Source organism: Streptomyces sp. NPDC035033 (assembly GCF_040636735.1).
Lineage (GTDB): Bacteria > Actinomycetota > Actinomycetes > Streptomycetales > Streptomycetaceae > Streptomyces.
Genome location: NZ_JBEZUZ010000062.1, coordinates 1 through 46,655 on the forward strand (window position 1 = coordinate 1; position 46,655 = coordinate 46,655).

Annotated in this window: 44 protein-coding genes; 32 read left to right on the plus strand and 12 right to left on the minus strand. The window is 72.4% G+C overall.

Annotation, left to right across the window (positions count from 1 at the left end; all coding sequences use genetic code 11):
• The first annotated feature begins 145 nt into the window (after positions 1-145).
• From uvrC to AB0E83_RS23500, 13 genes are all read left to right on the plus strand, one after another.
• Positions 146-2,128, plus strand: a complete 1,983-nt coding sequence (gene uvrC / locus AB0E83_RS23440; protein WP_362115118.1) for an excinuclease ABC subunit UvrC — start codon at positions 146-148, stop codon at positions 2,126-2,128.
• Complete coding sequence (gene rapZ / locus AB0E83_RS23445; protein WP_362115121.1) at positions 2,125-3,096, plus strand: RNase adapter RapZ; 972 nt, start codon at positions 2,125-2,127, stop codon at positions 3,094-3,096. Before uvrC ends, rapZ begins: the two co-directional genes overlap by 4 nt.
• On the plus strand, positions 3,093-4,133 hold the full coding sequence (yvcK, locus tag AB0E83_RS23450) for a uridine diphosphate-N-acetylglucosamine-binding protein YvcK (protein WP_362115124.1): 1,041 nt from the start codon (positions 3,093-3,095) through the stop codon (positions 4,131-4,133). Before rapZ ends, yvcK begins: the two co-directional genes overlap by 4 nt.
• Positions 4,124-5,113, plus strand: coding sequence for a DNA-binding protein WhiA (gene whiA / locus AB0E83_RS23455; RefSeq protein ID WP_030746080.1), 990 nt, complete (start codon positions 4,124-4,126; stop codon positions 5,111-5,113). The genes yvcK and whiA overlap by 10 nt, the downstream gene beginning before the upstream one ends.
• A 184-nt stretch (positions 5,114-5,297) precedes the next feature.
• A complete protein-coding gene (locus AB0E83_RS23460; protein ID WP_362115127.1) occupies positions 5,298-8,252 on the plus strand; it encodes a M14 family zinc carboxypeptidase in 2,955 nt (984 codons plus the stop codon).
• A gap of 234 nt (positions 8,253-8,486) precedes the next feature.
• Positions 8,487-9,497 carry a type I glyceraldehyde-3-phosphate dehydrogenase gene (gene gap / locus AB0E83_RS23465; protein ID WP_362115130.1) on the plus strand — a complete coding sequence of 337 codons (1,011 nt, stop codon included), beginning with the start codon at positions 8,487-8,489 and terminating at the stop codon, positions 9,495-9,497.
• Between the two features lie 118 nt (positions 9,498-9,615).
• Positions 9,616-10,827, plus strand: coding sequence for a phosphoglycerate kinase (locus AB0E83_RS23470; RefSeq protein ID WP_362115133.1), 1,212 nt, complete (start codon positions 9,616-9,618; stop codon positions 10,825-10,827).
• A 7-nt stretch (positions 10,828-10,834) separates the two neighbouring features.
• Positions 10,835-11,611: a triose-phosphate isomerase gene (gene tpiA / locus AB0E83_RS23475; RefSeq protein WP_362115135.1), complete on the plus strand. Its 777-nt coding sequence runs from the start codon at positions 10,835-10,837 to the stop codon at positions 11,609-11,611.
• A gap of 104 nt (positions 11,612-11,715) precedes the next feature.
• Positions 11,716-11,946: a preprotein translocase subunit SecG gene (gene secG, locus AB0E83_RS23480; protein ID WP_309055488.1), complete on the plus strand. Its 231-nt coding sequence runs from the start codon at positions 11,716-11,718 to the stop codon at positions 11,944-11,946.
• Positions 11,947-12,023: 77 nt separating this feature from the next.
• Entirely contained in the window at positions 12,024-12,359 is a 336-nt protein-coding gene (locus AB0E83_RS23485; protein WP_003957010.1) for an RNA polymerase-binding protein RbpA, read from the plus strand.
• A gap of 163 nt (positions 12,360-12,522) precedes the next feature.
• On the plus strand, positions 12,523-14,178 hold the full coding sequence (gene pgi / locus AB0E83_RS23490) for a glucose-6-phosphate isomerase (RefSeq protein WP_362115222.1): 1,656 nt from the start codon (positions 12,523-12,525) through the stop codon (positions 14,176-14,178).
• Positions 14,179-14,181: 3 nt separating this feature from the next.
• Positions 14,182-14,682: a PH domain-containing protein gene (locus AB0E83_RS23495; protein WP_362115137.1), complete on the plus strand. Its 501-nt coding sequence runs from the start codon at positions 14,182-14,184 to the stop codon at positions 14,680-14,682.
• On the plus strand, positions 14,679-16,226 hold the full coding sequence (locus tag AB0E83_RS23500; protein WP_362115139.1) for a PH domain-containing protein: 1,548 nt from the start codon (positions 14,679-14,681) through the stop codon (positions 16,224-16,226). The genes AB0E83_RS23495 and AB0E83_RS23500 overlap by 4 nt, the downstream gene beginning before the upstream one ends.
• A 33-nt stretch (positions 16,227-16,259) precedes the next feature.
• Here AB0E83_RS23500 and pgl read toward each other — a convergent pair whose 3' ends face one another.
• The 5 genes from pgl to tkt are packed head-to-tail and all read right to left on the minus strand — an operon-like array spanning position 16,260 to position 22,913.
• Entirely contained in the window at positions 16,260-17,036 is a 777-nt protein-coding gene (gene pgl, locus AB0E83_RS23505) for a 6-phosphogluconolactonase (protein ID WP_362115141.1), read from the minus strand.
• A complete protein-coding gene (gene opcA, locus AB0E83_RS23510) occupies positions 17,033-18,130 on the minus strand; it encodes a glucose-6-phosphate dehydrogenase assembly protein OpcA (RefSeq protein ID WP_362115143.1) in 1,098 nt (365 codons plus the stop codon). Before opcA ends, pgl begins: the two co-directional genes overlap by 4 nt.
• Positions 18,127-19,659, minus strand: a complete 1,533-nt coding sequence (gene zwf / locus AB0E83_RS23515) for a glucose-6-phosphate dehydrogenase (RefSeq protein ID WP_362115145.1) — start codon at positions 19,657-19,659, stop codon at positions 18,127-18,129. Before zwf ends, opcA begins: the two co-directional genes overlap by 4 nt.
• A 5-nt stretch (positions 19,660-19,664) precedes the next feature.
• On the minus strand, positions 19,665-20,789 hold the full coding sequence (tal, locus tag AB0E83_RS23520) for a transaldolase (RefSeq protein ID WP_362115147.1): 1,125 nt from the start codon (positions 20,787-20,789) through the stop codon (positions 19,665-19,667).
• Between the two features lie 36 nt (positions 20,790-20,825).
• A complete protein-coding gene (gene tkt, locus AB0E83_RS23525; RefSeq protein ID WP_362115149.1) occupies positions 20,826-22,913 on the minus strand; it encodes a transketolase in 2,088 nt (695 codons plus the stop codon).
• 343 nt (positions 22,914-23,256) lie between these two features.
• Between tkt and AB0E83_RS23530 the strand changes: the two genes are divergently transcribed.
• The 3 genes from AB0E83_RS23530 to AB0E83_RS23540 all read left to right on the plus strand — a co-directional run bounded on the left by AB0E83_RS23530 (position 23,257) and on the right by AB0E83_RS23540 (position 25,832).
• Positions 23,257-24,210: a heme o synthase gene (locus AB0E83_RS23530; protein WP_362115225.1), complete on the plus strand. Its 954-nt coding sequence runs from the start codon at positions 23,257-23,259 to the stop codon at positions 24,208-24,210.
• Between the two features lie 92 nt (positions 24,211-24,302).
• Positions 24,303-24,647 carry a hypothetical protein gene (locus AB0E83_RS23535; RefSeq protein ID WP_362115151.1) on the plus strand — a complete coding sequence of 115 codons (345 nt, stop codon included), beginning with the start codon at positions 24,303-24,305 and terminating at the stop codon, positions 24,645-24,647.
• Positions 24,648-24,752: 105 nt separating this feature from the next.
• Positions 24,753-25,832: an amidohydrolase gene (locus tag AB0E83_RS23540; protein WP_362115153.1), complete on the plus strand. Its 1,080-nt coding sequence runs from the start codon at positions 24,753-24,755 to the stop codon at positions 25,830-25,832.
• 39 nt (positions 25,833-25,871) lie between these two features.
• On the opposite strand, the gene AB0E83_RS23545 is transcribed toward AB0E83_RS23540, so the two are convergent.
• The 3 genes from AB0E83_RS23545 to AB0E83_RS23555 form a co-directional block, all read right to left on the minus strand.
• Positions 25,872-26,831, minus strand: a complete 960-nt coding sequence (locus AB0E83_RS23545) for a COX15/CtaA family protein (RefSeq protein ID WP_362115156.1) — start codon at positions 26,829-26,831, stop codon at positions 25,872-25,874.
• Between the two features lie 128 nt (positions 26,832-26,959).
• Positions 26,960-27,724 carry an ABC transporter permease gene (locus AB0E83_RS23550; protein ID WP_362115159.1) on the minus strand — a complete coding sequence of 255 codons (765 nt, stop codon included), beginning with the start codon at positions 27,722-27,724 and terminating at the stop codon, positions 26,960-26,962.
• 88 nt (positions 27,725-27,812) lie between these two features.
• Entirely contained in the window at positions 27,813-28,757 is a 945-nt protein-coding gene (locus tag AB0E83_RS23555; protein WP_362115162.1) for an ABC transporter ATP-binding protein, read from the minus strand.
• 204 nt (positions 28,758-28,961) lie between these two features.
• On the opposite strand from AB0E83_RS23555, the gene AB0E83_RS23560 reads away from it, so the two are divergent.
• The 8 genes from AB0E83_RS23560 to AB0E83_RS23595 all read left to right on the plus strand — a co-directional run bounded on the left by AB0E83_RS23560 (position 28,962) and on the right by AB0E83_RS23595 (position 35,540).
• On the plus strand, positions 28,962-29,687 hold the full coding sequence (locus AB0E83_RS23560) for a metalloregulator ArsR/SmtB family transcription factor (protein ID WP_362115165.1): 726 nt from the start codon (positions 28,962-28,964) through the stop codon (positions 29,685-29,687).
• On the plus strand, positions 29,684-31,099 hold the full coding sequence (gene sufB, locus AB0E83_RS23565) for a Fe-S cluster assembly protein SufB (RefSeq protein WP_362115168.1): 1,416 nt from the start codon (positions 29,684-29,686) through the stop codon (positions 31,097-31,099). Before AB0E83_RS23560 ends, sufB begins: the two co-directional genes overlap by 4 nt.
• 68 nt (positions 31,100-31,167) lie before the next feature.
• Complete coding sequence (gene sufD, locus AB0E83_RS23570; protein ID WP_362115171.1) at positions 31,168-32,349, plus strand: Fe-S cluster assembly protein SufD; 1,182 nt, start codon at positions 31,168-31,170, stop codon at positions 32,347-32,349.
• Complete coding sequence (locus tag AB0E83_RS23575; RefSeq protein ID WP_030322524.1) at positions 32,349-32,666, plus strand: bifunctional 3-phenylpropionate/cinnamic acid dioxygenase ferredoxin subunit; 318 nt, start codon at positions 32,349-32,351, stop codon at positions 32,664-32,666. Before sufD ends, AB0E83_RS23575 begins: the two co-directional genes overlap by 1 nt.
• Positions 32,667-32,673: 7 nt before the next feature.
• Positions 32,674-33,438 carry a Fe-S cluster assembly ATPase SufC gene (gene sufC, locus AB0E83_RS23580; protein ID WP_362115175.1) on the plus strand — a complete coding sequence of 255 codons (765 nt, stop codon included), beginning with the start codon at positions 32,674-32,676 and terminating at the stop codon, positions 33,436-33,438.
• On the plus strand, positions 33,435-34,703 hold the full coding sequence (locus AB0E83_RS23585) for a cysteine desulfurase (RefSeq protein ID WP_362115178.1): 1,269 nt from the start codon (positions 33,435-33,437) through the stop codon (positions 34,701-34,703). The genes sufC and AB0E83_RS23585 overlap by 4 nt, the downstream gene beginning before the upstream one ends.
• Positions 34,704-34,716: 13 nt before the next feature.
• The gene (gene sufU, locus AB0E83_RS23590) at positions 34,717-35,178 is read left to right on the plus strand and encodes a Fe-S cluster assembly sulfur transfer protein SufU (protein WP_362115181.1); all 462 of its coding nucleotides are present in this window, start codon (positions 34,717-34,719) and stop codon (positions 35,176-35,178) included.
• Complete coding sequence (locus AB0E83_RS23595) at positions 35,175-35,540, plus strand: metal-sulfur cluster assembly factor (RefSeq protein WP_362115183.1); 366 nt, start codon at positions 35,175-35,177, stop codon at positions 35,538-35,540. The genes sufU and AB0E83_RS23595 overlap by 4 nt, the downstream gene beginning before the upstream one ends.
• A 73-nt stretch (positions 35,541-35,613) precedes the next feature.
• Here AB0E83_RS23595 and AB0E83_RS23600 read toward each other — a convergent pair whose 3' ends face one another.
• Positions 35,614-36,681: an oxidoreductase gene (locus AB0E83_RS23600; RefSeq protein ID WP_362115186.1), complete on the minus strand. Its 1,068-nt coding sequence runs from the start codon at positions 36,679-36,681 to the stop codon at positions 35,614-35,616.
• Between the two features lie 62 nt (positions 36,682-36,743).
• On the opposite strand from AB0E83_RS23600, the gene AB0E83_RS23605 reads away from it, so the two are divergent.
• The 4 genes from AB0E83_RS23605 to AB0E83_RS23620 all read left to right on the plus strand — a co-directional run bounded on the left by AB0E83_RS23605 (position 36,744) and on the right by AB0E83_RS23620 (position 38,982).
• Positions 36,744-37,064, plus strand: coding sequence for a multidrug efflux SMR transporter (locus AB0E83_RS23605; RefSeq protein WP_362115189.1), 321 nt, complete (start codon positions 36,744-36,746; stop codon positions 37,062-37,064).
• A complete protein-coding gene (locus AB0E83_RS23610) occupies positions 37,064-37,660 on the plus strand; it encodes a TetR family transcriptional regulator (RefSeq protein WP_362115191.1) in 597 nt (198 codons plus the stop codon). The genes AB0E83_RS23605 and AB0E83_RS23610 overlap by 1 nt, the downstream gene beginning before the upstream one ends.
• Positions 37,661-37,704: 44 nt before the next feature.
• Positions 37,705-38,688 carry a 2,3,4,5-tetrahydropyridine-2,6-dicarboxylate N-succinyltransferase gene (gene dapD, locus AB0E83_RS23615; RefSeq protein ID WP_362115194.1) on the plus strand — a complete coding sequence of 328 codons (984 nt, stop codon included), beginning with the start codon at positions 37,705-37,707 and terminating at the stop codon, positions 38,686-38,688.
• Positions 38,689-38,763: 75 nt separating this feature from the next.
• The gene (locus AB0E83_RS23620; RefSeq protein ID WP_362115197.1) at positions 38,764-38,982 is read left to right on the plus strand and encodes a hypothetical protein; all 219 of its coding nucleotides are present in this window, start codon (positions 38,764-38,766) and stop codon (positions 38,980-38,982) included.
• Here AB0E83_RS23620 and dapA read toward each other — a convergent pair.
• Complete coding sequence (gene dapA, locus AB0E83_RS23625; protein ID WP_362115200.1) at positions 38,961-39,854, minus strand: 4-hydroxy-tetrahydrodipicolinate synthase; 894 nt, start codon at positions 39,852-39,854, stop codon at positions 38,961-38,963. The two genes, AB0E83_RS23620 and dapA, sit on opposite strands and share 22 nt — an antisense overlap.
• A gap of 78 nt (positions 39,855-39,932) precedes the next feature.
• On the minus strand, positions 39,933-40,376 hold the full coding sequence (locus tag AB0E83_RS23630; RefSeq protein WP_362115203.1) for a GNAT family N-acetyltransferase: 444 nt from the start codon (positions 40,374-40,376) through the stop codon (positions 39,933-39,935).
• Between the two features lie 65 nt (positions 40,377-40,441).
• Between AB0E83_RS23630 and AB0E83_RS23635 the strand changes: the two genes are divergently transcribed.
• Complete coding sequence (locus AB0E83_RS23635) at positions 40,442-41,191, plus strand: antibiotic biosynthesis monooxygenase (protein WP_362115206.1); 750 nt, start codon at positions 40,442-40,444, stop codon at positions 41,189-41,191.
• A 15-nt stretch (positions 41,192-41,206) separates the two neighbouring features.
• Here AB0E83_RS23635 and AB0E83_RS23640 read toward each other — a convergent pair whose 3' ends face one another.
• Complete coding sequence (locus AB0E83_RS23640) at positions 41,207-43,045, minus strand: endonuclease/exonuclease/phosphatase family protein (RefSeq protein WP_362115209.1); 1,839 nt, start codon at positions 43,043-43,045, stop codon at positions 41,207-41,209.
• A 229-nt stretch (positions 43,046-43,274) separates the two neighbouring features.
• On the opposite strand from AB0E83_RS23640, the gene AB0E83_RS23645 reads away from it, so the two are divergent.
• The 3 genes from AB0E83_RS23645 to AB0E83_RS23655 all read left to right on the plus strand — a co-directional run.
• On the plus strand, positions 43,275-44,723 hold the full coding sequence (locus tag AB0E83_RS23645) for a hypothetical protein (RefSeq protein ID WP_362115212.1): 1,449 nt from the start codon (positions 43,275-43,277) through the stop codon (positions 44,721-44,723).
• Between the two features lie 123 nt (positions 44,724-44,846).
• Positions 44,847-46,292: an alkaline phosphatase PhoX gene (locus AB0E83_RS23650; protein ID WP_362115215.1), complete on the plus strand. Its 1,446-nt coding sequence runs from the start codon at positions 44,847-44,849 to the stop codon at positions 46,290-46,292.
• A gap of 128 nt (positions 46,293-46,420) precedes the next feature.
• Positions 46,421-46,655: GntR family transcriptional regulator (locus AB0E83_RS23655; protein WP_362115218.1), on the plus strand; the 235-nt coding region annotated here is incomplete at its 3' end.

A 46,655-nucleotide genomic window follows, 5' to 3' on the forward strand; every position in this document is an offset into this window, starting at 1 on the left:
CCGGCCCTGACCGACCGCCCCCGCCGCACCGTCCCGGCCCGGCCTCCGAGCCCGCCGGCAGCACCGCCCGGGGCGCCCCCGAGGCGCCCCGGGCGCCGTCCGCGCGACGGTCTGCCTGTCGGCGGGCGCCAGTAGGGTGGGGAGCATGGCCGACCCCTCCAGCTACCGCCCCGCGCCGGGGCAGATCCCCGACTCGCCGGGCGTCTACAAGTTCCGGGACGAGCACCGGCGAGTGATCTACGTCGGGAAGGCGAAGTCCCTCAGGCAGCGGCTGGCGAACTACTTCCAGCCGCTCGCGAACCTGCACCCGCGGACCGCCACCATGGTGACCACGGCCGCCTCCGTGGAGTGGACGGTCGTCTCCACCGAGGTCGAGGCACTCCAGCTGGAGTACTCCTGGATCAAGGAGTACGACCCCCGGTTCAACGTGAAGTACCGGGACGACAAGAGCTACCCCTACCTCGCGGTGACCCTGAACGAGGAGTTCCCCCGCGTCCAGGTCATGCGCGGGCACAAGAAGAAGGGCGTGCGGTACTTCGGGCCGTACGCGCACGCGTGGGCCATCCGCGAGACCGTCGACCTGATGCTGCGGGTCTTCCCGGTGCGGACCTGCTCGGCGGGCGTCTTCCGGAACGCCGCCTCGGCCGGCCGGCCCTGCCTGCTCGGCTACATCGGCAAGTGCTCGGCGCCCTGCGTCGGCCGGGTCACCCCCGAGGAGCACCGCGAACTGGCCGAGGAGTTCTGCGACTTCATGGCCGGCCGCACCGGCACGTACCTCCGCCGCCTGGAGAAGGCGATGACGGAGGCGGCCGAGGAGATGGAGTACGAGCGGGCCGCCCGGCTCCGCGACGACATCGAGGCCCTGCGCCGGGCCATGGAGAAGAACGCCGTCGTCCTCGCCGACGCCACCGACGCCGACCTCATCGCCCTCGCCGAGGACGAGCTGGAGGCCGCCGTCCAGATCTTCCACGTCCGCGGCGGACGCGTCCGCGGCCAGCGCGGCTGGGTCACCGACAAGGTCGAGGCCGTCGACACCGCCGGACTCGTCGAGCACGCCCTCCAGCAGCTGTACGGCGAGGAGAGCGGCGACGCCGTCCCCAAGGAGGTCCTGGTCCCGGCCCTCCCCGAGGACGCGGAGGCCGTCGGCCAGTGGCTCTCCGGCCGCCGCGGCTCCCAGGTCTCCCTGCGGGTCCCGCAGCGCGGCGACAAGAAGGACCTGATGGCCACCGTCGCCCGCAACGCCCAGCAGGCCCTCGTCCTGCACAAGACCAAGCGCGCCAGCGACCTCACCACCCGCTCCCGGGCCCTGGAGGAGATCGCCGAGGCCCTGGACCTGGACTCGGCGCCGCTGCGCATCGAGTGCTTCGACATCTCCCACCTCCAGGGCGAGGACGTCGTCGCCTCCATGGTCGTCTTCGAGGACGGACTGCCCCGCAAGAGCGAGTACCGCCGCTTCCAGATCAAGACCTTCGAGGGCCAGGACGACGTCCGGTCCATGCACGAGGTGATCGGCCGCCGCTTCCGGCGCTACCTCGCCGAGAAGGAGAAGACGGGGGAGTGGGGCGAGGACGGCGAGGTCCCCGTGGACGAGGCCGGCGACGACGGCCGGCGCAAGCGCTTCGCCTACCCGCCGCAGCTCGTCGTCGTCGACGGCGGGCAGCCGCAGGTCGCCGCCGCCCGCCGCGCCCTCGACGAGCTCGGCATCGACGACGTCGCCGTCTGCGGGCTCGCCAAGCGACTGGAGGAGGTCTGGCTGCCCGGCGAGGACGACCCGGTCGTGCTGCCCCGCTCCAGCGAGGGCCTGTACCTCCTCCAGCGGGTCCGTGACACGGCTCACGATTTCGCCATCCGCTACCAGCGGTCCAAGCGGACCAAACGGCTCCGGAGCAGCCCCCTCGACGCCGTCCCCGGTCTCGGCGACACGCGCAAGCAGGCCCTGATCAAGCATTTCGGCTCGGTGAAGCGGCTGAAGCAGGCGACAATCGAGCAGATCTGTGAGGTCCCCGGCTTCGGCCGGAAGACCGCGGAGGCGGTCGCCGTGGCCCTGGCCCGGGCGGTCCCCGCCGCACCCGCCGTGAACACGGCCACAGGAGAGATCATGGAAGACGACGGGGGCACCACGGCATGACCGAGCGCGACGGGCACCACCAGCACGACGGGCACCACCGAGAAGACGGAGCAGGACACGTGAGTACGGGCACGAAGGAGACCGCGGGCGACAACGGCGCCGAGGCGGCCATCCCCGAGCTGGTGATCATCTCCGGCATGTCCGGGGCCGGCCGGTCCACCGCGGCGAAGTGCCTGGAGGACCTCGGCTGGTTCGTCGTCGACAACCTGCCGCCCGCGCTGATCCCCACCATGGTGGAGCTCGGCGCCCGCTCCCAGGGCAACGTCGCCCGGATCGCGGTCGTCGTCGACGTCCGCGGCCGGCAGTTCTTCGACGCCCTGCGGGAGTCCCTCGCCGACCTCGACGCCAAGCAGGTCACCCGCCGGATCGTCTTCCTGGAGTCCTCCGACGAGGCCCTGGTCCGCCGCTTCGAGTCGGTCCGCCGCCCCCACCCCCTCCAGGGCGACGGCCGCATCACCGACGGCATCGCCGCCGAGCGCGACCTGCTGCGCGAGCTGCGCGGCGACGCCGACCTGGTCATCGACACCTCCAGCCTCAACGTCCACGAGCTGCGCGCCAAGATGGACGCTCAGTTCGCCGGCGAGGAGGAGCCCGAGCTGCGGGCCACCGTCATGTCCTTCGGCTTCAAGTACGGCCTGCCGGTCGACGCCGACCTCGTCGTCGACATGCGCTTCCTGCCCAACCCGCACTGGGTCCCCGAGCTGCGCCCGTACACCGGCCTCAACGAGGAGGTGGCGAACTACGTCTACAACCAGCCCGGCGCCAAGGAGTTCCTGGACCGCTACACCGAGCTGCTCCAGCTGATCGCCGCCGGCTACCGCCGCGAGGGCAAGCGGTACGTCACCATCGCCGTCGGCTGCACCGGCGGCAAGCACCGCTCCGTCGCCACCGCCGAGAAGCTCGCCGCCCGCCTCGCCGCCGAGGGCGTCGAGACCGTGGTCGTCCACCGCGACATGGGGCGCGAGTGAAGCCGTACCGCCGGCGCTCCTCCTCCACCCTCACGGTGCGGCGGACGCTCCGCAGACGCGGCGCCCAGCCGAAGGTCGTCGCCCTCGGCGGCGGCATGGGCCTCTCCGCCTCCCTCGCCGCCCTGCGGCGGATCACCGGCGACCTCACCGCCGTCGTCACCGTCGCCGACGACGGGGGCTCCAGCGGCCGGCTCCGCGAGGAGCTGGGCGTGCTGCCCCCCGGCGACCTCCGCAAGGCGCTCGCCGCGCTCTGCGGCGACGACGACTGGGGCCAGACCTGGGCCCGGGTCATCCAGCACCGCTTCCGGTCCAAGGGCGAGATGGGCGGCCACGCCGTCGGCAACCTGCTGATCGTCGCCCTCTGGGAGCAGCTCGGCGGCGACCCCGTACAGGCCCTCGACCTGGTCGGGCGGCTGCTCGGCGCCCAGGGCCGGGTGCTGCCCATGTCCGCCGTGCCGCTGGAGCTCCAGGCCCTGGTCAGGGGGCACGACCCGGCACGCCCGGAGGACGTGGAGACCGTGCGGGGACAGGCCACCGTGGCGCTCACCCCCGGCGAGGTGCAGTCCGTGCACCTGGTGCCGCCCGACCCGCCGGCCGTGCCGGAGGCCGTCGCGGCGGTCCTCGACGCCGACTGGGTCGTCCTCGGCCCCGGCTCCTGGTTCTCCTCGGTGATCCCGCACCTGCTCGTGCCCGAACTGCTCGACGCGCTGGTCGAGACCAAGGCCCGCAAGGTCCTGTCGCTGAACCTCGCGCCCCAGCCCGGAGAAACCGAGGGCTTCTCCCCGCAGCGTCATTTGGAGGTTTTGGGACGACACGCCCCTAAACTCGCCCTGGACGTGGTGCTGGCCGACGAGGCCGCCGTGCCCGACGTGTCAGCAGGGGAGCCCCTCGTCGACGCCGCCAAGCGGCTCGGCGCCGCGCTCGAGCTGGCGCCGGTGGCCCGCGCCGACGGCGCTCCGAAGCACGACCCGGAGCGGTTGGCCGCCGCGTACGACCGTATTTTTCGGATGCATGGAAGGATCGGCCCATGGCGATGACGGCAGCGGTGAAGGACGAGATCTCCCGGCTTCCCGTCACCCGGACCTGCTGCAGGAAGTCGGAGGTCTCGTCGATCCTGCGGTTCGCGGGCGGTCTGCACCTGGTCAGCGGCCGGATCGTGATCGAGGCGGAGCTCGACACGGCGATGGCGGCCCGGCGGCTGAAGCGGGACATCCTGGAGATCTTCGGGCACAGCTCGGAACTGATCGTGATGGCCCCCGGCGGGCTGCGCCGCGGCTCCCGCTTCGTGGTCCGCGTGGTCGCCGGCGGCGACCAGCTGGCCCGGCAGACGGGCCTGGTCGACGGCCGGGGCCGCCCCATCCGGGGCCTCCCCCCGCAGGTCGTCTCCGGCGCCACCTGTGACGCCGAGGCGGCCTGGCGCGGCGCCTTCCTCGCCCACGGCTCGCTGACCGAGCCCGGCCGCTCCTCCTCCCTGGAGGTCACCTGCCCCGGCCCGGAGGCCGCGCTCGCCCTCGTCGGCGCCGCCCGCCGGCTCTCCATCGCCGCCAAGGCCCGCGAGGTCCGCGGCGTGGACCGGGTCGTGGTCCGCGACGGCGACGCGATCGGCGCCCTGCTGACCCGGCTCGGCGCGCACGAGTCGGTGCTCGCCTGGGAGGAGCGGCGGATGCGCCGCGAGGTCCGCGCCACCGCCAACCGCCTGGCCAACTTCGACGACGCCAACCTGCGCCGCTCGGCCCGCGCCGCCGTCGCCGCCGGCGCCCGGGTGCAGCGCGCCCTGGAGATCCTGGGCGAGGAGGTGCCCGAGCACCTCGCCGCGGCCGGCCGGCTCCGCATGGAGCACAAGCAGGCCTCCCTGGAGGAGCTGGGCGCCCTCGCCGACCCGCCGCTCACCAAGGACGCGGTGGCCGGCCGGATCCGCCGGCTGCTCGCCATGGCCGACAAGCGGGCGCAGGACCTGGGCATCCCCGGCACCGAGTCGAACCTGACGGAGGAGCTGGACGAGAGCCTGGTCGGCTGAGCCTCCCGCCGCGCGGGCACCCCGCGCGGAAGGACGAACTCCGGGCCGCCGGTGCCTTTCTGAGGCACCGGCGGCTCCGTTCGTCCGTCCGGCCGAGCCCCGCGAGGCGCCCTTGACAGGGCCATGAGCGCCCCAGAGCCTGTCGTCTGTTCATCTTCGTGACGGATCACAGCAAGGGGGGCTCATGAGACACAGGGCGCGGGCGGTCGTCGCCGCGGCTTCACTGCTGATCGCGGGGCTGACGGCGGCACCCGCCGCCGGAGCGCGGCCGGCGGACCCCGGGGGCGGCGACGCCCTCTCCGTATGGCGGGCCACGGTCACCGAGGAGCAGGTGCCGCTCCTCCTGGAGGCCGGGGCCGACGGCCACGAACTGAGCGAGCGGGTGCCCGACCGGGGCACCGCCACCGTCGAGCTCTACCTGACCGGCGACCAGGCCGGAGAGCTGCGCGGCAAGGGGGTGCGGCTCACCGAGCACGCCCTGAGCGCGAGCGCCGAACAGCGGGTCGGGGCCGCCGGAGACGGCGTCTTCCGCCCGTACGGCGGCCCCGGCGGCCTGAAGGAGGAGCTCCTCGCCACCGCCGCCGCCCACCCCGGCCTCACCAAGGTCGTCTCGATCGGCAAGACCCTCAAGGGCCAGGACATCCTCGCGGTCAAGGTCAGCAAGGGCGCCCGGCAGACGAAGGACGGCAGCCGGCCGGCCACGCTGTACCTCTCCAACCAGCACGCCCGCGAGTGGATCACCCCGGAGATGACAAGGCGGTTGCTCCACCACTACCTCGACAACTACGGCACCGACGAGCGGATCACCCGGATCGTCGACTCCACCGAGCTGTGGTTCGTGCTCTCCGCCAACCCCGACGGCTACGACTTCACCCACGCCGACCCGGCCAACCGCCAGTGGCGCAAGAACCTCCGCGACAACGACGGCGACGGGACGATCGGCACCGGCGACGGCGTCGACCTCAACCGGAACTTCGCCTACAAGTGGGGCTACGACGACGAGGGTTCGTCCCCCGACCCGGCCGACGAGACCTTCCGCGGCAAGGGCCCCATGTCCGAGCCGGAGACCCGGGCCCTGGACGCCTTCCAGAAGCGCATCGGCTTCTCGTACGGCATCAACTACCACTCCGCCGCCCAGCTCATCCTGTACGGCGTCGGCTGGCAGGTCGCCACCGACACCCCCGACGACATCCCCCTCAAGGCGCTCGCCGGCACCCCGCAGAACCCCGCGGTCCCCGGCTACCGGCCGCAGGTCTCCTCCGAGCTGTACACCACCAACGGCGAGGCCGACGGACACGCCGCCAACGTCAACGGCATGCAGATGTTCACCCCGGAGATGTCCACCTGCGCCACCGCCTCCCGGGTCGACCCGAACGACGCCTGGGAGCCCGCCGACTGCGCCTCCGTCTTCACCTTCCCCGACGACGAGAAGCTGATCCAGGCCGAGTTCGCCAAGAACGTCCCCTTCGCGCTCGCCGTCGCCGAGTCCGCCGCCCGCCCCGACGACCCGGTCTCCCCGGTCGGCGCCGAGGCCCCGGCCCTCACCCCCGACGCCTTCACCACCTCCTACGCCGCCGTCGGCGAGGAGCAGCCGGTCGCCGTCACCGCCCGCGCGTCGCTGCGCGCCAAGACCCTGCACTACCGGATCAACGGCGGCCGCACCCACCGCGCCGGCGTCGAGGCGTGGGAGGGCGGCGAGACGTACGGCGGCGAGGACAACCTGTACTACGACCAGTACCGCGGCGAGGTGCGCGGCGCCCGCCCGGGCGACTCCGTCGAGGTCTGGTTCACCGCCCGCGACCGCGACGGGAGGACCACCGCCACCGCCCCCTTCACCTACGAGGTCGCCGCCCGCCCCCGGGGGGACGTCCTCGTGCTCGCCGAGGAGGGCGGGACGAGCGCCGCGCGGCACGCCGGGACGTACACCCGGGCGCTCGCGGCGACCGGCCGGAAGGGCGCCGTCTGGGACGTCGCGACCCAGGGCGTCCCGCACGCCCTCGGCGTCCTCTCCCACTTCCGCGCCGTCGTCTGGTACACCGGCGCCGAGCGCCCCTCCGGCGCCGTCCAGCTCGCCGTCCGCTCCTACCTCAACGAGGGCGGCAAGCTGATCAACGCCGGCGAGAAGAGCGGCGGGCTCACCCGGATCGGCCGGGCCGAGTCCAACGACTTCGCCCAGTACTGGCTCGGCGCCTACCACCGGGCCGGACTGAACGGCCCGGCCTCCTTCGCCGGCGCCGGCCGCCTCACCGGCGCGGGCACCGCGCTCGGCGCCGCCGACGGCAACCCGCTCGACAACGCCGGCGCCTACACCGTCACCTCCGACACCCTCGACCCGGAGCGCTTCCCGCAGTTCGCCTCCAGCGCCCCGGCCGGCGACTACCCGGGCCTGCGCACCCCCTTCGAACCGGCCGATGGCGACTCCTTCGCCGCCGTCCGGCACGCCGACGACACCTGGGCCCGGCTCACCCGGACCGTCGACCTCACCGGCACCGCCGCCGCCGCCGCTCCTCGGCTCGACTTCCAGGTCAGCTACGACACCGAGCCCGGCTACGACAACCTGATCGTCGAGGCCCGCACCGTCGGCCAGGACGACTGGACCACCCTGCCCGACCGGAACGGCGGCACCTCCGCCGAACCGCCCGCCGACTGCGGCGAGGGCTACTACCTCCGGCTCCACCCCGCCCTCGGCCGCTACCTCACCGTCGGCGAGGACGGCTGCGCGCCCACCGGCACCACCGGCTCCTGGAACGCCTTCACCGGCCCCTCCAACGGCTGGCGCCAGGCCTCCGTCGACCTCTCCGCCTACGCGGGCAAGCAGGTCGAGCTCTCCCTCTCGTACGTCTCCGACCCCGGCACCGGCGAGACCGGCGCCTTCGTCGACGACGTCCGGCTCGTCACCGCCGCCGGCACCGAGAGCGAGGGCTTCGAGACCGCGCTCGGCGCCTGGACCGTGCCCGGCGCCCCGGCCGGCAGCCCCGGCAACACCGTCGACTGGGCCCGCTCCCCGGCCCTGTTCCACTCCGTCGCCGCCGTCACCACCCGTGACACCGTCCTCCTCGGCTTCGGCCTGGAGCACATCGGCTCCGCGAGCGAGCGGCAGCGCCTCCTCGACCGGTCCCTCACCGCGCTCCGTCGCTGACGGAGCGTAGTGGGGACGAAGGTCCCAGAACGGCCCGTACCCGTTGACAGGTACGGGCCGTCGGCGTTTTCGGGCCATTCCCGGCCCCGCTTCCCGGGCTCGAACGGCTGCGTTCGATGTCACTCCGGGGTCCCCGGAGAGGTAGGGTCGGAAGCGGTCGGGGACATCCCAAAAAAATCAAGAGCTCGCCGGTGTGACATTTCACCCGGCGTTTCCTAACGAGGAGATCGGTTCGTGACGATCCGCGTAGGCATCAACGGCTTTGGCCGTATCGGTCGCAACTACTTCCGCGCGCTTCTCGAGCAGGGTGCCGACATCGAGGTCGTGGCCGTCAACGACCTGGGCGACACCGCGACCACGGCCCACCTGCTGAAGTACGACACCATCCTGGGCCGCCTCAAGGCCGAGGTCTCCCACACGGCGGACACCATCACCGTCGACGGCCACACCATCAAGGTGCTGTCCGAGCGCGACCCCGCCGACATCCCGTGGGGCGAGCTGGGCGTCGACGTCGTCATCGAGTCCACCGGCATCTTCACCAAGCGCGAGGACGCGGCCAAGCACCTCGCCGGCGGCGCGAAGAAGGTCCTCATCTCGGCTCCGGCCAAGGACGAGGACATCACCATCGTCATGGGCGTCAACCAGGACAAGTACGACCCGGCGAACCACCACGTCATCTCGAACGCGTCCTGCACCACCAACTGCGTCGCCCCGATGGCCAAGGTCCTCGACGAGAACTTCGGCATCGTCCGCGGCCTGATGACCACGGTCCACGCCTACACCAACGACCAGCGCATCCTGGACTTCCCGCACAAGGACCTGCGCCGCGCCCGCGCCGCCGCGGAGAACATCATCCCGACCACGACCGGTGCCGCCAAGGCCACCGCCCTGGTCCTCCCGCAGCTCAAGGGCAAGCTGGACGGCATCGCCATGCGCGTCCCGGTCCCCACCGGCTCCGCCACCGACCTGGTCGTCACCCTCGACCGCGAGGTCACCAAGGACGAGATCAACGCCGCCTTCAAGAAGGCCGCCGAGGACGGCCCGCTCAAGGGCATCCTCTTCTACACCGAGGACCCGATCGTCTCCTCGGACATCGTCAGCGACCCGGCGTCGTGCACCTTCGACTCCTCCCTGACCATGGTCCAGGACGGCAACAGCGTGAAGGTCCTCGGCTGGTACGACAACGAGTGGGGCTACTCCAACCGTCTCGTCGATCTGACCACCTTCGTCGGCGACCGGCTCTGAGGTACTAGGGTTCAGGCAGGGCAGGCTTTCGATGTGAGCAGGGCTCGGGCAGCGCGACGGAGCGCCGCGCGGGCCCTGTCTCGTGTGCTCCACCGCGTACCAAGGAGTCAGTGAACAGATGAAGACGATCGACGAGCTTCTCGGCGAGGGCGTCGAGGGCAAGCGGGTGTTCGTCCGCGCCGATCTCAACGTGCCGCTCGACGGCACCACCATCACCGACGACGGCCGCATCCGCGCCGTCGTCCCCACGGTCAAGGCGCTCGCCGAGGCCGGTGCCCGGGTCGTGGTCGCCTCCCACCTGGGCCGCCCCAAGGGCGCCCCGGACCCGGCGTTCTCCCTCGCCCCGGCCGCCGCGCGCCTCGGCGAACTGCTCGGCGCCGACGTGGCCTTCGCCACCGACACCGTCGGCGAGTCCGCGCGGGCGACCGTCGCCGGCCTCCTCGACGGCGGCGTGGCCGTCATCGAGAACCTGCGCTTCAACGCCGGCGAGACCTCGAAGGACGACGCCGAGCGCGACGCCTTCGCGGAGCAGCTGGCCGCCCTCGCCGACCTCTACGTCGGCGACGGCTTCGGCGCCGTCCACCGCAAGCACGCCTCGGTCTACGACCTGCCGGGCAAGCTGCCGCACGCCGCCGGCTACCTCATCGCCACCGAGGTCGGCGTCCTGAAGAAGCTGACGGAGGACGTCCAGCGGCCGTACGTGGTCGTCCTCGGCGGCGCCAAGGTCTCCGACAAGCTCGGCGTGATCGACCACCTCCTGGAGAAGGCCGACCGCATCCTCGTCGGCGGCGGCATGGCCTACACCTTCCTCAAGGCCCAGGGCCACGAGGTCGGCATCTCCCTCCTTCAGGAGGACCAGATCCCGGCCGTCCAGGAGTACCTGAAGCGCGCCGAGGACCGCGGCGTGGAGTTCGTCCTCCCCGTCGACGTCCTGGTCTCCCCGGAGTTCCCGGACCTCAAGACCAAGGCCCCGTCGAACCCCGCCACGGTCGCCGCGGACGCCATCCCGGCCGACCAGGAGGGCCTGGACATCGGCCCGGAGACCCGCAAGCTGTACGCCTCGAAGCTCGCCGACGCGGCCACCGTCTTCTGGAACGGCCCGATGGGCGTCTTCGAGCACCCCGACTACGCCGAGGGCACCAGGGCCGTCGCCCAGGCGCTCGTCGACTCCCCGGCCTTCACCGTGGTCGGCGGCGGCGACTCCGCCGCGGCCGTCCGGCTGCTGGGCTTCGACGAGAACGCTTTCGGCCACATCTCGACCGGTGGCGGCGCCTCCCTCGAATACCTCGAGGGCAAGAAGCTCCCCGGCCTCGTCGCACTGGAGGACTGAACCCCCTATGAGCACCCGTACCCCGCTGATGGCGGGCAACTGGAAGATGAACCTCAACCACCTGGAGGCCATCGCCCACGTCCAGAAGCTCGCCTTCACCCTCACCGACAAGGACTACGACGCCTGTGAGGTCGCCGTCCTCGTCCCCTTCACCGACCTGCGCTCCGTGCAGACCCTGATCGAGGGCGACAAGCTCAAGATCAAGTACGGCGCCCAGGACCTGTCGGCCCACGAGTCCGGCGCGTACACCGGTGAGATCTCCGGCGCCATGCTCGCCAAGCTGAACACCGGCTTCGTCGCCGTCGGCCACTCCGAGCGCCGCCAGTACCACGCCGAGACCGACGAGCTGTGCAACGCCAAGGTGAAGGCCGCCTTCGCCCACGGCATCACCCCGATCCTCTGCGTCGGCGAGGAGCTGGACGTGCGCGAGGCCGGGAACGCCGTCGCGCACACCCTCGCCCAGGTCGAGGGCGGCCTCAAGGACGTCCCGGCCGAGCAGGCCGAGACGATCGTGATCGCCTACGAGCCGGTCTGGGCCATCGGCACCGGCAAGGTCTGCGGCGCCGCCGACGCCCAGGAGGTCTGCGGGGCCATCCGCGGCAAGCTCGCCGAGCTCTACACGCAGGACGTCGCCGACAGGATCCGCATCCAGTACGGCGGCTCCGTCAAGAGCGGCAACGTCGCCGAGATCATGGCGCAGCCCGACATCGACGGCGCCCTGGTCGGCGGTGCCTCGCTGGACGCCGACGAGTTCGTCAAGATCGTGCGCTTCCGCGACCAGTGACGATGTAGAGCGGCGGAGGGGATCCGTCGTACCCTTGCGGGGGTCGGGCCGTGCCCGGCCCCCGTCCGTTATCAAGCTCCGAGGAAGTTGGTCCAGCCGTGGTTATGGGGTTCTCGATCGCCCTGATCGTCTTCAGCGCGCTGCTGATGCTGCTGGTGCTGATGCACAAGGGCAAGGGCGGCGGTCTCTCCGACATGTTCGGTGGCGGCATGCAGTCCTCCGTCGGCGGCTCCTCGGTCGCCGAGCGCAACCTCGACCGGATCACCATCGTGGTCGGGCTGCTCTGGTTCGCCTGCATTGTCGTACTTGGTCTGCTCATGAAGCTGGACGGGTAACTCCGCACACTGGACGCGCGTTGGGCCTTCCGTAGACTGGGGCATCTTCGAGCACCATCACGCAGGGAGTTACGACCGTGGCAAGTGGCAACGCGATCCGGGGAAGCCGGGTCGGAGCGGGGCCGATGGGGGAGGCCGAGCGGGGCGAGTCGGCGCCGCGCCTCCGCATCTCCTTCTGGTGCTCGAACGGGCACGAGACCCAGCCGAGTTTCGCGAGTGACGCGCAGGTCCCGGACACCTGGGACTGCCCCCGCTGCGGATTCCCGGCCGGCCAGGACCGGGACAACCCGCCGGACCCGCCGCGCACCGAGCCGTACAAGACGCACCTCGCCTACGTGCGCGAGCGGCGCAGCGACGCCGACGGCGAGGCCATCCTCGCCGAGGCGCTCGCCAAGCTGCGGGGCGAGATCTGAACAGCCGCTGAACGACCGCCGAAGGGCCTTGACCGCGAACCCGGTTCGCGGACAGGGCCCTTCGTCGTGTCCGGCTCCGGTGGCACGGATCGTCCCGCGCGATCAATTAGGTTGGAGGAGCAGCGGGGCAGAAACGTACGAGAAGAAGTGGGCGATGTCCGAAATGACCACCGAAGGACGCATCAGGCTCAACCGGCTGCCCGAGTGGGCCGCCCTCGGCAAGCACCGGGAGCAGCTGGCCGGCACCCATCTGCGCGAGCTGTTCGCGGCCGACCCGGAGCGCGGCACCGGCTACACCCTGCGGGTCGGCGACCTCCACCTGGACTACTCCAAGCAGCTCGTCACCGACGAGACCCTCCGGCTGCTGCGCGAACTGGCCGTCGCCACCGACGTCGCCGGGCTGCGCGACGCCATGTTCCGCGGCGAGAAGATCAACACCACCGAGGACCGGGCCGTCCTCCACACCGCGCTGCGCGCCCCCCGCGGGGCCGTGATCGAGGTCGACGGCGAGAACGTCGTCCCCAAGGTCCACGCCGTCCTCGACAAGATGGCCGGCTTCGCCGACCGGGTCCGCTCCGGCGAGTGGACCGGCCACACCGGCAAGCCCATCAAGAACGTCGTCAACATCGGCATCGGCGGCTCCGACCTCGGCCCCGCCATGGCCTACGAGGTCCTGCGCGCCTACACCCGGCGCGACCTGACGTTCCGTTTCGTCTCCAACGTCGACGGCGCCGACCTCCACGAGGCCGTCCGCGACCTCGATCCGGCCGAGACGCTGTTCGTCGTCGCCTCGAAGACCTTCACCACCATCGAGACGGTCACCAACGCGACCTCCGCCCGCGAATGGCTCCTCACCGGCCTCGGGGCCGGCCAGGAGGCCGTCGCCCGGCACTTCGTGGCGCTCTCCACCAACGCCGAGCGGGTCGAGGAGTTCGGCATCGACACCGCCAACATGTTCGAGTTCTGGGACTGGGTCGGCGGCCGCTACTCGTACGACTCCGCCATCGGCCTCTCCCTGATGATCGCCATCGGCCCGGACCGGTTCCGCGAGATGCTCGACGGCTTCCACCTCGTCGACGAGCACTTCCGCACCGCCCCGCCGGAGGAGAACGCGCCGCTGCTCCTCGGCCTCCTCGGCGTCTGGTACGGCGGCTTCTTCGACGCCCAGTCGCACGCCGTCCTGCCGTACTCCCACTACCTGTCCAAGTTCACCGCCTACCTCCAGCAGCTCGACATGGAGTCCAACGGCAAGTCCGTGGACCGCCAGGGCGAGCCGGTGGAGTGGCAGACCGGCCCGGTCGTCTGGGGCACCCCCGGCACCAACGGGCAGCACGCCTACTACCAGCTGATCCACCAGGGCACCAAGGTGATCCCCGCCGACTTCATCGGCTTCGCCCGCCCGGTCGACGACCTGCTGCCCGGCCTGGTCGCCCAGCACGACCTGCTGATGGCCAACTTCTTCGCCCAGACCCAGGCCCTCGCCTTCGGCAAGACGCCCGAGGAGGTACGGGCCGAGGGCGTGCCGGAGGAGCTCGTCCCGCACAAGACCTTCCGGGGGAACCACCCCACCACCACCATCCTCGCCGACGCCCTCACCCCCTCGGTCCTCGGCCAGCTGGTGGCGCTCTACGAGCACAAGGTCTTCGTCCAGGGCGCGATCTGGAACATCGACTCCTTCGACCAGTGGGGCGTCGAGCTCGGCAAGGTCCTCGCCAAGCGGATCGAGCCCGTCCTCACCGGCGACGGGGACACCGACGGCCTCGACAGCTCCACCGCGGCCCTCGTCTCCGCCTACCGCGCCCTGCGCGGCCGGAGCTGAGCGGTGGCGGGGGAGAACGCGGTACGGCTCCGGCCGCCGGGGAACGCCGTGGACCGCCGGGCGGTCGGCTGGTGGCGCACCCGGTGCCTGCTCGCCGGCGCCGTCCCGGCCGCGGTCCTGGCCGTGCTCGGCGTCCTGATCGAGCCGGCCCGGACCTGGCTGCTCGCCGCGGCCGCCGTCCCGGCCGCGCTCGGAGCGGTCGGCGCCGCGTTCTTCCCCGCCTGGTGGTTCCGGGTGCACCGCTGGGAGGTCACCGACGAGGCCGTGTACGTGCGCACGGGCGCCCTGTGGCAGGAGTCGCGGATCGCCCCCATGTCCCGGATCCAGACCGTGGACACCGTACGCGGCCCGCTGGAGCAGCTCTTCGGGCTCGCCACCGTCACCGTGACCACCGCCTCCTCCAAGGGCGCGCTCCGCGTCGAGGGGCTCGACCACGAGCTCGCCGCGGAGCTCGCCGAACGGCTCACCGCGATCACCCGGGCGACCCCCGGGGACGCCACGTGAGCCCCGGCGGCACGCCCGGCGGCGAGGGGGAGTGGCGGCGGCTCGACCGGCGCACCCCCCTCGTCACCGCCGCCGTCCTCTGCGGCGTCGCCGCCGGCGCCGGACTGCCGATCGCCGCCGGACTCGCCGGCTCCCGCCCCCTCTGGCAGGCCGTCGCCTGGGTCCTCGCCGGCGCCGCTCTCTTGGTCGGCGGCGGCACCGCCGCCGAGTACGTCCACTGCCGCCGCACCCGCTACCGGACCGTCCCCGACCGGGTGGACCTCCACACCGGACTGCTCCTCCTCAAACGCCGCTCGCTGGCCCGCGACCGGATCCGCAGCGTCGACCTCACGGCCAACCCGCTCCAGCGCGTCCTCGGCCTCGTCAAGGTCCGCATCGGCACCGGCGAGTCCACCGGCGGCGGCGAGTCCACCCTCGAACTCGAACTCGTCACCCGCGCCGAGGGCGAACGGCTCCGCCGCGAACTCCTCGCCCGCCCCGCCGCCCCCGACGCCGGCCCCGCCCACGACGGCCCCCTCGCCGCCCTCGACCCCCGCTGGATCCGCTACGCCCCCGTCTCCTTCGTCGCCCCCGCCCTCGGCGGCGCCGCCGCCGGAGCGGTCATGCAGGTCAGCGAGTGGTTCGGCGCCCAGGCCGAGGTCATCGACTGGATAGGGGAGCGCTTCGCGTCGGTGTCCCTGCCCTGGATGATCGTCGACCTGGTCCTCCTCGCCACCCTCGCGGGCGCCGTCGGCGCCCTCGGCCTCTGGGTCGAGATGTGGTGGAACTTCCGGCTGGAGCGCGAGCCCGGCGGCACCCTCCGGGTCCGCCGCGGCCTGTTCACCGCCCGCTCGGTCACCCTGGAGGAGCGCCGGCTGCGGGGCGTGGAACTCGTCGAGCCCCTCGGCGTCCGGCTCCTCGGCGCCGCCCGGGTCGACGCCGTCGCCACCGGCCTCACCGAGGACGACGACGAGAAGCACACCGACCTCACGTCGCTGCTGCCGGCCGTGCCCCGGGCCGTCGCCGACCGGGTCGCCGCCGAAGTCCTGCGCGAGCCCGCGCCGCCCACCTCCGCCCCGCTCGCCGCCCACCCCCGCGCCGCCCGCACCCGCCGGCTGCGCTGGGCCCTGTCCGCCGTCCTGCTCCCGGCCGCCGTCCTCGCCCTCCTCGGGGCGCTGCTCACCCCGGTGCTGCTGTACGTGGCGGCCGGCTGGACCGCGGTGCTCGCCCCGCTCGCCGTGCTCCTCGCCCGGGACGCGTACCGCTCCCTCGGACACGCCGTCAGCGGCGGCTACCTGGTGGCCCGTTCGGGCACGGTGCGCCGCACCACCGTCGCCCTCCAGCGGACCGGGATCATCGGCTGGACGGTCAAGCAGTCGTACGTCCAGCGCCGCGCCGGGATCCTCACCCTCACCGCCACCACGGCCGCCGGAGAGGGCGCCTACGACGTCCCGGACGCGGGGGAGTCCCAGGGCCTCGCCCTCGCCGACCGGGCCGTGCCGGGGCTGCTCGCGCCCTTCCTCGTCCCCGTGGAGACGCCGGAGGCCCGGTCCACCGAGGGGTGAACCGGGCCTCCTGGGGCCGTGCGTGAGGCTCCGTCAGGCGGAGACCGGCGGACGCAGGCCGGCCGGCAGCTTCGCGGCCGCCGCCGCGTCCATCAGCCACAGCGTGCGCTCGCGGCCGTGCGCGCCGGCCGCCGGGGCCTCCGTCGCGGCCGCGCCGGACAGGGCGAAGGCCGCCGCCTCCGCCTTGTCCTCGCCGGCGGCGAGCAGCCAGACCTCCCGGGCCGCCCGGATCGCCGGGAGGGTCAGGGAGATCCGGGTCGGCGGCGGCTTGGGCGCGTCGTGCACCCCGACCACCGTCCGCCCGGTCTCCCGGACGGCGGGCAGCCCCGGGAAGAGCGAGGCCACATGGGTGTCCGGGCCGACGCCGAGCATCAGCACGTCGAAGGCCGGGACGTCGGCGTCCGGACCGGCCGCCGCGGCCAGCTCGGCCGCGTAGGCCGCCGCGGCGGCGTCCGCGTCGTCGCCGTACGGCCCGTCCGAGGCCGGCATGGCGTGCACCCGGGCCGGGTCCAGCGGGACCCGGTCGAGCAGCGCCTCGCGGGCCTGGGTGACGTTCCGCTCCGGGTCGCCCTCGGGGAGGAACCGCTCGTCGCCCCACCACAGGTCGATCCGCGACCAGTCGATCGCGTCCCGGGCGGGCGCCGCGGCCAGCGCGGCGAGCAGCCCGTTGCCGTTGCGGCCGCCGGTCAGCACGACCGAGGCCGTGCCGCGGGCGGACTGGGCGTCCACGACCGCCGTGACCAGCCGGGCCGCGGTGGCCTCGGCCATCAGCTCCTTGGACCGGTGGACCACCGGCCGGGGGGCGCTCACCTGGCCGCCGCCTTCTTCGCCGGGGCCTTCTTGGCGGGCGCCTTCTTCCCGGAAACCGGAGCGGGCTCCGGAGCGGAATCCGGAGCGGGCTCCCCGGCCGGTTCCCCGGCGGGCTCCGCCGTGACGTCCGGCGCGGGATCCTCCGCCGCGGGGGCGGTGACGGCCGCCTCCTCGTCGAGCCGCTCCAGGCCGTACTTCAGGGCCGCCGCGTAGGTGTCGTCCGGGTCGAGCCGGCGCAGCTCCTCCGCGATCAGCTCGGCCGTCTCGCGCCGCTTGAGCGCCACCGCGCGGTCCGGCTGCCCCTCTATGGAGAGGGTCGCGAGCGAACCGTCGGGCCGGTCGAGGACGATCGGCCCGGCGCTGGTCTCCAGGCGCACGGAGGTGAGGCCCGGCCCGCCGGAGCTGGAGCGCCGCACCGGCACCTTCAGCCGCTCGGCCAGCCACATCGCGAGCAGTTCGACGCTCGGGTTGAACTCCTCGCCCTCCACGTCGGCCGAGGTCACCTTGCAGCGGACCTGGTCGAGCGCGGCGGCCAGCATCGAGCGCCACGGGGTGATCCGGGTCCACGACAGGTCCGTGTCGCCGGGGGTGTAGGTGTCCGCGCGCGCGATCAGCTCCTCGATGGGCTGCTCGGCGGCGTACGTGTCGGTCACCCGGCGCTGGGCGAGGGCGCCCAGCGGGTCGTTCGCCGGGTCGGTCGGCGCGTTCACCGGCCACCAGACGACGACGGGGGCGTCCGGGAGGAGCAGCGGCAGCACCACCGACTGGGCGTGGTCGACGACCTCGCCGTACAGCCGGAGGATCACCGTCTCCCCGGAGCCGGCGTCGGCGCCGAGGCGGACCTCGGCGTCGAGCCGGGTCTTGGCGCGGTCCCGCGGCGAACGCGAGACCCGCTTGATCACCACGAGGGTCCGCGAGGGGTGCTCGCGGGACGCCTCGTTGGCCGCCTTCAGCGCGTCGTAGGCGTTCTCCTCGTCGGTGACGATGACGAGGGTGAGCACCATGCCGACGGCCGGCGTGCCGATCGCCCGCCGCCCGAGCACCAGCGCCTTGTTGATCTTGGAGGACGTGGTGTCCGTCAGGTCGGTCCTCATGGCCGGCGCCAGCTCCTGCCGTCTCGTGCGAGCATCTCGTCCGCCTCGACCGGGCCCCAGGTCCCGGACTCGTACTGGGCGGGCTTGCCGTGCTCGTCCCAGTACCGCTCGATCGGGTCGAGGATCTGCCAGGAGAGCTCGACCTCCTCCACGCGCGGGAAGAGGTTGGAGTCGCCGAGCAGGACGTCGAGGATGAGCCGCTCGTACGCCTCGGGGCTGGACTCGGTGAAGGACTCGCCGTAGGCGAAGTCCATCGACACGTCCCGGATCTCCATCTGGGTGCCCGGCACCTTGGAGCCGAAGCGGACGGTCACGCCCTCGTCCGGCTGCACCCGGATCACGATGGCGTTGCGGCCCAGTTCCTCCGTCGCCGTGTGGTCGAAGGGGGAGTGCGGGGCGCGCTGGAAGACCACCGCGATCTCGGTGACCCGGCGGCCGAGCCGCTTGCCGGTGCGCAGGTAGAAGGGGACGCCCGCCCAGCGGCGGTTGTCGATCTCCAGCTTGATCGCCGCGTAGGTGTCGGTCTTCGACTGGGGGTCGATGCCCTCTTCCTGGAGGTAGCCGACGGCCTTCGCGCCACCCTGCCAGCCGGCCGCGTACTGGCCGCGGACGGTGGACTTCGCCAGGTCCTTCGGCAGCCGGACGGCGCCGAGCACCTTGGTCTTCTCCGCGGCGAGCGCGTCGGCGTCGAAGGAGGCGGGCTCCTCCATCGCGGTCAGCGCGAGCAACTGGAGCAGGTGGTTCTGGATGACGTCACGGGCGGCGCCGATGCCGTCGTAGTAGCCGGCCCGGCCGCCGATGCCGATGTCCTCGGCCATGGTGATCTGCACGTGGTCGACGTACGACCGGTTCCAGATCGGCTCGAAGAGGGTGTTGGCGAAGCGGAGCGCCAGGATGTTCTGGACGGTCTCCTTGCCGAGGTAGTGGTCGATGCGGAAGACCGCCTCGGGCGGGAAGACCTCGTGGACGACCTCGTTGAGCTCCTTGGCGGAGGCCAGGTCGTGGCCGAAGGGCTTCTCGATGACGGCGCGGCGCCAGGAGCCGTTCTTCTGGTCGGCCAGGCCGTGCTTCTTCAGCTGCTGCACGACGAGCGGGAAGAACTTCGGCGGCACGGACAGGTAGAAGGCGAAGTTGCCCCCGGTGCCCTGCGCCTTGTCCAGCTCCTGGATGGTGTCCTTGAGCTGTTCGAACGCCTCGTCGCTGTCGAAGTCGCCCTGGACGAAGCGCATGCCCTGGATCAGCTGCTGCCAGACCTCCTCGCGGAAGGGGGTGCGGGCGTGCTGCTTGACGGCGTCGTGGACCTCCTGCGCGAAGTCCTCGTCCTGCCACTCGCGGCGGGCGAAGCCGATGAGCGAGAAGCCCGGCGGCAGCAGGCCGCGGTTGGCCAGGTCGTAGACGGCGGGCATCAGCTTCTTGCGGGACAGATCACCCGTGACGCCGAAGATGACCAGGCCCGACGGCCCCGCGATGCGCGGGAGCCGTCGGTCCGCGGCGTCACGGAGCGGGTTGGCTCCGTCGACGGTGCTCACAGTGGTCAGCCCTCCGAAGGGGCGAGGCGCTTCAGCTCCGCCTCGGTCGAACCGAGCAGGTCGTTCCAGGCCGCCTCGAACTTCTCGACGCCCTCGTCCTCCAGGAGCTGGACCACGTCGTCGTAGTCGATGCCCAGCTTGCCGACGGCCTCCAGGACCTCGCGGGAGGAGTCGTACGTGCCGCGCACGGTGTCGCCGGTGACCTCGCCGTGGTCGGCGGTGGCCTCCAGGGTCGCCTCCGGCATGGTGTTCACGGTGCCCGGGGCGACCAGGTCCACCACGTACAGCGTGTCCTTGTACGCCGGGTCCTTGACGCCGGTCGAGGCCCACAGCGGACGCTGCTTGTTGGCCTGCGCCTTGTCCAGGGCCGCCCAGCGCTCCGAGGAGTCCGAGAAGACCTCCTCGTACGCCTCGTAGGCCAGGCGGGCGTTGGCGAGGGCGGCCTTGCCCTTGAGGGCCTTGGCCTCGTCGGTGCCGATGCCGTCCAGGCGCTTGTCGATCTCCGTGTCCACGCGGGAGACGAAGAAGGACGCCACCGAGTGGATCTTCGCCAGGTCCAGGCCGCGCTCGCGGGCCTTCTCCAGGCCCGCCAGGTAGGCGTCCATGACCGCGCGGTAGCGCTCCAGCGAGAAGATCAGCGTCACGTTGACGCTGATGCCGAGGCCGATGACCTCGGTGATCGCCGGCAGGCCGGCCTTCGTCGCGGGGATCTTGATGAGGGTGTTCGGCCGGTCGACCAGCCAGGCCAGCTGCTTCGCCTCGGCGATGGTGGCGGCCGTGTCGTGGGCGAGCCGCGGGTCGACCTCGATGGAGACCCGGCCGTCCTGGCCGTCCGTCGAGTCGAAGACCGGGCGCAGGATGTCGGCGGCGTCGCGGACGTCCGCCGTCGTGATCATGCGGATGGCCTCGTCGACGGTCACCTTGCGGGCGGCCAGGTCGGCCAGCTGCTGGTCGTAGCCGTGCCCCTCGGAGATCGCCTTCTGGAAGATCGACGGGTTGGTGGTCACGCCGACGACGTGGCTCTGGTCGATGAGCTCGGCCAGGTTGCCGGAGGTGATCCGCTGGCGGGACAGGTCGTCCAGCCAGATCGCGACGCCTTCGTCGGAGAGGCGCTTGAGAGCGTCTGTCATGAGAGTTGCATCTCCAATAAGTCGTACGTATCCGCGTCAGCGCGCGGCGGCGTCGATCGATTCCCGGGCGGCGGCCACGACGGCCTCCGGGGTGAAGCCGAACTCGCGGAAGAGGACCTTGGCGTCGGCCGAGGCACCGAAGTGCTCCAGCGAGACGATCCGGCCGGCGTCACCGACGTACGTGTGCCAGGTCAGGCCGACGCCGGCCTCGACCGCCACGCGCGCCTTCACCGACGGCGGCAGGACGGCGTCCCTGTACGCCTGGTCCTGCTCCTCGAACCACTCCACGGACGGCATCGAGACCACCCGGGTCGGGACGCCGTCGGCCTGGAGCCGCTCGCGGGCCTCGACGGCCAGGTGCACCTCGGAGCCGGTCGCGATCAGGACGACCTCGGGCGAGCCGCCCTCGGCGTCGAAGAGCACGTAGCCGCCCTTGGCCGCGTCCTCGTTCGGCGCGTAGGTCGGCACGCCCTGGCGGGTGAGCGCCAGACCGTGCGGCGCGCCCTTCCCGAAGACCTTGGTGTGCCGCTTCATGATCTCGCGCCAGGCGATCGCCGTCTCGTTGGCGTCGGCCGGACGGACCACGTTCAGGCCCGGGATGGCGCGCAGCGAGGCCAGGTGCTCCACCGGCTGGTGGGTCGGGCCGTCCTCGCCGAGGCCGATCGAGTCGTGCGTCCACACGTAGGTCACCGGCAGGTGCATCAGGGCCGACAGGCGCACCGCGTTGCGCATGTAGTCCGAGAAGACCAGGAAGGTGCCGCCGTAGACGCGGGTGTTGCCGTGCAGCGCGATGCCGTTCATCTCCGCGGCCATGGAGTGCTCGCGGATGCCGAAGTGGATCGTGCGGCCGTACGGGTCCGCCTCCGGCAGCGGGTTGCCCGCGGGGAGGAAGGACGACGTCTTGTCGATCGTCGTGTTGTTCGAGCCCGCGAGGTCGGCCGAGCCGCCCCACAGCTCGGGGAGGACCTCGCCCAGCGCCTGGAGGACCTTGCCCGAGGCGGCACGGGTGGCGACGGACTTGCCCGCCTCGAAGACCGGGAGCTTCTCCGTCCAGCCGGCCGGCAGCTCGTTCGCCTGGATCCGGTCGAACTCGGCGGCCCGCTCCGGGTTGGCCGTACGCCACTCGGAGAGCTGCTTCTCCCACGCGGCGCGGGCCTCGCGGCCCCGCTCGCCCAGCGCGCGGGTGTGGGCGATGACCTCGTCGGAGACCTCGAAGGTCCGCTCCGGGTCGAAGCCGAGGACGCGCTTGGTGGCCGCGACCTCCTCGTCGCCGAGCGCCGAGCCGTGCGCGGCCTCGGTGTTCTGCGCGTTCGGCGCCGGCCAGGCGATGATCGAGCGCATCGCGATGAACGACGGACGCTCGGTCTCGGCCTCGGCCGCGCGGATCGCCGCGTACAGCGCGGCCGGGTCCAGGTCGCCGTTCTCCTGCGGCTCCACGCGCTGGACGTGCCAGCCGTACGCCTCGTACCGCTTCATCGTGTCCTCGGACACGGCGGTCTCGGTGTCGCCCTCGATCGAGATGTGGTTGTCGTCCCACAGCAGGATCAGGTTGCCGAGCTTCTGGTGGCCCGCGAGCGAGGACGCCTCGGCGGAGATGCCCTCCTGGAGGCAGCCGTCGCCGGCGATCACGTAGACGCGGTGGTCGAACGGGGAGGTGCCGGGGGCCGCCTCCGGGTCGAACAGACCGCGCTCGTAGCGGGCGGCCATCGCCATGCCCACGGCGTTCGCGACGCCCTGGCCCAGCGGGCCCGTGGTGGTCTCGACGCCGGCCGTGTGGCCGTACTCGGGGTGGCCCGGGGTCTTCGAGCCCCAGGTGCGGAACGCCTTGAGGTCGTCCAGCTCCAGACCGAAGCCACCCAGGTACAGCTGGGTGTACAGGGTCAGGGAGGAGTGGCCCGCGGAGAGCACGAACCGGTCGCGGCCCACCCACTCGGGGTCGGACGGGTCGTGGCGCATCACCTTCTGGAAGAGGGTGTACGCGGCCGGCGCGAGGCTCATCGCCGTACCCGGATGGCCGTTGCCGACCTTCTGTACGGCGTCCGCGGCCAGGATGCGGGCGGTGTCGACGGCCCGCTGGTCCAATTCGGTCCACTGGAGGTCTGTGGTGGTCGGCTTAGTGCTCACCCTGGGTCAGGGCTCCTCTCCACATGTCTGTAGCCGGTGACTGAGGGTGTACCGGCGGTGTCGAGCCTACCCCCGAAAAAGCCCCCTCTTTTCGTGTCCATGCCCCTCAAATGAGCAGTACAGAGCAAGAGTGCTGGTGATCGTGGCGCGCCGCCTCCCGAACGGCGCGCCGAACGGCGTCCGCCCCTTGATACGCGCTCGGCGCGCGCTCGGGAGCGAGCCCCGCCAACACGACCCCACCCCCGCGAAGATCGGCGTCTGGGCAACGTCTACAGTGGCGTGGTACGCGCAAGTTTCACCCCGCCTTTATCCGGGGAACTTGCTGGGAATTTCTCTGTCAGGGGTGTGCGTGACGGCCGTCGAGTCCCGACCCGCAGGGGTCGTCTTGACTCCCAGCCCGGGGGGCCATCGGCCGTTCGGGGCCCGCGTCAAGGCATTCGTGGCGCTGACCAAGCCGCGGATCATCGAACTGCTGCTCATCACCACCGTTCCGGTGATGTTCCTCGCCGAGCAGGGCGTGCCGGACCTGTGGCTGGTGCTCGCCACCTGCTTCGGCGGCTATCTCTCGGCCGGCGGCGCCAACGCGCTCAACATGTACATCGACCGCGACATCGACGCGCTGATGGACCGCACCGCGCAGCGCCCGCTGGTCACCGGCATGGTCTCGCCGCGCGAGGGCCTGGTCTTCGGCCTCACCCTCGCCGTCGTCTCCACGCTCTGGTTCGGCCTGCTCGTCAACTGGCTCTCGGCCTGGCTGTCGCTCGGCGCGCTCCTCTTCTACGTCGTGATCTACACGATGATCCTGAAGCGGCGCACCGCGCAGAACATCGTCTGGGGCGGCATCGCCGGCTGCATGCCGGTCCTCATCGGCTGGTCCTCGGTGACGAACTCGATGTCCTGGGCCGCCGTCGTCCTCTTCCTGGTCATCTTCTTCTGGACGCCGCCGCACTACTGGCCGCTGTCGATGAAGGTGAAGGAGGACTACGCGCGCGTGGGCGTGCCCATGCTGCCGGTCCTGGCCTCCAACAAGGTCGTCGCCAAGCAGATCGTCCTCTACAGCTGGGTCATGGTCGCGGTCTCGCTGCTGCTCACCCCGCTGGGCTACACCGGCTGGTTCTACACCGCCGTCGCCCTGGCCACCGGCGGCTGGTGGCTCTGGGAGGCGCACGGCCTGCTGAACCGCGCCAAGGCCGAGGCCACCGGCGCGAAGCTCAAGGAGATGCGCCTCTTCCACTGGTCCATCACCTACGTGTCGCTGCTCTTCGTGGCGGTCGCGGTGGACCCCTTCCTGCGATAGGCGTACGACCCCCGGCGACGGCCGGGCCGTGTGGGCTGAACCACGCGGCCCGGCCGTCGTCAGTCGATCTACCCCTCGGTAGCATCCCTGTCATGGCAGACACCAAGGAAGAGACCACGGCCGTCTCCCCCCGCGACGGGCGCAAGGCGGCCAAGCTGGCCAAGGAGATCCGCGCCTTCGGCAAGGAGCACGGCGGCGTCGAGGGCCAGCTCGCCCACATCGGCCAGGCCGGCACCCGGATCGTCCTCGTCGGCGAGGACGGCGGCTGGGGCGACCTGGTGGCCCCCACCCACGCGATCGCCCGGCAGGCCGCCGAGCAGGCCGGCCTGACCCTGCACGACGAGTTCGACGGCGAGTTCGCCGCCAAGGTCGTCACCGGCCCGTACGAGTGGACCCGCATGGCCGGCATCCAGCTCGGCGGCCCCGCCAACCGCTGACCCCGGCGCCACTGCCGCCACCGTCGGGCGCGCAGGCAACAACCTCACCCGGGGCTCACCCGTTAGGACGTGTGGAGACACGCCCACGCAGGGAGAGCCCCCGAGATGATCGACACGCCGCGCCTGGTGGACCAGTACTGCCACGGGGTGCTCCGGACGGAGCTGGGCCTCGGCACCTTCGAGGCCCACCTCGGCCCGGCCGCCGTCCTGCCCGCCTCCGGCACCACCTTCTTCGACACCCAGACGGGCTTCGCGGTGCGCCGCTGGTGCCCGCCGCTCCTCGGGCTCGACGCCCACTGCCCGCCGGCCCGCTACCTCGCCCGCCGCCGCGAGCTGGGCGTCGCCGAGACCGGCCGCCGGCTGCTGCGGGGCGCCGGCATCGCCACGTACCTCGTCGACACCGGCCTCCCGGACGACCTCACCGGGCCCGCCGAACTCGCCGCCGCCGGTGGCGCGCGCGCCCACGAGATCGTCCGTCTCGAACCCCTCGCCGAGCAGGTCGCCGACACCTCCGGGACCGTCGACGGCTTCCTCGCCAACCTCACCGAGGCCGTCCAGGACGCCGCCGTGCGCTCGGTCGCCTTCTCCTCGGCCGCCGCCGCGCGCTGCGGCCTCGCCGCCGACGCCCGCCCGCCCGGGCGCGGCGAGGCCCGCCGGGCGGCCGGCCGCTGGCTCGCCGACCGGCCCGCGAAGGGCCCCCTCGACTCGCCGGTGCTCCTGCGCCACCTGCTGTGGCTGGCGGTGGGGGCGGGCCGGCCGCTCCAGCTGCACACCGCGGACCGGGACCCGGCGGCCCTGGCCGGCTTCGCCGCCGCCACCGCCGGGCTCGGCGCCGACCTCGTCCTGCTGCACGGCTCCCCGCACCACCGGACCGCCGCCCGGATGGCAAGGGCGTACCCGCACGTCTACGCGGACCTGGGCGCCGCCCTGGCGCACACCGGGGCCCGGGCGGCGGACGTGCTCGCCGAGGTCCTGGAGCTGGCCCCCTTCGGCAAGCTGCTCTACTCCAGCGGCGCCCGCGCCCTGCCCGAGCTCCACGTGGTCGCCGCCGGCGCCTTCCGCGCCGCCCTCGGGCGGGTGCTGGGCACCTGGGTCCTGGACGGCGCCTGGTCCCGTACGGACGCGCAGCGGGTCGCCTCGATGATCGCCGCGGACAACGCGACGCGGGTCTACCGGCTGGGATGAGCCGGTGGACCCGCGTCGGGGGCGTGGCGGGGGCGCGCGTCAGGCCTTCGCGAGCTCCGGGTCGGCCTGGGCCGGGATCTCCGCCGTCGGCAGCGGGCGCTCGCGCAGGCTCAGGGCCAGCCGCAGCACCGCGATCCACATCAGCGAGGAGCCGAGCATGTGGGCGGCGACGAGGAGCTCCGGGACGCCGGTGAAGTACTGGACGTAGCCGATGCCGCCCTGGAGCAGCAGCACGATCAGCAGGTCGCGGGCGCGGGCGCGGGTGTCGTCCGGGGCGTCGACCACGCGCAGGACCAGCCACATCGCGACGGCCAGCGCGCAGACGGCCCAGGCGGCGATCGCGTGGAGGTGGGCGGCGTTCGTCCAGTCCCACGGCATGCGGGGCACGTCGCTGCTGTCGCCCGCGTGTTTGCCGGCGCCGGTCACCGTCGTGCCGAGCACGATCAGCAGGGCCGAGACGACCGTGACGGCCCAGGACAGCTTCCGTACCGGCCCCGGCACGCGCGGGCGGGGGGCGGTGTCGCCCTCGCCGGCCCGGTGCCAGGTGATCACGGTGACGGTGAGCAGCGCGTTCGCGGCGAGGAAGTGGCCGGCCACCGTCCACGGGTTGAGGCCCATCCAGACGGTGATGCCGCCGAGCACGGCGTTGCTCATCACGATCCAGAACTGGGCCCAGCCCCAGCGGGTGAGGTTCCGCCGCCAGGGCTTGGTCGAACGGGCGGCGACGATCGCCCAGCCGACGGCCGCCGACAGGACGTACGTCAGCATCCGGTTGCCGAACTCGATGGCCCCGTGGAGGCCCTGCTCGGGCGTGGCGAAGAGGCTGTCGTCCGTGCACTTGGGCCAGGTGTCGCAGCCGAGACCGGAGCCGGTCAGCCGGACCGCGCCGCCGGTCACGATGATCAGCACGCTCATCACGACGGCGGAGAGCGCGGCGCGCCGGAGGACCCGGGGGGACGGGGTCCAGCGCTGGGCGATGAAGGCGAGGGGGGTCTGCACGGGCCCTATCGTAGGCAAGGGCTTGTGCACGGTTTCACGAGGGGGTATGGGGGAGTCGTCTCCCCGGGGAAAAAAGGGGGGCACGAGGGGTGGCTTGTCGGGAAACGTCACCCTCTGAGCCCCCGCGACTACTCCCAGCGGAAGAACCTCGCCGCAGCGCCGAGCCCCAGGACGGCCCAGACGGCGAGGATCCCGGCGTCGGCCCACGGCATGCCCGCGCCGCCCTGGAGGACGTCCCTGAGGCCGTCGGAGAGGGCGGAGATGGGCAGCAGGGCCAGCACGTCGCCGGCCGCGCCGAACTTCTCCAGCGGGACGATCACCCCGCCGCCGACCAGGAGCAGCAGGAAGACCAGGTTGGCGGCGGCCAGGGTCGCCTCGGCCTTGAGCGTGCCCGCCATGAGCAGGCCGAGCCCGGAGAAGGCGGCGGTGCCGAGGACGAGCAGGAGCAGGACGGAGAGCGGGTCGCCGTGCGGGGACCAGCCCAGGCCGAGCGCGATGGCGGTCAGCAGCAGGACCTGGAGGACCTCGGTGACCAGGACGGAGAGCGTCTTGGCGGTCATCAGGGCCCAGCGGGGCAGCGGGGAGGCGCCGAGCCGCTTGAGGACGCCGTAGCGGCGCTCGAAGCCGGTGGCGATGGCCTGGCCGGTGAAGGCGGTGGACATCACGGCGAGCGCGAGGACGCCCGGGGCGAGGAAGTCGACGGCCTCGCCGGCGCCCGTGTCGACGACGTCCACGGTCGAGAAGAGCACCAGCAGCAGCGACGGGATGACCACCGTGAGGAGGAGCTGCTCGCCGTTGCGGAGCAGCATCCGGGTCTCCAGGGCCGTCTGGGCCGCGATCATGCGCCCGACGGGGGCGGCGCCCGGCTTCGGGGCGTACGTACCGGCGCTCATGCGCGCAGCTCCTTGCCGGTCGGTTCGAGGCTGTGCTTTCCCGGGGGGCGACCCCCGGACCCCCGGCGGATCTCGGGCTTGCCCGCCTTCATGACCTCAGCTCCTTGCCGGTCAGCTCCAGGAAAACGTCTTCGAGGGTGTGGCGCTCGACCGAGATGCCGTCGGGCATGACGCCGTGCTGGGCGCACCAGGTGGTGACGGTGGCGAGCAGCTGGGGGTCGACGGCGCCGGTGATCCGGTACGTGCCGGGCAGCGGCTCGGCGGCCTCGGTGCCGTCCGGGAGCGCCTTGAGCAGCGAGCCGAGGTCGAGGCCGGGGCGGCCGGTGAAGCGGAGGGTGTTCTCGGCGCCGCCGCGGCAGAGCTGCTCGGGGCTGCCCTGGGCGGCGACCCGGCCGGCGTCGACGATGGCGACCTCGTCGGCGAGCTCCTCCGCCTCCTGCATGAAGTGGGTGGTCAGGACGGTGGTGACGCCGTCGGCGCGCAGCTCGCGGACGAGGTCCCAGGTGGCGCGGCGGGCCTGCGGGTCGAGGCCGGCGGTGGGCTCGTCGAGGAAGACCAGTTCGGGGCGGCCGACCACGGCCAGGGCGAGGGCGAGCCGCTGCTGCTGGCCGCCGGAGAGCCGCCGGTAGGCCGTCCGGCCGCAGGAGCCGAGGCCGAGGCGCTCGATCAGGGCGTCGACGTCGAGGGGGTGGGCGTGCAGCTTCGCCACGTGGCGGAGCATCTCCTCGGCGCGGGCGCCGGAGTAGACGCCGCCGGACTGGAGCATCACGCCGACGCGGGGGCGCAGGGCGGCGGCGTCGGCGACCGGGTCGAGGCCGAGGACGCGGACGGTGCCCGCGTCGGGGCGGCGGTAGCCCTCGCAGGTCTCGATCGTGGTGGTCTTGCCGGCGCCGTTGGGGCCGAGGACGGCGGTGACCGTGCCGGTCCGCACGTCGAGGTCGAGGCCGTCGACGGCGGTCTTGGTGCCGTACCGCTTGACCAGGCCGCGGACGCGGACGGCGGTGTCGGCGCTGCCGGCGGACTCGTTTCGCATGCCGGGAAGTCTAAGGACCCGCCGGTACGGGCCCTGCCACGGCCCTGCCGGACGGACGGGAAACGGCTGGTCGGAGCGGCCGTGATTCATCCTACGAATGATCGTTTCCGCAGGTCAGGTAAGCCTTACCTGAGTGATGTACGCCATCGTCGCCGCTTCCGGCGCGGCTTGTCACTGCCTGATTAATTACGCAACAATGGCGTTGTGAAAAACCTTGGCGCGGCTCCGGCGGAGGAACTCGCGACCCGTGAGCGATCCACGCGCAACCGGGTCGCGCGCTCCATCCTGGACCACGGGCCGTCCACCGTCGCCGACCTCGCCGAGCGGCTCGGCCTCACCCAGGCCGCCGTCCGGCGCCACCTGGACGCGCTCGTCGCCGAGCAGGTCGTCGAGGCCCGCGAGAAGCGCGTCTACGGAGCCCGGACCCGCGGCCGCCCCGCGAAGGTCTTCGCCCTCACCGACTGCGGCCGGGACGCCTTCGACCAGTCCTACGACTCCCTCGCCGTCGAGGCGCTCCGCTGGATCGAGCGCAACGCCGGGGGAGAGGCCGCCGTCGCCGCCTTCGCCCGCGACCGGATCGAGGCCCAGGCCGAGGCCTACCGCGAGGCCGTCGAGTCGGTCGAGCCCGAGCGGCGGGCCGAGGCGCTGGCCAAGGCCCTGACGGCGGACGGGTACGCTGCCACTGCGCGCAACGCGCCGGTCGGCGAGCAGCTCTGTCAGCACCACTGCCCGGTCGCCCACGTCGCCGAGCAGTACCCCCAGCTGTGCGAGGCGGAGACGGAAATCTTCTCCCGCCTCCTGGGAACGCACGTCCAGCGCCTGGCCACCATCGCCCACGGCGACGGCGTCTGCACCACGTTCATCCCCCACAGCGCCCCACAGACCACTGAGACAGCATCCGCAAGCACGGCCGGGAGGAAGCCCGCATGACCACCGAGATCAGCCACCCCGAGCTCGAGGGCCTGGGTCGGTACGAGTACGGCTGGGCCGACTCCGACGAAGCCGGTGCGGCCGCCCAGCGCGGCCTCAACGAGGATGTCGTCCGCGACATCTCCGCGAAGAAGAACGAGCCCGAGTGGATGCTGAAGCTCCGCCTCAAGGGCCTGAAGCTCTTCGACAAGAAGCCCATGCCGACCTGGGGCTCCGACCTCGGCGGCATCGACTTCGACAACATCAAGTACTTCGTGCGGTCCACCGAGAAGCAGGCCGAGTCCTGGGAGGACCTGCCGGAGGACATCAAGAACACGTACGACAAGCTCGGCATCCCGGAGGCGGAGAAGCAGCGCCTCGTCGCCGGTGTCGCGGCCCAGTACGAGTCCGAGGTCGTCTACCACCAGATCCGCGAGGACCTGGAGGAGCAGGGCGTCATCTTCGTCGACACCGACACCGCGCTGAAGGAGCACGAGGAGCTCTTCAAGGAGTACTTCGGCACCGTCATCCCGGTCGGCGACAACAAGTTCGCCTCGCTGAACACGGCCGTGTGGTCCGGCGGCTCGTTCATCTACGTGCCGAAGGGCGTGCACGTCGAGATCCCGCTCCAGGCCTACTTCCGCATCAACACGGAGAACATGGGCCAGTTCGAGCGGACGCTGATCATCGTCGACGAGGACGCCTACGTCCACTACGTCGAGGGCTGCACCGCCCCGATCTACTCCTCCGACTCGCTGCACTCCGCGGTCGTCGAGATCATCGTGAAGAAGGGCGGCCGCTGCCGCTACACGACGATCCAGAACTGGTCGAACAACGTCTACAACCTGGTGACCAAGCGCGCCGTCGCCTACGAGGGCGCCACCATGGAGTGGGTCGACGGCAACATCGGCTCCAAGGTCACCATGAAGTACCCGGCCGTCTACCTCATGGGCGAGCACGCCAAGGGCGAGACGCTCTCCATCGCCTTCGCGGGCGAGGGCCAGCACCAGGACGCCGGCGCCAAGATGGTCCACATGGCCCCGAACACCTCGTCGTCCATCGTCTCCAAGTCGGTGGCGCGCGGCGGCGGCCGCACCTCCTACCGCGGCCTCATCGAGATCGGCGAGGGCGCCCCCGGCGCCAAGTCCAACGTGCTCTGCGACGCCCTGCTCGTCGACACCATCTCCCGCTCCGACACGTACCCCTACGTGGACGTGCGCGAGGACGACGTGACCATGGGCCACGAGGCCACCGTCTCCAAGGTCTCCGAGGACCAGCTCTTCTACCTGATGCAGCGCGGCCTGACCGAGCAGGAGGCCATGGCGATGATCGTCCGCGGCTTCGTCGAGCCGATCGCCAAGGAGCTGCCGATGGAGTACGCGCTGGAGCTGAACCGGCTGATCGAGCTGCAGATGGAAGGCGCGGTCGGCTAGTACCGCCACCGCCCCGCCCGTACCGCAGCGACCGATTCTTTACGCAGGAAGAGAGCAACACGACAGCCATGGCTGACGCCCAGAACATCCCGGCGGGCTCCACCACCGCCGGCTCGATCGCGGTGGCCGCCGAGTCCACCGTCGCCACCCGCATGAGCGCCCCGCCGTCCTACGACGTCGCGGACTTCCCCGTCCCGCACGGCCGCGAGGAGGAGTGGCGGTTCACCCCGCTCGCCCGCCTCCGCGGTCTGCACGACGGCACCGCCGTCGCCACCGGCGAGGGCGTCCGGGTCGAGATCGAGGCCCCCGAGGGCGTCACCGTGGAGACCGTCGGCCGCGACGACGAGCGGCTGCGCAAGGCCGGCAAGCCGGTCGACCGCGTCGCCGCCCAGGCGTACTCCTCCTTCGAGAAGGCGTCGGTCGTCACCGTCGCCAAGGAGGCCGTCCTCTCCGAGCCGATCCGCATCGCCGTGCACGGCCGGGGCGGCGTCGCCTTCGGCCACCAGGTGATCGAGCTCGGCGCCTTCGCCGAGGCCGTCGTCGTCATCGACCACACCGGTGACGCGGTGCTCGCCGCCAACGTGGACTTCGTCCTCGGCGACGGCGCCAAGCTCACCGTCGTCTCCGTCCAGGACTGGGAGAAGGACGCCGTCCACGTCGCCCAGCACAACGCGCTGCTCGGCCGGGACGCCTCCTTCAAGTCGGTCGTCGTCACCTTCGGCGGTGACCTCGTCCGCCTCCACCCGCGCGTCAGCTACGCCGCCCCCGGCGGCTCCGCCGAGCTCTTCGGCCTGTACTTCACCGACGCCGGCCAGCACCAGGAGCACCGCCTCCTCGTCGACCACAACACCCCGCACTGCACCTCGAACGTCGCCTACAAGGGCGCGCTCCAGGGCCAGGACGCGCACGCGGTGTGGATCGGCGACGTCCTCATCCAGGCCGCGGCCGAGGGCACCGACACCTACGAGCTCAACCGGAACCTCGTCCTCACCGACGGCGCCCGGGTCGACTCCGTGCCGAACCTGGAGATCGAGACCGGCGAGATCGCCGGCGCCGGCCACGCCTCCGCCACCGGCCGCTTCGACGACGAGCAGCTCTTCTACCTGATGGCCCGCGGCATTCCGGAGACCGAGGCCCGCCGCCTCGTCGTCCGCGGCTTCTTCGCCGAGCTGGTCCAGCAGATCGGCCTGCCGGACGTCGAGGAGCGCCTGATCGCCAAGGTCGAGGCCGAGCTGGAGGCCTCCGTCTGATGGCCTTCGTCCGAGTCTGCGCGCTGAGCGAGCTGGAGGCCGACACCCCGAAGCGGGTCGAGGTCGACGGCACGCCGGTGTCGGTCGTCCACACCGAGGGCGAGGTGTTCGCGATCAACGACATCTGCTCGCACGCCAACGTCTCCCTCTCGGAGGGTGAGGTCGAGGACTGCGCCATCGAGTGCTGGCTGCACGGTTCCAGCTTCGACCTCCGCACCGGCAAGCCGTCCGGTCTTCCCGCGACGCGCCCCGTCCCCGTGTACCCCGTAAAGATCGAAGGGGACGATGTGCTCGTCTCCGTCACCCAGGAGTCCTGAGTCACCCATGGCAACGCTCGAAATCCACGACCTGCACGTCTCCGTCGAGGCGGAGAACGGCCCCCGCGAGATCCTCAAGGGCGTCGACCTGACCATCAAGCAGGGTGAGACCCACGCGGTCATGGGCCCCAACGGCTCCGGCAAGTCGACCCTGGCGTACTCCCTGGCGGGTCACCCCAAGTACACGATCACCGGCGGCACCGTCACCCTCGACGGCGAGGACGTCCTGGAGATGTCCGTCGACGAGCGCGCCCGCGCCGGCGTCTTCCTCGCCATGCAGTACCCGGTCGAGGTCCCCGGCGTCTCGGTCTCCAACTTCCTGCGCACCTCCGCCACCGCCATCCGCGGCGAGGCCCCCAAGCTCCGCACCTGGGTGAAGGAGGTCAAGGAGGCCATGGAGAAGCTCCAGATGGACCCGGCCTTCGCCGAGCGCAACGTCAACGAGGGCTTCTCCGGCGGCGAGAAGAAGCGCCACGAGATCCTCCAGCTGGAGCTCCTCAAGCCGAAGATCGCGATCCTCGACGAGACCGACTCCGGCCTCGACGTCGACGCCCTGCGCATCGTCTCCGAGGGCGTCAACCGCGTCCGCGAGACCGGTGAGGTCGGCACCCTCCTCATCACCCACTACACGCGCATCCTGCGCTACATCAAGCCCGACTTCGTGCACGTGTTCGCGAACGGCCGCATCGTCGAGTCCGGCGGCGCCGAGCTCGCCGACCAGCTGGAGAACGAGGGCTACGACAAGTACGTGAAGGGTGGCGCATCCGCGTGACTTCCGCCCATCAGGGGCTGACCGGCCTCCTCGACACCGAGGCGATCCGCAAGGACTTCCCGCTCCTGGATCGCACGGTCCACGACGGCAAGAAGATCGTGTACCTGGACTCCGCGGCCACCTCGCAGAAGCCGCGGCAGGTCCTCGACGCGCTCAACGCCTACTACGAGCGGCACAACGCCAACGTGCACCGCGGCGTCTACACGGTCGCCGAGGAGGCCACCGCGCTGTACGAGGGCGCCCGCGACAAGGTCGCCGCCTTCATCAACGCGCCGAGCCGCAACGAGGTGATCTTCACCAAGAACGCCTCCGAGTCGCTCAACCTCGTGGCCAACATGCTCGGCTGGGCCGAGGACCCCTACCGGGTCGACCACGAGACCGAGATCGCCATCACGGAGATGGAGCACCACTCCAACATCGTCCCGTGGCAGCTGCTCTCGCAGCGCACCGGCGCGAAGCTGAAGTGGTTCGGCCTCACCGACGACGGCCGTCTCGACCTGTCGAACATCGACGAGGTCATCACGGAGAAGACGAAGATCGTCTCCTTCACGCTGGTCTCCAACCTGCTCGGCACCCAGAACCCGGTCGAGACCATCGTCCGGCGCGCCCAGGAGGTCGGTGCGCTCGTCTGCGTCGACGCCTCCCAGGCGGCCCCGCACATGGTCCTGGACGTGCAGGCGCTCCAGGCCGACTTCGTGGCCTTCACCGGCCACAAGATGTGCGGCCCCACCGGCATCGGCGTGCTGTGGGGACGGCAGGAGCTCCTGGAGGACCTGCCGCCCTTCCTCGGCGGCGGCGAGATGATCGAGACCGTCTCGATGCACTCCTCCACCTACGCGCCGGCCCCGCACAAGTTCGAGGCGGGTACGCCCCCGATCGCCCAGGCCGTCGGCCTCGGCGCGGCCGTGGACTACCTGTCGGCGATCGGCATGGAGAACATCGCGCGCCACGAGCACGCGATCACCGAGTACGCCGTCCGCCGCCTCCAGGAGGTCCCCGACCTGCGGATCATCGGCCCCACCACGGCCGAGGACCGCGGCGCGGCGATCTCCTTCACGCTCGGGGACATCCACCCCCACGACGTGGGGCAGGTGCTGGACGAGCAGGGCATCGCGGTCCGGGTCGGCCACCACTGCGCGCGGCCGGTCTGCCTGCGGTACGGAATTCCTGCGACCACGCGGGCGTCGTTCTACCTGTACTCCACCCCGGCCGAGGTCGACGCCCTGGTCGAGGGACTGGAGCACGTCCGTAACTTCTTCGGATAGGGCGGCTGAGGCTGTGAAGCTGGATTCGATGTACCAGGACGTCATCCTGGACCACTACAAGCACCCGCACGGGCGGGGCTTGCGGGACGGCGACGCCGAGGTGCACCACGTCAACCCGACGTGCGGCGACGAGATCACGCTCCGCGTGAAGTACGACGGCGAGCGCGTCGCGGACGTCTCGTACGAGGGCCAGGGCTGCTCCATCAGCCAGGCCTCGGCCTCCGTCCTCAACGAGCTGCTCGTCGGCAAGGAGCTGACCGAGGCGCGGCGGATCCAGGAGACCTTCCTGGAGCTGATGCAGTCCAAGGGCCAGGTCGAGCCGGACGACGCCATGGAGGAGGTGCTGGAGGACGCCGTCGCGTTCGCCGGCGTCTCCAAGTACCCGGCCCGTGTGAAGTGCGCGCTGCTCAGCTGGATGGCGTGGAAGGACGCGACCGCCCAGGCGCTGGGCGACGCGGAGAGGAAGTCGGCATGACCGAGAACGTGACCGAGAACGCGACCGAGCAGGCCGAGGCGGCCACGGTGAAGCCGGCCTCCGAGGAGGAGATCCGCGAGGCCCTGTACGACGTCGTCGACCCCGAGCTGGGCATCGACGTCGTCAACCTCGGCCTGATCTACGGGATCCACATCGACGACGCCAACATCGCGACGCTGGACATGACCCTGACCTCGGCGGCCTGTCCGCTGACGGACGTCATCGAGGACCAGGCCCGCGCCGCCACCGACGGCATCGTCAACGAGCTGCGGATCAACTGGGTCTGGATGCCCCCGTGGGGCCCGGACAAGATCACCGACGACGGCCGCGAGCAGCTCCGCGCGCTCGGCTTCAACGTCTGAGCGGTGACCGCGTGCGAAGAGGCCCCCGGCCGTGTGCCGGGGGCCTCTTCGCGCTGCCGGGTTCTCCGCCGGGTCAGACGGCCGGCCCCGCCGCCGCCCGGGCCAGGACCGGGCCCAGGTTCTCCTTGCGGATGCGCCGGTCGACGTAGAGGAGGCCGGAGGTCAGCGGCTGGAGGGGGCCCAGGAGGGCCTGGGTCAGGAGCTGGAGCAGAGCCAGCAGGGCCATCTGGGTGCCGGCGGCCGTGAAGACCGTGCCGGGCGTGGCGTGCTGGGCGAGCGGGGCGGCGAAGAGCGAGACCTGCGTCGCCAGGGAGATCGCCATCTGCACGGCGAACGAGACGCAGCCGACGATCAGCATCATCACCAGCGTGTAGCCGAAGATCCGCCACCAGGAGCCGCGGACCAGCTCCGAGGAGCGGCGCAGGGCGGTCAGCGTGCCGGCGGACTCGACGACGGCGGCCGTCGGGGCGAGGCTGAACTTCACCCAGATCCACAGGGCCAGAGGCATCGTCCCGAAGCCGAGGAGGAGGAAGAGCAGCCCGGAGAGCGCCCAGCCGGTCCCGTCGCCCCCGTCCGTTCCGATGCTCGCGACCATCGCGCCCAGCAGCAGGAAGAAGCCGGCCAGGAAGAGCAGCACCGGCACGAGGACGGCCAGCGCCGGCAGGGCGACCGTGCCGAGCACCGGGCCGAGCCGGGACCAGGCCCGGCGCCACACCGTCCCGAAGCGGGCCCGGCGGCCGAGCACCGCCTCCTGGACCACGACCCCGACGGCCGCGTACAGCAGCCCCGTCGCCAGCAGCACCCCCAGCGAGAAGACCAGCCAGAAGGAACCCAGGCCGATGAAGAGCGGCGAGAGGTCCGAGAGGCCGGGCTCCCCGGGGGCGGAGGTGTCCGCCATGGCCTCCCACCGGTCGGCGAGGGCGGCCCAGAGGGCCGCGCCGAGCCCGGCGATCACCGCGGCGGCCAGCGCGTAGGCGACCAGGGTGATGCCGAGGAGCTCCTTCCAGTGGCGGCGGTACGCGCCGAAGGCACCCCCCAGGACGTGGTTCAGGTCGAGCGGCGCCAGGGGTATCACGCCGGGCTTCGGCGGCGGAGGGGAGGGCGCGTAGCCGTACCCGTACGGTCCAGGGGCATAAGTCATGCGGACACGGTAGCGGCCGCCGTTGCGTACGCCCGTACACACCCGTGTGTACCCTCGTACACATGGGTTACGGACTGCTCGCCGGGGCCATCGCGGCCGAGATCATCGCCACCACCTCCATGAAGTACAGCGAGGGCTTCAGCAGGTTCTGGCCCTCGGTCGTCACCGGCGCCGGGTACCTCGTCGCCTTCGCGCTGCTCGCCCAGGCGCTCAAGACCCTCCAGGTCGGGACCGCCTACGCGATCTGGTCCGGCGTCGGCACGGCGGCCGTCGCCGGCATAGGGATCCTCTTCCTCGGGGAGACGCTGAACCTCGCCAAGATCGCCGGCATCGTCCTCATCGTCGCCGGGGTCGCCGTGCTCAACCTGGGCGGGGCCCACTGATGGCGCGGCCCCGGCGGTACGACCCCGGGCGGCGGGAGCGGATCGTGGACGCCGCCCTGCGGGTGGTCCGGCGGTACGGGATCGGCGGGCTGAGCCACCGCACGGTCGCCGCCGAGGCGGACGTGCCGCTCGGCTCCACCACGTACCACTTCTCCTCCCTCGACGAACTCCTCGTCGGCGCCCTCAGGAAGGCCGACGCCGGCTTCGCCGAGGAGCTGGCGCGCGCGGCCGTCCCCGACCGCGACGGACTCGCCGGCCCGCTCGCCCGGCTCCTCGGGGAGTGGCTCGGCGGGGACCGGACCGGGGTGGAGCTGGAGTACGAGCTCTACCTCGCCGCCCTGCGCCGGCCCGCGCTGCGCCCCGTCGTCGCCGAGTGGACCGAGGCGGTCGTCGCCGTCCTCGCCCCGCGCACCGGGCGGGCCACCGCCCGCGCCGTGGCCGCCCTCCTCGACGGCCTCGGCCTCCAGGCGCTGCTCACCGGCGCGCCGTACGACGAGGCGTACGCCCGCGAGATGCTGGCCCGGATCCTGAACGAAGGCCCGAAAGGGCGGGCCGGCGACTCGTCGGATGCTCCGGCCGGGCCGACCGGCACCTGAGACCGGTTGGCCCGCGCGCCGCCCCGCCCGTTAGGTTTTCCGTCATGACCACTGCTCCTCGCACCACCGGCGCCGTCGCCGCCGGCCTCGCCACCCTCGCCGGTGACGGCACCGTTCTCGACACCTGGTTCCCCGCTCCCGAGCTCAGCGACGCGCCCGGCCCGGCCGGCACCACGCGGCTCTCCCCGGACGAGGCGGTGAACGCCCTCGGCGAGGGCGCCGCCAAGGCCCTCGGCGTGGACGCCCGCCGCGGCGTCGAGGTGGTCGCCGTCCGCACCGTCGTCGCCTCCCTCGACGACAAGCCGCTCGACGCCCACGACGTCTACCTCCGCCTCCACCTGCTGAGCCACCGCCTGGTGAAGCCGCACGGCCAGAACCTGGACGGCATCTTCGGCCACCTGGCCAACGTCGCCTGGACCTCGCTCGGCCCGGTCGCCGTCGACGACGTCGAGAAGGTGCGCCTGCGCGCCCGCGCCGAGGGCCTCCAGCTCTCGGTGACCTCCGTCGACAAGTTCCCCCGCATGACCGACTACGTCGTGCCCGCCGGCGTCCGCATCGCCGACGCCGACCGGGTCCGCCTCGGCGCCCACCTCGCCGCCGGCACCACCGTCATGCACGAGGGCTTCGTCAACTTCAACGCCGGCACGCTCGGCACCTCCATGGTCGAGGGCCGCATCTCCGCCGGCGTCGTCGTCGGCGACGGCTCCGACATCGGCGGCGGCGCCTCCACCATGGGCACCCTCTCCGGCGGCGGCAACGTCGTCATCTCCATCGGCGAGCGCTGCCTGGTCGGCGCCGAGGCGGGCGTCGGCATCGCGCTCGGCGACGAGTGCGTCGTCGAGGCCGGCCTGTACGTCACCGCCGGCACCCGGGTCACCCTGCCCGACGGCCAGATCGTCAAGGCCCGCGACCTCTCCGGGCAGTCGAACATCCTCTTCCGCCGCAACTCGGTCACCGGCGCCGTCGAGGCCCGCCCGAACAACGCGGTCTGGGGCGGTCTCAACGACATCCTGCACAGCCACAACTGACGACAACCGAACCTCGTCCCGGAGCGTTGTCACTGCGGAGCGCAGTGCTCCACCCGGACGAGGCGAGGAGTCGACATGAGGACGAAGCCCATGGCCGCCGCGGTGCTCACCGCGGCGGCCGTGCTGCTGCCGGCGGGCGCCGCCCTGGCGGACGAGACGCACACGCACAACGGGCCGACCGTGACCAACGGCCCCAGTCTCACCCTGCACACCGGACAGATCGACGATCCCCTGGAGGACGTCCTGGAGCACGCGGCGGTCCTGGGGCGGACTCACACCACCGATTCCGCCTGAAGCAGCTCCTCCAGGAGCACCCGCAGCCCGTCGGCCGTCTCCCGGCCGGCGGGCCGCAGCGGTTCCCGGACCGGGCCGCCGAGGAGCGCCTTCGCGGTGACCGTGCCCGGCAGGCCCGCGGCCATCATCCGCTCGACGAGCGGCAGCGTCCGGGCGTGCAGCCGGGCGGCCAGGGCGGTGTCGCCGGAGTCGTACGCGTCGAGGACGGCGGCGAGCGGGCGCGGCGCCACGTTGGCGACCGTGCTCACGTAGCCGGCGCCGCCGACCGCGTAGAGCGGCAGGTTCAGCTCCTCGCTGCCGGAGTAGTACGCGAGCGGGGTCTCCGCGATCAGCCGGGCCGAGGTCATCAGGTCGTACGAGCAGTCCTTCACGGCCGTGATCCGCGGGTGCCCGGCGAGCCGGCGCATGGTGTCGGGCTCGACGCGGGTGCCGGTGCGGCCGGGGATGTCGTAGACCATCAGGGGGAGCCCGGTGGAGTCCGCGACCTTCAGGAAGTGGGCGGCGACCGCGTCCTGCGGCGGGCGGCTGTAGTACGGGGTGACGACGAGCAGTCCGTCGGCGCCGGCGGCCTCCGCCTGCCGGGCCAGCTCCACGGTGTGCCGGGTGTCGGCGGTGCCGACGCCCGCGACCAGCGCCGGGGCCGGGCCGACCGCTTCCCGCACCGCCCGGATCAGCGCCGCCTTCTCCTCGTCCGAGGTGGTGGGGGACTCGCCGGTGGTGCCGTTCAGGACCAGTCCGTCGCAGCCCTCGCCGACCAGCCGGGCGGCCAGTTTCCCGGCCGCGTCGAGGTCGAGGGCGCCGGAGCCGGTGAAGGGGGTGACCATCGCGCAGAGGGCGCGGCCGAAGGGGCGGTGCGTTCCCGGAGTGCTCATGCGGGAAGTCTGGCCGCGTCCGTCCGGGAAGGTCCACTTAGATCTGCTTCGGCGAAACGTTCAGCCCGGGTGAAGGGTTCAGAGCGTCAGCTTGAAGCCCTCGTGGCTCCGGGCGTACCCCAGCGAGGCGTAGAAGCGGTGGGCGCCGGCGCGCTCCTTGTTGCTGGTCAGCTGGACGAGGGCGCAGCCGCGGGCCCGCGCCCGGTCGGCGGCCAGCTCCATCAGCCGGCGGCCCAGGCCCGTGCCCCGGCGGTCCGCCCGGATCCGGACGGCCTCGACCAGCGCGCGCTCGGCGCCGCCCTTGCCGAGGCCGGGGATGTAGGTGGCCTGGAGGCAGCCGAGGACGAGGCCCTCCTCCACCAGGACCAGCATCTCGTTGCGGGGGTCGGTCTCGATGGCCGCGAAGGCGCGCTCGTACGCCTCGGTGACCTGGACGGTCGCGGGGTCGACGACCCGCTCCTCGTCGGCCAGGAGGGCGAGGACGGCGGGGAGTTCGGCGCGGGTGGCGGGGCGGAGGATCACGGGCCGAAGTCTGCCATGCCGAAAACCCTTGACCTCGACCAAGGTCGAGGAAGGAGGCTCGGGTCATGCGCACCGAGCAGAAGGAGATCCGCATGAAGACCGTCGCGCGCCTTGGCGCCCGTCCCGAGCCGCACCGCCCCGGAGTCGGCGCCGTCCTCGTCAGCACCTGGCGGGTCGGCACCCCCGAGCGCCAGGGGGCCGCCGTGGAGGCCATCCGCACGACCTGGGAGCGCCGGGCGTGGCCCACCCCCGACCTGCTCTCGTACAGCGTCCTCGCCGGCACCGACGGGGAGACGCTGCTGCACTACTCGCAGTGGACCGGGGAGGAGGCGTACGAGGAGTTCGTCCGGACCTTCCGGGACGACCGGAACGCCGAGATCGACGCCGCCGTGCCCGGCATCGAGCGGGTCGAACTCCGTCGCTACGGGCCGGTCCACCGCTCCACCGTCCACCGCACGGCGGGCCCGGGGAAGGAGCCGGGGATCGTCGTGGTCGTCGAGGCGGACTTCGACGCCGACGGGGCCGCCGGACAGCGGGAGGAGTGGGTGGAGCGCGTCCTGGCGGCCCTGGCGGACGACGAGGCCACGGCGGCCCGGCCGGCGTCCGGCGGGATCAGCGGCAACTTCCACCTCTCCACCGACGGCGGCCGGGTCCTCAACTACGCCGAGTGGGAGAGCGAGCGGGCCCACGAGGAATGGCTCGCGGACGCCGCCCCGCTGAGCGAGGCGTGGCGGCGGGTGCAGCACGACCCGCGGCTCACCGGCGGCCGGGTACGGCGCTACGCGCCCGCGCTCGGTCTGAGCGCGGGCGCGTGAGAAGCGCCCTCCGGGTCACGGGCGGAAGCGCAGGACCTGCGGGTCGTGGTCGCTGTCCTGGTCCGCGAACTCGGCGTTGATGTGCACGCTGTCGTACGCGAAGTGGTGCACGCCGGGGCTGGTCAGGATCTGGTCGAGGACCTGGCTGTTGCCCTGGTAGACGTACGAGTAGCGCTCGGAGGCCGGCAGCGACTTCACGGCCGGGTACAGCACGCCGCCGTCGGTCAGCGCCTCGGTGGTCGCCGAGAACTCGAAGTCGTTGATGTCGCCGACGACCAGGACGTCCGCCTGCTTGTCGATCGCCGTGATCTCCTTCACGAAGGCGTTGACGGCCTGCGCCTGGAGGAGGCGCTTGGCCTCGGAGGAACGGTTCGGCGGCTGGTGGTGGGAGGTCAGGCCCTCGTCGCCGCCCTTCGAGCCGAAGTGGTTGGCGATGACGAAGACCGTGCGGCCGCGGAAGAGGAACTCGCCCGCCAGCGGCTTGCGGCTGGCCTCCCAGGCGGCGTTCGCCGGGTCGATCCGGCCGGGGGAGAGGGTCAGGGCGGCGCGGCCCTTCGAGCCGGTGACGCCGGTCGCGGTGGTCGCGTCGCCGCCCGCGCGGTCCACGAAGGAGACCCGCTCGGGGTTGAAGAGGAAGACCTGACGGATGTTGCCGCCGGGCTCGCCGCCGTCCTTGTTGTTCTGCGGGTCGACCGAGCGCCACTCGTACGCCGGGCCGCCGGCCGCCACGATCGCGTCCGTGAACTTCTTCAGCGTCTGGCCGGCCGAGACCGTGCCGTCGTTCTTGGCGCCGTTGTCGTCCTGGATCTCCTCCAGGGCGAGGACGTCCGGCGCGGCCAGGTTCTCCACGACCGCCTTCGCGAGCGCGTCGAACTTCTCCTGCGGGTCGGTCGGGTCGAGGTTCTCCACGTTGTACGTGGCCACGGCCAGCTCGTTCTTGTGCTGCTTCTCGGTCACCTCGCGCTCCAGGCCCATGTCCTGGAGGGTGCCGAGGGTGCGGGCGGTCAGCGTGTAGCCGCCGAACTGGTTGAAGTCGAGCGGGCCCTCGGTCGAACCGGTCAGCCAGTCGCCGACGTTCGCCTTCGGGAAGGGCTGCTGGGCGAGCGGGATCAGCGACTGGATCTGGAGCCGGCCGGTGTTCTGGGAGGCGTACGAGCCGTAGACCGTGCCGCCGCGCTCGTTGTCGTTCTCCCACGGCTTCACCGTGACCCACAGCTCGGAGTACGGGTCGGTGGCGCCGACCACCCGGGAGGAGCCGACGCGGACGTTGGTGCCCTCCAGCGACTCGTAGTAGTCCAGGGCGTACGCGTCGGGGTCCAGCTCCAGGCCGTTGATCGAGCCGCCGTTCGCCGGGTCGCCCTCGGGGGCGTAGGCGTCCGGCACCGACCAGGGGGCGATGTGGACCGGGGCGGGCAGCGCGTTGCCCTTCGAGACCACGGTGACCTTGGGGCGGGAGAGCTGGGTCAGCGACTGGTTGCCGGAGTTCAGGCCGCCGGGGACGTACTCGGTGACCGTGCCGTCGACGCTGACCGCGTCGCCGACCGCGACCGCCGGGGTGGAGCCCGTGAAGACGAACAGGCCCTCGCTGGTGGCCGGGTTCCCGTCGCCCTGCGGGTCCTGCATCCAGAAGCCGCGCGAGGAGCCGTACCCGCGGACGCCGGTGACGACGCCCGTCACCCCGGTGACCTGCTTGCCGGCCAGCGGCGAGACCCGGGTCGTGCCCTGGACGTCGTGGATGCGGACGGCGGCGGCGTCCTCGGCCGCGGCGGTCTGCGAACCGGCGAGCAGCCCGGCCGCGAGGGCGGCCGCGACCACCGCGGAGACGGCGGCGGATCTCGGTATGGAGGAAGACATCAGGAGGCTCCGAGGTGCTTGGAGGAACGGCAGAGGCATCTACGCGCGTCAATCTCCGGTGAGAGCGCCCCACTTGTCAAGGGTCGACGGGTGTACGAAGGCTGACGGTCCCGTGAACCGGCGGAAGGCCCCCCGGATGCGTCTACGCTGAGACGCCGGCCCACACCGGTGCCGGCCGGTCCCACCGGGCACCCCACCGATCCACGCGCGCGTCGAGGAGATCCCCCACATGGCTGCGGAGCACCCCACCCTTCCCCCCGTTCGGCTGCCCTCGGACGCGGAGCTGGCTCGGGACGCCCTGGCCGCCCCCCTCCTCGCCCACGCCGTGCGCCTCGCCCGCTGGGCCGGCCCCGACACCCGGGTCGGCGCCGGCGGCGAACTCGTCGACGAGCAGCTCCCGGACGCCGCCGTCGCCCTCGGCCTCGCCGACGACGAGGACGCCGAGTACTGGGCGGGCGACGCCTGGCGGCTCGCCGTCGACACCGGCCTCGTCGACGTCGAGGACGGCGCCGACGACGAGACCCCCGGCACCGCCGCCGCCGGCGAGAACCTCGCCGTCGTCACCGGCGGCGCGCCCCAGGACGTCCTCGGGCTCTGGCTGGACGCCTTCGACGCCGTCTTCGCCGACGCCGTCGCCCCCGTCCTGGACGACCTGGAGCCCCTCCTCGACGAGGACGGCGGCCTCGACCTCGACACCCTGGACTGGGACCCCGAGGCGGAGGCCGACTTCCTGGAGGGCGTCCTCGGCAACCTCTACCTGCTGACCGTCAGCGAGGGCGGCCCCGGCGACGGCCCCGTGCCGCTGCCCGCGCTCGCCGCCTCCATGGTCGTCCCCGACGACATGGGCGAGCCCACCGACGACGTCCTGGAGCAGGTCTCCGACGCGATGATGCGGCTCGACGAGCAGTTCCGGCTCCTGGAGCCCATCGGCCTCGTCGAGTACCAGCCCGTCGACGAGGCCCTGATGGCCGAGGAGGGCGAGGAGCCCGCCCCGCCCGTGGACGACGAGGACGTCACCCGCTACGGCATGGTCCGGCTCACCCCGCTCGGCCTCTACGGCGTCCGCGCCCGCATGCTGGAGGCCGGGGTGGTGGCCCCCGCCGTCGGCGAGCTCGCGGAGAAGGACGCCGACGCCCTCCTCGACGGCCTCGCCGGCTACCCCGGGGCCGCCGCCCGCGCCGAGACCGAGGCCTGGCTCGCCGGCCGCGAACCGGTGCCCGCCGCCGCCGAACTCCTCGCCGCCGCCCGCGGCTCCGACCCGGCCTCCCCGCTGCGCCGCCTCCACTGCCAGCAGGCCCTCGCCCTCGTCGGCCCGGAGGCCGAGCCGGTGGTCCGCGCCGTCCTCGACGACCCCGAGCTCGGCGGCCTCGCCCGCGTCTGGCTCACCGAGCGCGGCGCCTCCGACGTCCCCCCGCCGCCCGAGTCCATGATCTTCTGGCTCGCCGTGGACACCATCGCCGCCCAGCTCGACGCCGTCGGCGACCTGTCCGAACTCCAGGAGCTCATCGAGGGCCTGACCAGCCGTCACACCGGCTTCCTGGAGACCGCCTGGCGGGTCGAGCACCCGGCCACGGCCGACGTCCTGGACGCGATGGGCCGGCTCCACCCGGACAAGACGGCCGCCAAGGAGGCCCGCAAGGCCGCCTTCAAGGCCCGCTCGCGCACCGGCTCGGCCTGACCCCCGCCCCTCCCGTGCGCCCCCGGCCGTCCGGGGGCGTTCCCGCGGTGTTCAGCCCCCGTTCCCGCGGGCGCGCCATGGTGTGCGCGACATCCGGCCCGCAGCAGGGAGAGACCGCACACCATGGCCCTCAACCGCAGAGAGTTCACCCAGAAGTCCGCCGCCGCCGGCTTCGCCCTCACCGGCGCCGTCGGCGTCCTCGCCACCGCCCCCGAGGCCCTCGCGAGCGACGAGCGCGCCCACGGCGGCCCCGGCCGCGACGGCGACGACCGCGGGTACGACGGCCACGGCCACGACCGCCTCGGCTACGGCCCGCTCGTCGCCGACCCCGACGGCCTCCTCGCCCTGCCCGAGGGCTTCTCCTACCGCGTGATCACCCGCACCGGCGTCACCCGCCTGGAGAGCGGCGAGTTCACCCCCTCCCACCACGACGGCGCCGCCACCTTCGCCGGCCCGCGCGGCACCACGTACGTGGTCTACAACCACGAGCTCAAGGGCGCCCGCTCCAAGTGGGCGCACCCCGTCCCGCTCACCGAGGGCCTGGTCTACGACCCCGCCGCGGCCGGCGGCTGCACCGTCGTCGAGATCCACCGCGACGGCACCGTCGCCGAGTGGGTCGGCATCGCCGGCACCTCCACCAACTGCGCCGGCGGCCGCACCGCCTGGGGCACCTGGCTGACCTGCGAGGAGAACTCCGACCTCGCCGGCAAGAACGGCATGACCAAGGACCACGGGTACGTCTTCGAGGTCGACCCCCGCGACCGGCGGGCCAACCTCGACCCCAAGCCCCTCAAGTTCTTCGGCCGCTACGACCACGAGGCCGTCGTCGTCGACCCGAAGCGCGGCCACGCCTACCTGACCGAGGACGCCTCCAACCCCAACGGCCTGCTCTTCCGCTGGGTCCCGCCGCAGGACTTCGAGCACGGCCGGGGCAGGCTGCGCGCCCTCGCCGACGACGCCGGCGTCCTCCAGGCCGCCCGCTGCATCGACTCCGCCGGCCGGTTCGTCGACGACCTCTCCCGTGCCACCCGCATCGGCACCGTCTACGGCGTCGACTGGGTGGACGTCCCCGACCGCGACGCCCGCACCGTGCCCGTGCGCAAGCAGTTCACCGACGCCCAGGTCACCCGCGGCCGGAAGCTGGAGGGCATGTGGTGGGCGGACGGCGGCGCCTACGTCGTCTCCTCGTACGCCCGTGAGGAGAGCCCCGGCGCGGCCCACGACGGCCAGGTCTGGTTCTACGACCCCAAGCGCCGCACCCTCACCCTCAAGGTGCTGCTCGGCGTGAACGCGGCGCCCGAGCGGGACGGCGCCTTCGACGGCCCGGACAACATCACCGTCTCCCCGTACGGCGGGCTCGTCATCGCCGAGGACGGCGAGGGCGTGTCGCACCTCTTCGGCGCCACGGACTCGGGCCGCACCTACCCGATCGCGCGCAACGACCTCAACGACAGCGAGTTCACCGGCGTCGTCTTCTCGCCCGACGGCGACACCCTGTACGCCAGCATCCAGTCCCCGGGCATCATGGTCGCGATCACCGGCCCCTGGCGCCGCCAGCCCCGCCGCTGACGCCCCGCCGGTCCGGGCGGCCGGACGCGGGAGGACCTGTGAGGATTCGCGTCGGGTTCCCGTCGGGTTCCCGCCAGGTTCCCCGATCCCCTGTCGGCTCCGTGGACTGACATCTAACCTGTCAGTCCATGGACGACGCTCTGCGGCCGGTGGGCCGGACCCTGTTGCGCGACCGGGCCTACGAATCGCTGCGCGAGGCGATCGTGCGCGGCGACCTCGCCCCCGGCGCGCTCCTCAAGGACGCCGACCTCGCCGACCGGCTCGGCCTCTCCCGCGCGCCCGTCCGCGACGCCCTGGCCCGGCTCACCGTCGAGGGCCTCGTCGAGACCAAGCCGCAGAGCTACACCCGGGTCACCCGTCCGG

Excerpts from the sequence above, each read along its gene's own strand:
- AB0E83_RS23555 (WP_362115162.1), bottom strand. The coding sequence starts at position 28,757 with ATGCGAAACGAGTCCGCCGGCAGCGCCGACACCGCCGTCCGCGTCCGC.
- secG (WP_309055488.1), top strand. The coding sequence starts at position 11,716 with ATGGGGTTCTCGATCGCCCTGATCGTCTTCAGCGCGCTGCTGATGCTG.
- AB0E83_RS23620 (WP_362115197.1), top strand. The coding sequence starts at position 38,764 with ATGAGGACGAAGCCCATGGCCGCCGCGGTGCTCACCGCGGCGGCCGTG.
- AB0E83_RS23535 (WP_362115151.1), top strand. The coding sequence starts at position 24,303 with ATGGCAGACACCAAGGAAGAGACCACGGCCGTCTCCCCCCGCGACGGG.
- sufD (WP_362115171.1), top strand. The coding sequence starts at position 31,168 with ATGGCTGACGCCCAGAACATCCCGGCGGGCTCCACCACCGCCGGCTCG.
- AB0E83_RS23550 (WP_362115159.1), bottom strand. The coding sequence starts at position 27,724 with ATGAGCGCCGGTACGTACGCCCCGAAGCCGGGCGCCGCCCCCGTCGGG.
- AB0E83_RS23540 (WP_362115153.1), top strand. The coding sequence starts at position 24,753 with ATGATCGACACGCCGCGCCTGGTGGACCAGTACTGCCACGGGGTGCTC.
- AB0E83_RS23595 (WP_362115183.1), top strand. The coding sequence starts at position 35,175 with ATGACCGAGAACGTGACCGAGAACGCGACCGAGCAGGCCGAGGCGGCC.
- dapA (WP_362115200.1), bottom strand. The coding sequence starts at position 39,854 with ATGAGCACTCCGGGAACGCACCGCCCCTTCGGCCGCGCCCTCTGCGCG.
- AB0E83_RS23645 (WP_362115212.1), top strand. The coding sequence starts at position 43,275 with ATGGCTGCGGAGCACCCCACCCTTCCCCCCGTTCGGCTGCCCTCGGAC.
- tpiA (WP_362115135.1), top strand. The coding sequence starts at position 10,835 with ATGAGCACCCGTACCCCGCTGATGGCGGGCAACTGGAAGATGAACCTC.
- AB0E83_RS23605 (WP_362115189.1), top strand. The coding sequence starts at position 36,744 with ATGGGTTACGGACTGCTCGCCGGGGCCATCGCGGCCGAGATCATCGCC.
- tal (WP_362115147.1), bottom strand. The coding sequence starts at position 20,789 with ATGACAGACGCTCTCAAGCGCCTCTCCGACGAAGGCGTCGCGATCTGG.
- dapD (WP_362115194.1), top strand. The coding sequence starts at position 37,705 with ATGACCACTGCTCCTCGCACCACCGGCGCCGTCGCCGCCGGCCTCGCC.
- AB0E83_RS23635 (WP_362115206.1), top strand. The coding sequence starts at position 40,442 with ATGCGCACCGAGCAGAAGGAGATCCGCATGAAGACCGTCGCGCGCCTT.
- AB0E83_RS23610 (WP_362115191.1), top strand. The coding sequence starts at position 37,064 with ATGGCGCGGCCCCGGCGGTACGACCCCGGGCGGCGGGAGCGGATCGTG.
- opcA (WP_362115143.1), bottom strand. The coding sequence starts at position 18,130 with ATGAGGACCGACCTGACGGACACCACGTCCTCCAAGATCAACAAGGCG.
- AB0E83_RS23470 (WP_362115133.1), top strand. The coding sequence starts at position 9,616 with ATGAAGACGATCGACGAGCTTCTCGGCGAGGGCGTCGAGGGCAAGCGG.
- AB0E83_RS23640 (WP_362115209.1), bottom strand. The coding sequence starts at position 43,045 with ATGTCTTCCTCCATACCGAGATCCGCCGCCGTCTCCGCGGTGGTCGCG.
- pgi (WP_362115222.1), top strand. The coding sequence starts at position 12,523 with ATGACCACCGAAGGACGCATCAGGCTCAACCGGCTGCCCGAGTGGGCC.
- AB0E83_RS23600 (WP_362115186.1), bottom strand. The coding sequence starts at position 36,681 with ATGACTTATGCCCCTGGACCGTACGGGTACGGCTACGCGCCCTCCCCT.
- rapZ (WP_362115121.1), top strand. The coding sequence starts at position 2,125 with ATGACCGAGCGCGACGGGCACCACCAGCACGACGGGCACCACCGAGAA.
- AB0E83_RS23575 (WP_030322524.1), top strand. The coding sequence starts at position 32,349 with ATGGCCTTCGTCCGAGTCTGCGCGCTGAGCGAGCTGGAGGCCGACACC.
- sufB (WP_362115168.1), top strand. The coding sequence starts at position 29,684 with ATGACCACCGAGATCAGCCACCCCGAGCTCGAGGGCCTGGGTCGGTAC.
- sufC (WP_362115175.1), top strand. The coding sequence starts at position 32,674 with ATGGCAACGCTCGAAATCCACGACCTGCACGTCTCCGTCGAGGCGGAG.
- uvrC (WP_362115118.1), top strand. The coding sequence starts at position 146 with ATGGCCGACCCCTCCAGCTACCGCCCCGCGCCGGGGCAGATCCCCGAC.
- AB0E83_RS23460 (WP_362115127.1), top strand. The coding sequence starts at position 5,298 with ATGAGACACAGGGCGCGGGCGGTCGTCGCCGCGGCTTCACTGCTGATC.
- whiA (WP_030746080.1), top strand. The coding sequence starts at position 4,124 with ATGGCGATGACGGCAGCGGTGAAGGACGAGATCTCCCGGCTTCCCGTC.
- AB0E83_RS23650 (WP_362115215.1), top strand. The coding sequence starts at position 44,847 with ATGGCCCTCAACCGCAGAGAGTTCACCCAGAAGTCCGCCGCCGCCGGC.